Below are 57671 nucleotides of genomic sequence, written 5' to 3' on the forward strand. Positions count from 1 at the left end.
GAGATCCGCACTGGCACCGTCGAGGTCAACGGCAACGGCGGCGGCTTCTACGCCCCCATCGGCGGGTTCAAGAACAGCGGAATCGGACGCGAGGCCGGCCTCGAGGGCTTCGACGCCTATGTCGAGATCAAGTCCTATGGCCTGCCCGCCGAGGTTGTCGACACCTTCGCCTGAACCCGATCACAACCGTGCGCCCCGGGACGAGAAGAGTCCCGGGGCGCACGGACGAATGGAGGACCATGACAGACTCGAATCGCACCGGGAGCACCCCGCTGCGCACAACCTCACTGGGATCGCTCACTGTCAGCGCCGAGGGCCTCGGCTGCATGGGCATGAGCGAGTTCTACGGCGATGCCGACTGGGATTCGGGCATCGACACGATCCGACACGCCCTCGATCAGGGCGTCACCCTCATCGACACCGCCGATATGTACGGCTCCGGCCACAACGAGGTCCTCGTCGGCCGGGCGATCGCCGGACGCCGGGACGAGGTGCAGCTGGCGACGAAATGCGGCATCGACCGGTCTCTGGGCGACGACCATCGTGTGATGCGCGGTGAGCGCGCCTATGTCAAGCGCGCGTGCGAGGCCTCGCTCCAGCGTCTCGGCGTCGACCACATCGACCTCTTCTACCTCCATCGTCCGCCGCAGACGGCCGAGATCGAGGAGGCCGTCGGCGCGATGTCCGAGCTCGTCGCCGAGGGGAAGGTCGGACATCTCGGGCTCTCCGAGGTCGACGCCGACATCCTGCGCCGGGCCGATGCCGTCCACTCGATCGATGCGGTCCAGAGCGAATACTCGCTGTGGACCCGCGATCCCGAGGATCTGGCTCCGGTGCTCTCCGAGATCGGTGCGGGCCTCGTGGCCTACTCCCCGCTCGGACGGGGCTTCTTCACCGGTGCACTCGATCTCGAGGCGCTGGCCGATGACGACTTCCGTGCGAAGCAACCTCGGTTCGCCGGGGAAGCGGGCCGGGCCAATCTCGAACTCGTCAGGGTGGCGGAAGAGATCGCCGAGGCGCACTCGACGACTGCGGCGGCAGTGTCCCTGGCCTGGATCATGGCCCAGGACGACCGCCTCGGCGTGCCCGTCGTCCCGATCCCGGGCACGAAGCGTCGCGAACGGCTCGAGCAGAACGCCGCCGCGGTCGGCCTCGAACTCGGAGCCGAGGAGATCGCGCGGCTGGACGCCCTGGCTCCGCAGGTGGTGGGCGCCCGCTACTGATTTCGCCGACAGAGATCAGAGCACGACAGAAGGGCTCGTGAGGCAGTTGCCCCACGAGCCCTTCTCCGTCCCCGCGGGCGCCGCCACCTCCGGCGGCGCCCACGCTGCGCTCAGTCGAGGTTCATATAGACGGCCTTCGGGTAGAGGTAGCTCTCGACGTGCTCTCTGCCGCCCTTCCAGCCGTAGCCGCTCATCTTCGTCCCCCCGAAGCCGATCGAGGGGTCGAGGACTCCGTAGCAGTTGACCCAGACGGTGCCCGCGTCGATGGCCTTGGACACCTTGTGCGCGGTGCCGAGGTTCTGCGTCCACAGGCCTCCGGCGAGACCGTAGGGCGTGGCATTGGCGAGGCTGATGGCCTCCTCCCGATCGTCGAAGGGGATGATCGTCGCCACCGGCCCGAAGATCTCCTCCTGGGCGATGGTCAGCTCGTTGTGGGCCCCGGCGAACACCGTCGGCTCGACGTAGTAGCCGCCGAATCCCTCTCCCTCGATCCGTTTCCCGCCGGCGACGAGCTCGGCCTCGCTCGACCCCACCTCGATGTAGTGCTGAACCCTCTCGAGCTGCCTGGCCGAGATCAGCGGTCCCAGCTGGGTGTCGGGCTCGAGACCGTTGCCGACCCGCACGGACTTCGTGAACTCAGCGATGCGTTCGACGAATTCGTCGTGGACCTTACGCTCCACGAGGATCCGCGTCCCGGCCACGCACACCTGCCCGCTGTTGGTGTACACGCCCATCGCTGCTCCCGGCACAGCCTTGTCGAGGTCGGCGTCGGCGAAGACGATGTCCGGGGACTTCCCGCCGAGCTCCATCTGCAGGCGCTTGAGGTTGCCCGCCGAGGCGCGCACGATCGTCTGCGCGGTGCCGACGGACCCGGTGAAGGCGATCCGGTCGACGTCGCGGTGCTCGGCCAGCGCGCTTCCCGCCTCGGCGCCGGTGCCCGTGACGACGTTGACGACGCCGTCGGGGACCCCGGCCTGACTCATCAGCTCGACGATGCGCAGCACGGACAGGGAGGCGTCCTCGGCGGGTTTGAGCACGGCCGTGCATCCGGTGGCCAGCGCCGGCCCGAAGATCCACCACAGCCCGATGAGCGGACCGTTCCAGGGGATGATCCCGCCGACGACGCCCACCGGTTCGAGCGAGCGCAGTGTGACGAAGTCACCGGGGAGGTTGTTCGGCGGCGAGGACAGCGTCGCGGCATCGGTCTGCGAGGCGAAGAACTGGAGGACCTGCGAGGTCCATTCCCGCAGTCCCTGCGTCCTCGCCAACGGCGCGCCCATGTCGAGGGTCTCGATGAGCGCGAGCTCGTCGAAGTTCTCGAGCAGGACATCGTGGACCCTGAGCATGAGCTGCCGCCGCTGGTGCGGTGTCCAGGTGCTCCACTCGCCTTCGAAGGCGGACCGTGCCGCGGCGACCGCCGCATCCATGTCCGCGCTGTCGCCGGCAGCGATGGAGCCCATCTCCCCTCCCGTCGCCGGGTTGATCACGGGCAGAGTCCTCCCGGAAGCGGCAGGCGTCCACTGTCCGCCGATGAAGTGCCCGTGCGAGCGGGTGGCGAATGCCGGTGTCTCGTGCGTGATTGTCATAGTCGTTCTCTCCATTCCATGATTCGTCTCAGCGGCCGTCCGCTCAGGCCTCGAACTCGAAGACGCCCTTTCCGGCGTCCTGCTTGTCGAACCACTCGTAGGCCTCGGCGGCCTGATCGATCGTCCAGCTGTGCGAGTACAGTGCGTCGACGGGCAGATTGCGGGTCGCAATGAAGTCCGCTGCCCGGGACTGCTCCATCTGGGACATCGTCCACGAGGTCATGATCGTCCACTGCTTCTTGTAGATCTCCTGGGTGACGAAGTCGACCTTCCCCGGCAGACCGGTGAAGACGACCCGCCCGAAGGTGCCGAGCACGCCGAAGGCGTCCTTGGCCGCGTGCCCGGAGGTCTCCATGACGACATCGGCCATCCGGCCGCCGGTGTGCTCGGCGACGATGTCGTCGAGCGATTCCTCCCGGGAGTTGACGACGACGTCAGCGCCGAAGGTCGCCGAGGACTCGAGACGCGTGGAATCGACGTCGACGGCGATGACCTTGGCTCCCAGTGCAGAGGCGAACATCGTCGCCGAGAGCCCCACCGGCCCCTGGCCGATGACGACCGTGACGGTGTCCTCGACCCCGCCGAGACGCTTGATCGCACCCCAGGCCGTTCCGGTCCCGCAGCCGATCGCGGCGCCCGCCTTGAAGGACAGCGCATCGGGCAGCGGGAGGATCGTGGACACGGGGACCACGGCGAAGGGAGCGTGCCCGCCGTTGGCGTGGATGGCCATCGTGGTTCCGGGAGCGGTCTCGCACATCTGCGGCCAGCCGGCGCGGCAGCGACGACAGGAGCCGCAGCCCCAGTAGTGATGGAGCATCACCCGCTGGCCGACCCGGGCCGCGGCCTCGTTCACTCCCTCCCCGACGGAGTGGATGACCCCGCAGGGCTCGTGACCCTGGATGACGGAGTGGTCGAATTCGAAATTGCCGTGGTAGAAGTGCAGGTCCGATCCGCACATGCCCGAGGCCCGGATGGCGACGACGACCTCCCCCGGGCCCGGGGTGGGCTCCGGAAAGTCCTTGATCTCGACGCTGCCGTCTCCGGGGAATGTGATGCCTTGCATGAAAACTCCTTCGTTCCTGGTGACCGTGAGCCACCACCGATGTTGCCGGCGATCTCGCCCTGTCCCGGCAGTTCCGCCGGAAGAGCTTCGCCTCAGCCGCGATGCTGCTCCCGCAGCGTCCTGCTCGCCTCCTCGTCGATGCGCAGCCCTTCGGGATCCCGGTGCGGATCCCCCAGCACCACGACGCCGTAGTCGGCCGCCGCGGCTTCGCTGCTCACGTACTCATTGCGCACGTCCCGCAGCACCGCCTGCGGATCGCGGGCGAACGGGTCTCCCCATCCGCCCCCTCCGTTGGTCAGGCACCGGAGCACCGTGTCGGGCGTGGTCCGCCACACCCTCCTACTGGCAAAATAGTGGTATTTTCCATATTTTGCATCAAGTGTCTTGGAATCCGGATCGAGGACTCCGGCCACGGGGGTGCTGTCCCGGTACACCTCGGGTTCGATTCCGATCATCCGCCGGGAGCCGGATCCGTCTCCCTCGAACAGCCACATCGCCCCGTTCGGCCCGGGAGATCCTCCATTCGCGCCGACCCCGCTGGGCTCCTTCGTGCGGAACGGTGAGAGATGCTGTTCGGCCGCGGTCAGCCACAGCGTGTCCTTGAGATTGGCGGCCCCGCCTCGGTGCAGCCCGGGGCCTCCCGTGTCGATCGCGTGCTCCTTGCGCAGCAGCACGACCGGCGAGTCGTGTTCGATCGTCTCGGTCGCCGGGTCGAGGTTGTTGAGCGTGAACAGGACCGTGTAGCTGTCGCCGTCGCCCTCCCTCGTCGCACCCCACGGGCCGTGCTCGCCACCGCACTGTGTGGCCGAGGTCCAGAAGGTCCCGTCGTCCGTGAGGCCGGAGGCGTTGTGGGTGTTCGTCGATCCGTAGTCGCCGGCCACCCCACGGGCGCCGAGGACCGGGTTGAGCGCGTCGAAGATCGCCGACACGATCGCCCCCGAGGCCTCCCAGAACATCATGATTCCGCCGTCAGGGGGCAGCGAGGAGACGATCGACCCCGGCGCCGCGGCGAGGTCGATGTTGCGCCAGGTGCCCGAGGTGAAGCGCACGGAGGGATCGAGCAGCATCGTCAGGGCGACCCCGACCGAGGTCTTCGCATCGAGCACCCCGCAGTTGATGCAGGTCCTCGCCTGGTCCGAGGTGCCGGAGAGGTCGATCTCGATATCGGTGCCGCGTTTGCGCAGCAGCAGCTGGATCCGGTACTCGATGCTGTCGTCGAGTCCGTCGGCGTCGATGAGCGCCGTGCCCGGGTAGTCGCCGTCGGGAACGAGTCCGATCGCCTCGCTCATCCGCTCGGCCGAGCCGTCGCACGCGTAGTCGAGCACGCCGAGGTGGGCCTCGATCCCGTAGCGGTCGATGTTGCCGCGCACCAGGCGTTCGCCGAGCTTGAGCTGCTCGAGGATGCTCTTGAAGTCCGGCAGCAGCATCCCGCCCCAGCGGGTGTTGTCGAAGATGAGGCTGAAGGTCGATCGCACGGGCTCACCCTGAGACCACAGCAGCATCGGCGGGAGCACGAGACCGTTCTCGTAGACATTGGCCTTGGTCGCCGAGAACCCGCCGGGGACCGTGCCGCCCATATCGAGCTGGTGCGCGCAGAGGTTGACGAAGGAGACGATCCGCTCCTCGTGGAAGACCGGGTAGATGAAGGCGACGTCGTTGACGTGCCGACCGCCGCGGTATGGGTCGTTGCAGATGAGCACATCCCCGGGCTTGAGATTCTCCGGTCCGTACTCCTCCACCGTGTTGCGCACGGCGTCTCCCATGGTGCCGAGGAAGACCATGAGGCTGTTGCTCACGACGGCCATCGGATAGTCCTTCTCCGGCGGTCCGCTGATCGTGCAGGCGAAGTCGTACCAGTCGCGGATGATCGGGGAGAACGCCTCGCGCATGAAACCCGTCGACATGTGCTCGACGATGTAGTCGAGGCGGTTGAGCAGCACCGAGGCGGTGAAGCGGTCGCTGCCGTAGCGTGAGTGGAATTCGCCGTCATCGAGGTCGCGGATGCGGGTGCCCTCGAGTTCGGCCGGCTGTTCGCTGGTGGTCATTGTGCCCTCCTGATGACGATCTGTCCGTAGGCGCCGATCGTGGCCACCTGTCCGGCTCCGATGTGCGTGGTCGACAGGTCTTCGTTGATGATGGCCGGTCCGTCGATGACGTCCCCGGCCAGCAGTTCCTCGCGGGGGTAGACGGCGGCGGTCTGCTCGGCGAAGCCGTCCTCGGTCTCCTCGCCGAGGAAGCGCAGAACCCTCTCCCCGGTCGCTCTCGGCCCTCCGCTCGAGCGCTGAGGCAGCAGCGGGTATTCGATCTTGTCGGTGGCGACCACGGCCCGCATCCGGAAGGTCACCCCTTCGGCAGGCATCGCCTCGAACCTGTTGCCGGAGCGAGCCTCGTAGGTGTCGTGGAAGTTGGCCAGCATCGTCTCCACCGCCTCGGCGTCGAGGCGGCCGTCGGGAACGGGCACGAAGGGCGTCTCCCAGGACTGGCCGAAGAGGTGGGCGTCCATGCTGCGGAAATACTCGACCTCGGCTCCGGCGGGGGCCTGGTCGCGCAGCTCCTGCTCCATCTCCGTGAAGATCTCGTCGATCCGCTCGGCGTTCGAGGCGTCGAGCATGAGGTAGGCGCTGCGGTCGACGGTGAACACCTGATCGGCGGAGAGCAGGCCGAGCGCGGAGAACAGGCCGGGGCTCGGGGGCACGACGACCTCCTTGCACTGGAGAGCGTCCATGACGGCGGGCAGGAGCATCGGACCGGCCGCGCCGAAGGCCATGAGGGTGTAGTCACGCGGATCGATGCCGTTCTTGATCGTCACATTGAACAGCCCCTCGGCCATCGTGTGCACAGCCATCTCGTAGGCGTAGCGCACTCTCTGCGCGAGTCCGAATCCGCAGTCGAGCGATTCGAACGCCGCCTCGGACAGGGACCGATCGATCTCGAGCTCACCTCCGGCGAATCCCTCCGGGTCGAGGATTCCGACCATGAGGCAGGTGTCGGTCGTCGTCGGGGCGGTCCCGCCCCTGCCGAAGCAGGCGGGACCGGGTTCGGCGCGGGCGCTGTCGGGTCCGACGAGGATCTCGCCGTTCGCCCCGACGTGGACGATGGATCCGCCTCCGGCTCCGATGCTCGAGATCTCGTTCGCCAGCGCGTTGACGACGAGGTCGTGCTCGAGCTCGAACGAGGTGTCGACGGAGGGCTCTCCCCCGGTGACGACGCTGATGTCGCACGAGGTGCCGCCGACGTCGGCGCAGAGCAGGTCGGCGGTGCCGATGAGTCCGCCGAAGTGGGCGCCGGCGACGGTCCCGGCGGCCGGGCCGGAAAAGACGATCCGGAAGGGACGCTTCATCGCCTGCTCGGCCGGTACGAGCGTCGCTGCACAGTCGGCGAAGTTGAGCGAGCCGGAGAAGCCGAGTTCGCGCAGTCCCGACCCCAGACGGTCCGTGTAGTCGGAGTAGATGATCTTCATGAGCGTGTCGACGACGGTCGTCGAGGCGCGCGCGTACTCCTTGGCCAGGGGCGATACCTCGCTCGAGATGGAGACGGGGACATCGCCGAGGATCTCGCGGACGAGTTCGCGCAGCCGCTCCTCGTGTGCGGGGCGGACATAGGCGTTGATGAGGCAGATCGCCACACCTGTCACCCCACAGCGGCCCAGCACCTCGATCTCCTCGCGCGCCTGGTCCTCGTCGAGAGGGAAGAGCGCTTCTCCGTCGGCGAGCATCCTCTCCCGGATCCCGCGTCGCAGGTACCGGTCGACCAACGGGGCGGAGGCATCGCCGAAGCTGCGGCGCCAGCCGGGGTCGAGGATCGCCTCGGAGGGGCGCCAGACGCGGCCCATGTCGAGGATGTCGCGGTGCCCTTCAGTGGCGAGGAAGCCGATCTTGGGCAGCTTCCTCGTGATCACGGCGTTGAGTCCGTGCGTGCTGGCATGGTTGAACACCGTCGACTCCTTCACGCCGAGGCGTTCAGCACCGGTGAGCACGGGAGCGGCGACATCGCCGTATTCCGTGGAGACCTTGGTGGTGAGGATCTTCCCGTCCTTCCACCCGACGACATCCGTGAAGGTGCCGCCGACATCGACTGCAATCATTCTCTGTCCTTTCGGTGACCGGCTATGGGAGCCGGATCAGGGGTGCATTGGGCGACGCGATCGGTCGCCTCCGGGTCCGGTGCACGGCCCGGTCGGGTTGCCGTGGCTCAGATCTGGTCGACGAGCAGACTGATCGGACCGAGCCGATTGCCGCGCCGACGTTCGACTGACTTCAGGCAGCCCTGGCATTTGACGGCCGTGACCCATCCCTCCTCGCCGACGACTTCGTAGCTCTGCAGCAGTCGTTGTCCGCATCGGGGACAGGCTCCGTCCACGTCTTCGCGGACTACCGTCGAACCGGATTGCGACATGTCTCTCCTCCTTCTTCGGATGGACCTGCTCGCCGAACAGCACTGGTGTGCGGCTCTGCAGGTGCGCGCTGTCCCCGCCGATGAGCGGCTGCTTCCAGCGGGTCTCCCAGCGGGCGTCGTCAGCCTAGAAACATGTGACGGGCGGCACAATCCGTTCCGCGAAGAGGTGTCCGGGAGGCGAAGCATCGTCCGAAATCCGAATGTTCTGTCCGAAAAGCGAAGCGGACCCTGCCAATTCGGGTGACTCATGACACACTGGAGAACGGCCCGCGATCTCTCGACGAGGAGGAACCAGGGCATGACGACGACACTGCTCGGCACCACCGGATCGCCGCATTCGGCGCGGCACAGGTCTCTCTCGACGAGGGATCCCGACCGGGCGCATTCCTATGTGGAGGAAGCGTTCGCCGAACATCGCCTCATGGTCGATCGGAGCAGTCGGCTGCGGTTCCGTCTCGACACCGCGGAGGCCCAGTCGGTGACTGTGGGGCGAATGGCCTATGGGACGCGGATCAGAATCGCCGGCCCGGAGATGCGCGACTGCTACCACGTCAATCTTCTCGTCTCGGGCAAGTGCACCGTAGCGCAGAACGGAACCACCTCGACGTTCTCCGCGGACCGCGGAGTCTCCGGGGTCGTCTTCGGCCCGGACACTCCTGTGTTCATCGACTGGAGCGAAGACTGCTCCCAATACCATCTCAAACTTCCGCGTGCGGCCTTCGAGGCCCACGCCGCACGCCTGGCCGGACACAGCAGCGCCGCACCCATCGATTTCAACCTCACCTTCTCGCTCGGCACCTCGGCGGGCAGATCGCTGCTCAGCTCTGTGACCCACTACTACTCGCAGCTCGCCTGCGAGGGTGGGCTCGCGACGATGCCGCAGGTTCAGCGGGAGCTCGAATCCGCGCTGATGACGCAGGTGCTCATGGTCGCGCAGAGCAATCTCACCCCCAGACTCTTCCGTGATGTCCCGCTCCGCTCCGAGACGGGAGTGAGCGCCATCATCGACTACGTCGACCAGAACGCCGCGGAGGAGCTCACGATCGAGGGCCTCGCAGCACGGGCCGGGACGACGGCGCGCAGCCTGCAGACGGCGTTTCGAAAAGCCGTCGACATGTCTCCGACCGAGTACATCCGCCATGTCCGCCTGGGCCGGGCCAGACAGGACCTCCTCGCGGGCGATGCCGGGTCGGTGAGCGAGATCGCTCAGCGCTGGCAGTTCCATCATCTCGGACGCTTCGCCGAGAGCTACCGCCGGCGGTACGGCGAGACACCCTCACGGACCCTGCGGACCGGCGGGCGCGGCCGAGGCGCCTGAAGCGTCACGAGGAGGCTGTCTGCGGGGCGGGCGCTGGGACGCAGACGAGCGGCCCGTGACGATGCACGGGGCGCTGCGTCATCGGCGGGCGACTATTGGGCCGACGCGGTCTCCGGGACGAAGAGCGCGATCTCCGGGAAGAACAGGATGAGGAGCACGACGACGAGCATCGCGACGATGAACGGTATCGACCCGAGGAAGACGGTTTCGAGTTTCACTCCGCTCACCCGTGAGGCGACGAAGGCATTGATGCCCAGCGGCGGAGTGATGAGGCCGATCTCCGCGAGGAGGATGACCATCACACCGAACCAGATCGGATCGTAGCCGAGTTCGGTCACCAACGGCAGCGTGATCGGCACCGTCAGGGCGATGATCGCCATCTGGTCCATGAAGAAGCCCATGACGAGGTAGACGGCCATGATGAGCAGGAGCACGACGATGGGCGCCACCGTCATCGACCCGATCGCGTCGACGAGCGCAGGGGTGACCCGTGCCTCGGCGAGGACATGCCCGAAGGTCTTCGCGGCCACGACGATCGCAAGGATCATCGCGCTGTTCGTAACCGTCCCGGCCACGGCGCGTCTGAGCGCATCGACGCTCATCCTGCCGCGCAGCACCATCAGGACGAGGCCGCCGAGGCAGCCCACCGCGGCCGCCTCGGTGGCAGTGGTGACGCCGAAGAAGATGGCCGCGACGACGATGAGGAAGAGGAAGAGCACCGGCAGCAGGCCGACGATCGACTTCAGCTTCTCCGACCAGGAGAACGGAGTCCCCTTCGGCGCATGACCCCGCACCGCCATCAGCCAGACGGTGAACCCCAGCGCCAGAGCCATGATGACGCCGGGGACGAGACCGGCGAGCATCGTCTTGCCGATGTTCGTCTCGGCGGTGATGCCGTAGAAGATGAGCAGCACGGAGGGTGGGATGACCGCGGCGAGAGTTCCGGCGCTGGCCACGGCACCGGTGGCCAACCTCGGCGAGTATCCCTCGTCGATCATCGCTCCGGTGGAGGTCTTGGCCAGGGTCGCCGCGGAAGCGGTCGACGATCCCGACACCGAGGCGAAGCCCGCCCCGGCCGCCACGGCCGCGATTCCGGTGCCGCCGCGAATGCGGCCGACGAGAATCCGGGCCGAGGAGAACAGTGCGTCGAGTGCCCCGCTCTCAAGCACGAGATAGGCCATGAAGATGAACAGCGGCACCGCAGTCAGCGCGATGGAGGATGAGGCGCTGAGCGGGATGACTTCGAAGACGCTCACCACTGAGCTGACACCGCCGAGCATGAGCAGGCCGAGGATCGCAGAGCCGAAGATCGCGAAGGCGACCGGCACTCGGAGCAGGATGAGGACGATGAGGACGATGGTGACGACGATCGCGACGCTCATTGCGCACCTCCCGTCTCGTCACTGTCCGCCTCGACTGCGGCAGCGCCGTCCAAGCGCAGGAACCGCGGGGCGTCGAGGACGGCCACGAGCAGCAGGCCGAGCGCTCCGATGGGCTGGATGAGCTGCCAGATCCAGTTCGGGATAGGCAGCTCGGCAGTGTTGGGCAATGGCGCGAGACCGAGTTGGAAGGAGTCGATCACCCCGCGCAGACCCGAATAGGACAGGATCCCGGCAGCAGCGATCACGAGGATGACTGTGACCCACCGCGCCGCGAGCTTCAGTCCCGCTGGTAGACGGTCATAGAGCATCTCGGCACTCACATGCCCGCCGGTGGCATACAGCCACGGCAGCGCGAAGAAGAGAGAACCCGGCATCAGGATCCTCTCCGTCGCACTGACGTTCCAGCCCAATGGAGAGGAGAGTACGTAGCGCATGAATGCCTCGACGAGCATGAGCACGAACAGTGCGACGATCATGAGACCCGCGAGCCACAGACTCGCGCGCGCGGTGGCCGCCACGGTCATCTGCGTCGCGGAGGGTCGTTGTGCACGGGGAGCCATCACAGACCTTCTTCCTTCTCCTGGGCTTTCACGGCCTCTGCATACGCCTGTAGAGTTTCGCTTCCGGGCTTGCCGATGGCGTCGAGACCGTCGGCCCACTTCTGCTGAATCTCGGGCATGTTCTTCGAGAACGCCTTACTCTCGGCGTCGGTGAGCTCGGTGAACTCGACGTCGGATTCGGCAAGGGTCTTCTCCGCCGCCTTGTCATCGGCACGGATCCCCTCGCACTGCGCACGGCCGGTCTTGTCGGCCGCGGCGCGGATGTTCTCCTGCTGCTCGGGTTCGAGATCGTTGAAGGCATCGGCGCTCATGGAGAAGATCCACGATCCGGACCCGACCCCGATCCCCTTCGTCGCGTACTTGACCACGTCCTGCAGGCTGTACGTGCCGATGCTCGAGGCCGGGAATGCCGCCCCGTCGATCGTGTGCCGCTGCAGGGACTCGAAGACATCGGAGGAGGGAATCGCGACTGGGGAGCCTCCGAGGGCGGAGACCGTCGAGTCCATCACTCCGCCGCCGGAGCGGATGCTCATACCACGCAGGTCCTCGGGCGAGCGCACCTGTTTGTTGGCGGTCCAGATCTCGTACTTGGTCACGCTGCCCACCCACAGGGGGATGAGCCCGAGGGGCTCGAATTCATCCTCGTAGATGATTCCGCCGGGCTTGAGGAGTCTCATCAGCGCCAGCGATGTCACGCAGGTATCGGGGTCGAATCCCGGCAGGTCGGACACACCCGCAAGCGGTACGATGTCGGACTGGTTCGGCGGCAGCACGCTGACGATGTCGAGCGCACCGGTCCGAGTCAGGGAAGTGAGGTCGCCGACCGTGCCCAGCTGACCGCTCGGCCAGTACTCGGCGTCGATCGGCTTGCCCGGCCCGTTCGCCAGCTCCTCGGTGAACACGTCGACTCCGGCTGTCGAAGCGATGTGGCTGGCCGGAAAGATTCCTGCGATCTTCAGATGCGTTTGGTCCTTCGACGCTACCGCCCCGCATCCGGACAGAGCCAGGACCGTCGCTGTTGCGGCCGCGAGCACCACCGTCCCGAGGCTTCTTCGTCTCCACGGTCTCACTGCATACCTCCATTGGCATTACTTGATAGTGCATTATATATTACATATGAAACGTGCCACTTTAAAGAGGATTGGAACGACGATGTCCCAACACCCGGAATCAACCCCTGAATCGCGAGCATCGACCAAGGATGCCGCCAAAGTCTCCGCCGTAGCCGGCTTCGCCGCGAGCATCGAGTACTATGACTTCTTCATCTACGGACTCGCCTCGGCATTCATCTTCCCGAGGATCTTCTTCCCCGACTCCTCCCCCATCGTCGGCATCATCCTCTCCTTCGCCGCATTCGGGATCGGCTTCATCGCGCGCCCGCTCGGCGGACTGATCTTCGGCCACCTCGGCGACCGGGGCGGACGGAAAAAGGCGCTGGTCGTCGCACTGCTGACGATGGGAGTCGCCACCTTCCTCGTCGGCTGCCTGCCGACCGCACACGCCGTCGGCAATCTGGCTCCGGTGCTCCTCGTCGCCCTGCGCCTCCTGCAGGGGATCGCGATCGGAGGACAGCAGGGCGGGGTCGTCCTGCTCGCCGTGGAATCCGCGCCTGCGAAGAGGAAGGGCTTCTTCGGCAGCATCTCGTCCATGGGAGCGCCCGGCGGAACCCTGCTGGCCAACCTCGTCTTCCTGCTCCTCACCACGCTTCTGTCGCCCGAGGCCATGGAGGCCTGGGGCTGGCGCGTCGGATTCTGGTCGAGCATCGCCCTCGTCTTTCTCGCCATCTTCATCCATTTCCGCCTCGAGGAGACCCAGGCGTTCAAGAACCTCAAGAAGGACCAGGAGGCGACCTCGACCGACGACGCCGAAGCGTCCGCCGGAACGAGAGGCACCGCGAAGGCTCCGATCCTCACCGTGATCGCCAAATATCCGCAAGAGCTCCTGCTCTCCATCGGCGTCTATCTCGGCCTGAATGTAACCTTCTGGCTCTTCGTCACCTTCGTCGTCACATACGGAACCTCGGAGGAGTTCCTCGGCCTGCCCGACAACAGCATCCTCACGGCGATGCTCATCGCCTCCGTCGTCCAGCTGTTCGGACTCGGCTGGGCCGGGTGGCTCTCGGACCGAATCGGACGATCACGCACGATCGTCATCGGTGCCATGCTCCTGGCGATCTACTCCTTCGCCTTCTGGCCGCTCATCAATACGATGAACCTCGTGGTCATCGCCGTCGCCATGGCGATCGGCCTCGGGATCCTGCACAGCATGATCTACGGGGTGCAGCCGACCCTCTTCGCCGAATCCTTCGAAGCCGAGGTCCGGTACTCCGGTGTGTCCATGGGCATCCAGTTCGCGACCGTCATCGGCGGAGCGTTCGCGCCGATGATCGCCACCTGGCTGGCCAACGGCTTCGGCTGGATCAGCCTGTCCCTCTACATGGCCGGCGCCAGCCTCATCACCGCTGTCTGCGCTTTCGTTCTCGGCAGGCGCAACCGTGTGAAACTCACTGTCGAGGCACAGGCCCGAGCATGATCCCACACAACAGCCATTGACAATCCGTGCATAAAATATTTAATCTTTCGTAAGGGCGCCAACACTCGTTCGCGCCGTCGGCCCACTGACAAAGAGGTGAATGATGGGACAGATTCCGCCGGCCGAAAGCGCCGCCGCCGAACTCGTTGTCGGACTCGAATCCGCCGGCATAACCGCCGCCGCGCGGGCAGGTGCCCTCCAACTTCTCCAGGACCAGCTCTCTCTCGAGGTCGGCTGCTCCACGCTTCCGTGGTGCGAGGCGATTGCCGAGTTCGCCCGGACCAGCCATGCTCCGGGTCAGTCGCGGATCGTACGCACCGGCGAGCGCATGAGCGCCCCTGATGCCGCATTCGTCAACGGCACATTCGGCCACAGCTTCGAATACGACGATGCCCACGCCGCCAGCCTCAGCCACCCCGGCAGCGCGGTCGTCTCGGCGGCACTGGCCGTCGGCGAGGAGCTCGACGCGGATCTCGAACAGGTGCTGGTCGGCCTCATCGCCGGCTACGAGGTCTACACCCGGATCGGCACGCTCGGCTCACCCGACCTGCTCCAGCGCGGCTTCCACCCCCACGCGGTGCTCTCCACCTTCGGCGCGGCAGCCACGGTGGCGAAGATGCGCGGCTTCGACTTCGAACAGACACTCAACGCCCTGTCCATCGCCTACAGCCACAGCTCCGGCGCGACCGAGTACACCTCGACGGGAGGCTCGATCAAGCGCGTGCATGCGGGCATCGGCACCCGCAACGGAATGATCTCGGCAGCGATGGCGGCGTCCGGGATCACAGGACCGAGCGCATTCCTCACGGGCGCAAAGGGCTTCTTCCGCACCTTCGCGGGCAAGGAGATCTCGGCGGAGGCGGCGGCTCGGTTCTCACCGGAGCGTGAGTTCGAGATCGCGAATCCGCTGTTCAAGCCGTACTGTGCCTGCGCCTACACCCATTCGTTCGTCGACGGAGCCCGCTCATTCGCCGACCGCCTCGACGACATCGACGCGGTGAAGCTGAGTATTCAGTCCAGCGGTGACGTCGTCGTGGGCAACAGCAACGTCAATGCCTTCGCACCACAGCAGATCGAACACCTGCAGTACAGCCTGCCCTTCCAGTTCGCGCTCTCCGCCACCGGTCAGGGCAATGGCTACGCAATCCACAAGGCCTACCTCGACGGTCAGCTGGACCTCGGCCCGAACAGCCCCCAAGCCGCTCTTGCCGAGCGGATCGAGATCGTCGTCGATCCCACGCTCGACGGGGCCTACGCGGGCAAGATGGTCGGACGCATCGACGTCACCTTCGCAGACGGCTCCTCGGACAGCGTGTTCGTCGAGGACTCCCTCGGCTCGGCGGGCAATCCGATGGACGAGAGCACACGTGACGCGAAGTTCTTCGATCTCACCGAGTCCGTCCTCGGCGAAGAGAGGGCCAAGCAGCTGCTTGCCGCCATCAAAGGCGCCGGGCCCGGATCGACCGCCCGCGAACTCGTGTCGCTCACCCTGAGCTGAACCACCGATCTGCCAGCGAATCCCTGTACCATTCTCATGGACGGATTCGATAAGGAGCATAAGAGTGAGCAGTCCCCCCGAAACCTACCCGAGGGCGGGGCGCACTTCCCGCAGGCAACTCCCCGAGGAAGTCGCCGGATACATCCGCGACCGGATCATGTCCGGCGAGCTGCGTCCCGGCGAGTTCCTTCGGATGGAGCCCATCGCGGAGACCGTGGGCGTGAGCATCACCCCCGTCCGCGAGGGCCTCGTCGCACTGGCGAGCGAGGGATACGTCACTGCCCTGCCGCGTCGCGGCTTCGTCGTCGCGAGCTTCACGCGGGAGGACGTCCAGGATGTGTTCTGGACTCAGGCCCAGCTCGCGGGCGAGCTGGCCGCCCGTGCGGCCAAACGGATGACCGAGCAGGAACTCGCTGAACTCGCGGAGATCCATGAGGCCTGCAATCAGGCGATCAGGAACGGCGACATCGCCGCCAGCGGTCATCTGCGCAGGCAGTTCCACCGAGCGATCAACCTCGGTGCGCACTCGCCCAGGCTGGCCAGACTTCTGGGCGGTGCGGTCAAACAGCTCCCGAGCCACTACTACCTCAGACTCGAGGAGCACGCGGACGAAGAGCTGGCAACCCATGCGGCGATCTTCGAGGCGATCTCGACGCAGGACTCGGCGAGCGCTCGCCGGCTCGTGAAGAAGCATCGCACAGATGCTGCCCGGAACGTGATCGCACTCCTCGAAGCTCGGGGCTTCTGGCAGGACTGAACGGCCTGGTCGCCGGCTGACTCAGGCGCTCCCGCCAGTTCACCACAATCACGACGGCATTCCCCGACACACGGAGAAATCCACCAAATTCTCTCTGTGTCTTTTACATTTTCGTTTTCTATATTATATTTAGAATAGATTACTCAGCCGCACACCTGGCAAAGGAGCACAGATGCCCACCCTGAACGAAGAGGAGACATTCCTCGTCAACACCGTTCGATCATTCATCGACCGTGAGGTGAAGCCGACAGTTCGTGACGTCGAGCATGCGAACGAATATCCCGAAAAGTGGATCGAGCAGATGAAGCAGATGGGGATCTACGGGCTAGCGGTCCCTGAGGAGTACGGCGGTATGCCCGTCTCCATGCCCTGCTATGCACAGGTCACTGAGGAGCTCGCTCGTGGTTGGATGTCGCTGGCCGGAGCGATGGGCGGGCACACGGTGGTCGCCAAGCTCCTCGTCAATTTCGGCACCGAAGAGCAGAAGCAACAGTACCTCCCCCGAATGGCCACCGGAGAGCTGCGAGCCACAATGGCTCTGACAGAACCCGGTGGCGGCTCCGATCTGCAGTCGATGACGACCATCGCCAGCCCCGACGGCGATGACTTCGTCATCAACGGCGCAAAGACATGGATCTCCAATGCCCGCAAGTCCGGCCTCATTGCGCTCCTGTGCAAGACCGACCCAGACGCGACTCCACGCCACAGGGGCATTTCAATCCTGCTGGTCGAACATTCCGACGGCGTCGTCGTCTCCCAAGACCTGCCGAAGCTCGGCTATAAGGGAGTCGAGAGCTGCGAGGTCCTGTTCGACGATGTGCGTGTGCCCGCGTCCCGTGTGCTCGGCACCGAAACCGGACACGGCTTTTCGCAGATGATGCGTGGCCTCGAAACTGGCCGAATCCAGGTCGCCTCCCGAGCCCTCGGTGTGGGATCTGCCGCACTCGAGGACGCGCTCGCCTACGCTCAGGTGAGAGAGAGCTTCGGTAAGCCGATCTGGAAGCACCAGTCCATCGGCCATTACCTCGCGGACATGGCGACGAAGCTCACTGCTGCGCGCCAGCTCACCCGCTTTGCGGCGGAGAAGTTCGACAGCGGCGATCGCAGCGATATGGAGGCCGGAATGGCCAAGCTCTACGCTTCCGAGGCGGCCATGGACATCGCGTTAAATGCTGTGCGCATCCACGGCGGCTACGGCTATTCGACCGAATACGACGTCGAGCGCTACTTCCGCGATGCTCCGCTGATGATCGTCGGCGAGGGGACGAACGAAATCCAGAAGAACGTCATCGCGGGACAGCTCGTGTCCCGCGGCGGAATCTGAGGCAAGCGACGGCGAAAGGATCCAGACATGGACGCAGATGACTTCAAGGACATCCTCGGCGCAGTGCGCGAATTCGTTCGGGAGCAGGTTGTCCCGCTGGAAGAACAGATCGAGGACGAGGACAGGATCCCAGACGGGCTGATCGCAGCCTCGAAGGACATGGGCTTGTTCGGTTGGGCTATTCCCGAAGAGTATGGCGGGATCGGACTCGACGCGGTGCAGGACGTCGAGCTGGCGATGGAGCTCGGCTATACGACCCCGGCGTTCCGCTCCCTGTTCGGGACGAACAACGGCATCGCCGGCCAGGTGCTCGTAAATTACGGCACAGAGCAGCAGAAGAAGGACTGGCTGCCCCGGCTCGCCTCGGGCGAGGTAATTGCATCCTTCGCCCTGACTGAAGCCGACGCCGGATCCGACCCGAGCGGAATGCGCACAACTGCTGTCAAGGAGGGCGACACCTATCGGATCAACGGCTCGAAGCGCTTCATCACCAACGCTCAGTTGGCTCAGGTCCTCGTGGTCTTCGCAAGGACTGACCCGAACGCCAAGGGCACGAAGGGGATCTCGGCGTTCCTCGTCGACACCGATGCCCCGGGAGTGACGATCGGACCGCACGACAAGAAGATGGGTCAGGAGGGCGCCTGGACCTCGGAGCTGTTCTTCGACGATGTGGTCGTCGGCACCGATCGGCTGATCAGCGGCGAGGAAGAGGTCGGATTCAAAGCGGCGATGGCCTCTCTGGCCAAGGGACGACTTCACATCTCTGCGATCTGCGTCGGACAGGCCACTCGCATTCTCGATGAGTCTGTTGCGCATGCCGCCTCGGCGACTCAAGGCGGCAAGCCGATCGGCACCTTCCAGCTCATCCAGGGCATGATCGGCGAGTCATACTCCGAGGTGCGCGCTGCTCGGGCTCTCGCCCGTGACGCCGCCCGGGACTTCCAGGACGGAACAGATCGGAAGCTCGGCCCCTCTGCCACAAAACTCTTCGCCAGTGAGATGCTCGGACGCGTCGCCGACCGCGGAGTGCAGATCCATGGCGGCCTCGGCTATATGCGCACGGTGCCAGTTGAACGCTTCTACCGGGCTGCACGCCTGTTCCGGATCTACGAGGGGACAAGCGAAGTGCAGAAGCTTGTCATGGCACGCAAGCTCCTGAAGGACGAGGGCATGCAGGCCTGAAGGACCCCCGCTCGGCTGAGAAACCGAACTTACCGGGACAAACAGTGTTGAAATGCCCGGGATGCGTGCCGGAGGATTGTGTCAAAGACAGAGACGTGTCGTCACCAACGATCATGCGGCAGAAGGAGAGCGATATGACCAAGACAGCGATTCTCGGAGCAAGTGGACAGATTGCACGCTGGGTCGTCGATGGACTTGCCCAAGACGCCGACGCGGAGCAGACGCTCCTGGTGCGCCACCCAGAAAAGCTGGGCACCGTGCCCGGCAATGCCACCGTGGTGACAGCCGACGTGCTCGACACCGAAGCGCTCACTGAGGCTGTCTCCGGGCTGGACATCGTGTACGCGAACCTCACCGGCGACAACATGGGCGAGCAGGCCGCCAGCGTCATCAAGGCGATGGATGCCGCCGGCGTGAAACGCTTGGTCTTCGTGCTCTCCCTGGGCATCTACGACGAGGTCCCCGGCACATTCGGCGAATGGAACCGGCAGACGATCGGCCCCTACCTCGGTACCTTCCGAGAGGCAGCCGACGTCATCGAAGCCTCGGACCTCGACTACACCCTCCTCCGTCCGGCATGGCTCGATGACCAGGACGAGGTCGACTATGAGCTCACTGAGAAGGGCGAGCCCTACAAAGGTACTGTGGTCTCCCGCAAGAGTGTGGCCGACCTGATCCTCACCATCATCAGGAACCCGGATAAGTACATCGGAGCGAACCTGGGCGTGAACAAGCCGGGCAGCGAAGCAGACAAGCCCTACTTCATGTGAGAAGAAGAGATTCACCCCTCAGCGCGGGGCGGACCTCCGGGGGCAGTCCACAGTTCCGGTCAGCGGTCCCCTCCCCCACTGTGCTCACAGAGTGCTCAGACGGATCAGTCGACCCACGTCACCGTTTCGGCGAGATCCGCTCGCGGAGTTCGATAGCTGTTCGCCGGGTGCCCGTCGTCGGCGTATCCGAACGACAGGCCCGCCACGACATTCTCGTCCTCGGGAATCGAAAGGTGATCTCTGATCTGCTCCGAGTAGTTCGACAGCGCCGCCTGCGGCGTCGTGTCCACCCCGAGTGACCGTGCCGCCAGCATGAGAGTGCCGAGGTAGACCCCGGTATCCAGCACCGCATAAGGACCGAGGATCTTCGGGATCGAGAGGACCGCCACGTGTGGGGCGCCGAAGAGCCTGAAGTTCTCACGAGCCTGCACCGCCGACTGTTCGCGATTGCCCCATTCGACTCCCACCGCCGAATACAGCTGGAATGCGCTGTCGCGGCGTCGCTGCCTGTGCACCCCCTCGTACCGTTCCGGGTGAGCGATGTCATGGTTGACTTCAGCGTGGTCGGACCAGTCGAGCAGAGCAGCGCGGAACCTATCAGTCGCGTCACCGCTGAGCACCCGCACCTGCCACGGCTGAACGTTGCACCAGGATGCGGATCGCCGGCCGAGTTCGAATATTCTCTCGATCGTCGCCCGCGGCACTGGATCGGGCAGATATGCTCGACACGAATACCGATCGCCCAGCAGCCTGTCGAGTGCCTCGACGTCCCTGCCCTCTGTCATCGGACAGCTCCTTCCGCCCGGCGGTTCCGGCATGACCCGCCGTCGAGTGCGCACCGCTCAGACAATCTGTCGGCCCTCCCTGCGGAACTGCTTCCAGTGATCCGGATCGTGGTTGGCCCACACCGTCGTGTTCGGCTGGGAGGCGAGGAGTCGGAGCCTGCGCAGCGAGCGCTCCTTGTTCCTCGTATCGACGTCGAGCGGCATTCCCGTCGTCTCGTCGATATTGGACTGGAGATGGGCGGCATCGCTGGTGAGGATGATCGTTCGGTGATCGGGCGGGGACAGCTTCAGCGACAGCGTCCCGTGCGTGTGGCCGGGCATCGACAGAACGACGACGCTGCCGTCTCCGAAGATGTCATGATCGACGCCCTGGGGTATCTCCAGCCAATCGATCTGTCCGGCCGCCGCGATGTCCTCCTCCCGATACATCGCGGCGTCCAGCCGGCGTGGAGATCGAGAGTAGGCGAGCTCCCCCTCCCCGATGAAGCCCCGTGCGGTGGGAAACAGCTCGAGACCGCCGGTATGGTCGAAATGCATGTGCGAAAGCACTACATCGGTCACGTCCGAGGTGGAGAAGCCCAGCGATTCCAACTGCGTGTCGATCCTCGCCTCAGGAGGGAAGCTCATGTCGAAAGCCTCGGCCAACGGCCCATAAGCCCGCGCGGGATCGCCGGCGGCGTCTGTGGCCAAACCGGTGTCGAATACGAGGAGGCCCCCTTCGTGCTGGATCAGGAAGGTGGGGATCGGGACCGCCAGATCGGAGCCTCCGGTGCCGAGCTGGAAGAGACCGCCGTCGGTGCTGATCGTCGGGGCGTCGAGGGCCCACAGGTGCTGGATGGTCATGTCGATCGTGTCCTTTCGCAGACAGAATGTGATCGGGACGGAACGCGGCTAGGCCAGGACGACGGCGCGAGCACCCTGCTCGCCTGCGCAGTAGTCGACGGCTCGGCCGATGTCATCGAAGTCGAAGGTCTCCGTGACGAGCTCGTCGAGGTGGAGTTCGCCCTTCCGGTACAGCTCGACGAGGTGGGGGATGTCGCGGGCGACGTAAGACGACCCGTACAGGCTTCCCTTGACGATCTTGCCGGACATGACCACGGAGTTGAGAACATCGTCGATGCCGACATCGGGGCCGGCCCCCACGAGCACGGTGGTTCCGCCTCGGCGGCTCATTGCGATCGCCTGGTTGACTGTCTCGGGTCGGCCGACGACCTCGATGACGACATCGGCGCCCTGCCTGTCGGTGAGCCTGCGCACCTCCTTCGTCGCCTCCGGACCGGCGGTGACGACCTTGTCGGCACCGAGCCGAGCCGCCAGATCGAGCCGCTCCTGGTGCACATCGATGGCGATGATCGTCCCGGCTCCTGCCGCCTTCGCACCCTGAATGGCGTTGAGCCCGACACCGCCGCATCCGAGGACCGCCACCGTCTGCCCGACGCGGACTCCGGCTGTGTTCACCGCCGCTCCGAACCCGGTGAGGACACCGCAGCCGAGCAGCGCAGCCGAAGCGAACGGAACTTCGTCGGCGATCCTGATCGCCGCACCCTCGGGCACGACGGTCGACTGGGAGAAGGTGCCGAGCCCACAGAATTGGCGGACTGCGTCGCCGCCGAGGCTCATCCGCGTCGACCCATCGGGCATGGTGTGGGCTCCGAGCATTGTGCGCGGTCTGGCGCACAGATGCTGTTCGCCGCGCTGGCAGTAAGAGCACACCCCGCAGTTCGCCAGCCAGCTGAGCACTGCGTGATCGCCTGGTGAGAGACTGTCGACACCGTCGCCGACGGCTGTGACGACACCGGCTCCCTCATGGCCGAGGACAAGCGGCAGCGGGGCAGGCAGCCGTCCTGACCAGACACTGATGTCGGAGTGGCACACTCCGGTGGCACGGATATCCACCGCGACCTCTCCGGGGCCGGGGTCGGCGAGGTCGATCTCGACCATTCGCATCGTGCTTTCGGGTGATTCGAGCAGAGCTGCCTGTGTCATATCAGTGTGTCTCCATCCGTGCGTATTCGTCTCTGAGCACCATCTTCTGCAGCTTCCCGTTGACGTTGCGCGGCAACGTCTCCCTGATGTGGAAGTGCACGGGTATCTTGTACTTCGCGAGTCTCTCTCGAGCCCAGATGCGGAGTCCATCGACATCGAGCTCGCGTCCCTCCACGGGGACGATGAGAGCAGCACCCACCTCGACGTACTTCTCGTCGGGAACGCCGATGACGGCGATGTCCGCGATGTCGGGGTGGCCCGTGAGCACCATCTCCACCTCGGCGGGGTAGACGTTCTCCCCACCGGACCGGTACATGTCCTTCGCCCGGCCGGCGATGCTGAGATACCCCTCGGCGTCGACCTTCCCGAGGTCCCCGGAATGGCACCAACCGTCCTCGAAGGTCGCGGCAGTGGCTTCGGGACGGTTCCAGTACCCGATGCTCACGCCTCCGCTGCGCACGCAGATCTCGCCGACTTCGTCGACGTCGGCGAGCTCACCGTCGGGGCGGACGACCTTCACCTCGGTCATCGCCTGGGGCCGACCGATGCTGCTCTCGTGCCCGCGGGCGACATCGAACTCGAGGCTCGTGCTCACCGCACCGCCCTCAGTGAGGCTGTAGGACTGCACGAGTTCGACGCCCGGCAGCAACCGCTCCATCTCGTCGTAGACCCACGGCATGACGATGTCTCCGCCGGTGACGATACGGCGGACGTCGTCCGGAAATGCCGCGGCCCGCTTTTCGTCGCGAAGGAGGTCGAAGAGCATGAAGGGGTAAAGGAGAACGTCGGTCGTCCCCCGCGCCGAGGCGACTTCGAGGAACGAGTCGAGACTGAACCCGCCGGAGGGGAAGGTGACGATCGTGCCATGGGCGAGCAGGGTCGGCAGCAGGAGGACCTCGAAGCCGCCGGCGTGGAAGAGCGGTCCGCTCGTCTGCGCCACGGACGTGGCGCCGATGCCCCACCGTTGGGCCTGGATCGACCCGATCCAGGCCGCGTTCGCATGCGAGAAGAGCGCGCCTTTGGGACGGCCCGTGGTTCCGGAGGAGTACATGAGCGTCACCGGGTCATCCGGACTCACGACAGGGAATCCGTCCGTGTCCCGGAGATCGACGTGCGTGGTGTCGAGCGCCGTCAGTGGCTCCGCCCAGTCGACGCCAGTGTCCTCACGGCCGCGCACGAGGTGGGTGCGGACGGGGATCCGGTCTCGGATCGTCTCGATCGTGGCGAGGAACTCGGCATCGAGGATGAGCACGCTCGTCTCCGAATCGCTCAGGGCGAACTCGATCTCCGGCCCGGTCAGCCGCCAGTTGAGGCGCACGCCGATGGCTCCGACGCGTCCGATCGCCAGATACCAGGCGACGTAGTCGGTCGAATTGCGCAGAAGAATCGCCACCCGGTCACCCGGGGCGACCCCGCAGCGCTGCAGGATCCGCGCATATCGCAGCTCCGCCTCGCGCAGCTGCCGCCAGCTCATCGTCTCCTCGGTGCCGAGCACGACCGCTGTGGCCTCGGGGTCGACGACGGGCATCTGCGCGTAGACAGAGTCTGTCACGAAATTCAGGGACATTCCCATCGGGGTCTCTCCTTCTCAGTCCTCGCCGCTGCTCTGCGGCTCAGCTGGTTGCGGGTTGTCGATCACCGCTCCGCTCGCGAGGAGGCGTTCGATCGAGGTCTCGTCGATGCCCCAGTCGGCCAGCGCCGCCCGCGTGTCCGCGCCGGCCGGGATCGCCGGGCCCTGGATGCGTCCGGGCGTCCGGCTGAAGCGGGGGAAGGGGGCGGGTTGGAGCACACCGTCGTTGCGGACGAAGCTGTGTCGTGCTCGCATGTGCGGCTGTTGGAGCGCCTCGTCGATGTCGAGCACCGGAGTCACGCAGGCTTCGCGACCGGAGAAGTCCTCCTCCCACTGCGACCGCGTGCGGCCGCGGAAGATCTCCGCGTACCGCTCCTTCGTCGATGCCCACGTCGCCGTGTCCCACTGGACGTCGAGGAGCTCGGAGCCGAGACCGAGGACATCGAGGAACTCTGCATAGAACTTCCTCTCGATCGGAGCCACGGCCATCCACCCGCCGTCCGCGGTCTCGTAGACCGCGTAGAACGGCGCCCCTCCGTCGAGCATGTTCGACTCCCGTTCGGCACGCATCATGCCGACCTGTCGCTGACCGTAGAAGAGGCTGCCGAGCAGCAGGATCCCGTCGAGCATCCCGGCGTCGACGACCTGGCCCCGGCCGTTCGTGCGGGCTTCGAGGAGCGCGGCGAGGATGCCGATGATGAGCAGCGCGCCACCCCCGCCGAAGTCGCCGAGGAGGTTGAGCGGAACGCTCGGCGGCCCATTGCGGGGACCGATCGCAGAGAGCATGCCGGAGACCGCGAGGTAGTTGAGGTCGTGTCCGACATCGGCCGCCATCGGTCCGTCCTGCCCCCAGCCGGTGGCCCTCGCGTAGACGAGGCGCGGATTCCGGGCCAGACAGTCGTCGGGACCGATGCCCAGCCGCTCGGTGACGCCGGGACGGTTGCCCTCGAAGAGCACATCGGCCTCCTCGACGAGATCGAGAAGAGCATCCCGCCCCTCGGGACTCTTGAGATCGATGGCGATCGATCGCCGTCCCCGATCGTGGACGAAGGCTGGGCCTCTGCCTTCCTGTGCACCGAGGTCGCTGCGCACCGTGCCGACATCTGAGGGACGGCTGACACGCAGCACCTCGGCACCGAGGTCGCTGAGCAGCATTCCGCCCCACTGACCGGGACCGAGTCCGGCGAGTTCGATGACCTTGACTCCGGTCAGCGGTCCGGCGGGAGGGACCCGCCCCGGATACCGGTCCGCGCCGGTCGATGCGCCGTCATTCATGCCGCCCCCACTAAGATCTGTTTGAGTTCGGTGAAGCCGAGAATCGCGTCGGCCCCGGATTCCCGGCCCCACCCGGAGGACTTGACGCCGCCGAACGGCTCGCTCGTCACCGGCCCGAAGGCATTCACGGCCACGGATCCGGCTTCGATCCGCCGGGCGATGTCGATCCCAGCCGCAGTGTCCGTGGTGAAGACCGCGCCGGAGAGCCCGAATTCGGTGGCGTTGGCCTGGCGGACGGCGTCGTCGACGTCGGTGAAGGTCTGCACGACGGTGACGGGACCGAACACCTCTGTGCCCACGATCGAGGCGGACTCGGCGACACCGGCGACGATGGTCGGGCTGAAATACCATCCGGACTCGAATCCCTCCGGTCGGCCACCTCCGCTGACGACGGTGCCGCCGTCTGCGACCGCAGTGTCCACGGCAGCCCGTGTGCGTTCGAACGCCGCCTCGTTGACCAGAGGTCCGATCTGGGTGGACGGGTCGAGCGGGTCTCCGAGGCGAAGTCGCGACCATTCGGCGACCATCCGGTCGAGGATCTCGTCGCGGCGACGCTCAGGCACGAGGACACGGGAGAGCAGGGCGCAGACCTGTCCGGCACCGTTCGTCGCAGCGGGGACGAGGATGCGCATGACCGCGTCGAGCGAAGCATCGTCGAGGATGATCCCGGCCGACTTCCCGCCGAGTTCGAGATGCGTGCGGGCATAGCGCGGAGCCGTCGCCGAGATGACGTCCTGCCCGGCACGATGGCCCCCGGTCAGGGACACGTGGGAGACGCGAGGGTCGCGTGTGATGCGGCGCGTCACCTCGGTCTCGGAGGTGATCACGCTGATCACCCCGGGTGGGAACCCGGCCCGTCGGGCACAGTCGGCGACGACCGCCATCGTCAGATGTGTCTCGCGAGCAGCCTTGATCACGACGGGGCAGCCGGCGAGCAGGGCGGGGATGACCTTGGAGGCGATCGTGACGACCGGTCCGTTGTAGGGCAGGATCGCGAGCACGACTCCAACCGGTTCATGAGTCATGATCACCGGACCCAGAGGGGATTCCCGTTCGTCGTCGGCCAACACTTCGGCGGCTCCGTCCAGCGCTGCCCGCCATGCGGGAACAGCGGCGTAGCGGTGGAGCGCACGTCCGTGACGGATCGGGAATCCGGCTTCGATCGCCCACAGTCGGGACAGTTCGGGTTCCTGCGCGTCCACCTCGGCGAGCCATCGTTCGCAAGCGGCCACACGGTCGACTGCGGGCGCGGATGCCCACTGGGCCTGCGCCTCGTGGGCTGCGGCGACGGCATCGGACGCGTCTTCGGCGGAGGCGAGGCGGACGGTGCGGACCTCGGCCCCGGTGACGGGAGAGACGACGGTGCGGTCGTCTCCGCGAGCCGACTGCCACCGCCCTCCCACGAACACATCGTCGGTGTGTGGGACTTCTTCGGCCATAACACTCATCTCTGTCTTCTTCGGCATCGAGTACCGCAGCTCAGCGGACCATTCTTCTATATATAATATATGTTCATGCGTATATGAGGTCAACAGCCGATGCCCGCGCAGACTCCGCTCAACGACGCTTCGCCGGGCCCGACCGTCTGAGGTCGGGCCCGGCGATGGTGCAACCACTCCCTGCGCGCGTCTGCGCGAAAATCAACGCGCATCTACGTGAAACTCAGGCGCCGATATAGGCACCGTTGTCGACGACGAGGACCCGTCCCGTGATCGCCTTGCCGAGGTCGCTGGCGAGGTAGACGATCGCATTTGCCTGATCCTCGGGCTCAGTGAACGGCAGATCCTGGTTGGCGTAGATGCCGGTGTACTTGACCATGGTCGATCCGCCCGGCAATTCACCGGCCGCCCAGGCTGAGGCCATCGGGGTGTCCGTGTTGCCCGGGGCCACGGCGTTGCAGCGGATGCCGGTACCGGCGAAACGCATACCGATGTTCGTCGACATCGCGTTGACCGCAGCCTTCGTCGACGTGTAGGCGAGTCCGCCGAGCGGCAGCGAACCGTTGATAGACGTAACGTTGACGATCACACCTTCGTCACGGGGCATGAAGTGGCGCACGGCCTCACGGCAGAAGCGGAAGATCCCCGCGTAGTTGACCTGGACGACCTCGTCGAAATGCTCGTCGGAGCATTCCTCGATCGAGACCATGTCGCCGAACCCGGCATTGTTGACGAGGATGTCGACCTGTCCGAACTCGGCGATGGCGCGCTGGAATACAGCCTGCGGGGCGTCCGGATCTGCCGAGTCGGCGGTGACGCCGATGGCACGTCCGCCCGATTCGACGATGCCGGCGACGGCCGAATCGAGCTCGTCCTTGGAACGAGCAGTGAGTACGACATTCGCCCCTTCCTTAGCGAAGAGCCGAGCCGCGGCCAGGCCGATTCCTTTGCTCGCTCCCGTGATGACGGCAGTGCGTCCTAAGAGTTTCGTGTCCATGATGGTGCTCCTTCGGTGGTCGAGAGTCGAATCAGTGTTCGCCGAGTGTCGTCGAGGTCAGATCCTCCCGCGACTGCCACTCGTCGAGGCGGTTGCGGTAGTGGCGTCGCACGTCATCGAGTCCGTGTCCGACGTAGAGACGCAGCGGAGCGTCCGATTCGCCGGCGACAGAGGCGATGGCCCGGGCGGCACCTGCGAGGTCGCCGGGCGTCCAGTCGTAGAGGTCCGCCGCCTGAGCAGCCGAAGGATCGTAGTCCGCAACCGGATTCTTGGGAGTCACAACGGAGTTGCCGAGTTCGGTCGAGAAGACTCCCGGCTCGACGATCGTCACCTTCACGCCGAGGTGGTCGACCGACCTCTGCAGTGATTCGCTCATCCCCTCGACGGCGAACTTCGAAGCCGCGTAGGCCTCGATGCGCGGCATCCCGACCAGTCCGGCACCCGAGGAGAAGGTGAGGATGTGTCCGTGTCGGCGTTCGCGCATTCCGGGCAGCACCGCTTGGACGAGTGCGGCGGTGCCGATGACATTGGTCTCGAACTGGGACCGCAGATCATCGAGCGCCAGCTCTTCAAGGGTGCCCTGCACAACGAATCCGGCCGCATTGACGACGGCATCGAGGGGTCCGAAGCGCTCCTGGGTCGCAGCCACCGCCTCGGCGATGGAGTCAGTATCGGTGACGTCGAGTCGGAGAACCGCGATGTCGTCACGGTCGGAGAGGTCGGCGGGTGCGCGATTCGGTTCGCGCATGGTCGCGGCGACATTCCATCCAGCGTCGGCGAAGGCGAGCGCAAGTGCTGTGCCGAATCCGGACCGGCATCCGGTGATGAGTACTGTCTGTGCCATGTCCAGTCATTTCTCCTATGGTCGCTGCTAGATTGTTACAGCCATCCTCATCCCGGGAACTCGATTGCGACAGGTTCCACGAGAACCCCTCGATCGCGCAGCGGTCAAAGGATCAGAATCTTCATTGTTTGTTGCGTTCCACCGGGCTGTGCCGGTCTGGTGGATCAGCTGGCGACGCGGTCGCCGTGAGAGAGCGGAAACCAGCCCGGTCTGCCTTCGATCGCCGCGCAGAGTCCCGGTGGCAGCCCGAGCTCGTCAGCGGATCTGCCCATGTCGATGGTCGTGTGGATCCGGTCGTCCCGGCCGGCGACCGCGAGTTCGGCCCACTCCGCGTTCATCACCAGACCTCGCCCGACGACCGCGGCGCTCAGCCCGGTGTCGAGCACTCGGCGTGCCTGCTCGGGGGTGAGGACACCGCCGGCGCAGATCACCGGAATGCGACCGGCGACTCGATCTCTGACACGCTCCGCCAGCGTTTCGTGCCCAACGCGCACCGACGTCTGCGTGAGCACATCTTTGAGGGAGACATGGATGTAGTCGATGCCGGACTCGATGAGCGTGTCGATGAAATCGAGGGAGTCCTCCAGCCTCAGGCCTCCTTCTGCTGACTCCTCGACCGTGATGCGGTACCCGAGCACGAAGGGCCGATCGGCATGGGCATCGATGAGCCTCCGCACTTCTCGCACGGCCTCTGCTCCGAATCGGCTGCGGCGCTCGGCCGTTCCTCCCCAGCGATCGGTCCGACGGTTGGTCAGCGGGGACAGGAAGTCCTGGAGCAGGAAGCCATGAGCTCCGTGAAGCTCGACACCGTCGAACCCCGCGTCGATCGCGCGCCGAGCGGTCTGGCCGAAATCACGGACGATGTCGTCGACTTCGTCCGATTCCAACGCCCGGCTCACTGGGCACATCTGTCCGCCGCGCGGCGCCGGATTCTCTCCGGAACTGACGACGATCCCGTCCGGGATCCGCTCAGGCACCCCTTTGCTGCCGGCATGGAAGATCTGCAGGACGGCGGCACCCCCTCCGCTGCGCATCGCCGCGGCGAGATTCCGGAGGCTCGGAAGGAATCGGTCGTCGTAGGCGGCGAACTCCTCGACGAAGCCCACTCCGTTCGGCGTCACGTGCGTGCAGCCGCTCAGGAGCATGCCCGCGCCGCGCGCCCGGTCCCGATAGAACGTCAGCTCCTCCTCCGAGATCGTGCCGTCACGGTCTGCGGAGTAGGTGGTCATCGGTGCCATGATGATCCGGTTGCGCAGAGTGATGCCTCCGGCGAACTCGAACGCTCGACTCAGAGAGGCGTCGTCCCGAGGATGAGGGTCCAACTGTGATGTCCTTTCTTTGCGGTCGCCAACCGGAATTCGGCGTGCGACGACGCTGCCGTTGCCGCGGGCGGCTCCCGGACGCCCGCGGCAGGTGGGGTCGTGTCAGCCCTGGTCGGTGGGCATGATCCAGAGTTCACCGACAGCGGTGTGCGGCGGTCGGGTGACCATGTATTCGACACCCTCGGCGATGTCCGCAGCCTGGAGCGCACGGATCCGTGACGTCGGCTGCGAGGACCAGTGCAGTCCCTCCCTCGGCCCTGATCTCCCCCGCGAGGCTCTCCAGCCGTTCCGCGCGACGAGCGACGATGGCGACCGTCGCTCCCTGGGCGGCCAGGATGCGTGCGGTGGCTTCGCCGATGCCGCTGCTGGCTCCGGTCACGAGCGCGACGGTCTGGTCAAGTGTCTTGGTCATGAGCTGTGTTCTCTCCTTGCTGATGTTGCTGATATTCGCCCTTCTCGGGCATGTGGTGTTGGACGCATCACCCACCACGACCGTGGTCCCGCGACGCGGAATCACGGTGGATCGTCGGGGACCAGCGCGCGTATCGGGTCCACACGACATCGCCGGGCAGGGCACGGAGCGATGTGAGTGCGAACGCCGCGGGACCGCGCTCGGGCAGATCCGAGGTGCGTTCGAAGAGGTTCAGGGTTCCGATCGTGTCAGACCCAACCCTGTTCGGTGCTGATGAGAGTGATGTCGTGAAGCTGAACCCCGGCCGGTTGGCTGAGCACGAACATGACCGTGTCACTGAGATCCTCGGGGGTCATCATGTTCTCTTCCAACCGATCGAAGTCCGCCGTATAGAGTTCGTGCCAATCGACCGCTTCGGATTTCACATAGCCGAAGTCGATGCTCGTCGCGCGCAGCCCGCGGGAGGCGAACTCGGTGCGGAGGTGAGAGGTGAAGGTCCGTTGCGCGCTCGAGCCGGCGCCGTAGACACTCGCTCCACGGAAGAAGGCCTCACTGCCGACAGATCCGAGGATGACGACATCGGAGCCGGCGCCCGCCGCTGCGGAATCGACGAGAGTGGGCACGAGGCGTCTGATGAGAGCGACGTTCGCAGTCACGTTGACGTCAAGGACCCGCGCCCACTCCTCGGCGCTGTAGTCGAGGAACTGGGCGATGCGAGTGATGCCGGCGCAGGCGATGACCCCGTTGATCTGCGGACGACTGGCAAGGATGTCGTCGACTGCTGCTTCGCACGCCGCGTCGTCGGTGATGTCGATCTGATGGAATTCAGCGACACGGTCTGCCAAAGAGGACGGCAGAGGTTCCCGGTCGATGACGACGACCTCGTGGTCGAGGTCGATGAGACGGCGCGTGATCACAGACCCGATGAGGCCCGATCCACCCGTCACTACGAACGAGCTGTTCAACTTGCCTTCCGATGCCTCAAACATCATCACTGTGCCTTTCGGTCGAGGTGGATTCGGTTGACGCAGGCCCTGAGGCCCCCGTCCCAGCAGCGGCAGCCTCGGCGGAGTCCGTCTCGGCCGTTCGCGTCTCCTCGATCTCGGCGATGATGGCTTCCGGCTCCAGTTCGCCTGTGTAAACCAGTCCGTTGACGAAGAATCCGGGGCCGCTTGTGATGCCCATCGACTCCGCGTCGACGAAGTCCTCGTTGACCCGTGCACGGCGCTCGCTGCGACGCAGATCCTCTTCGACACGGGAGAGGTTGGCCCCGACGTTGACCGTCGCGCGCAGCAGACTGCGATTGTCGATGGCCTCCTGCTCGCTCATCTCATTGAGCTGGCTGCGCATCGACCAGAACAGCTCCGGGGACTGCGCAGCGACCGCTTCGAGCGCCTCGGGCGTCTGGTCCGGAGCTTCCTCGGTGGGCGGAAGGTGCCTGAAGACGTATATGAGATCCTCATCGAAATGATCGCGCACCCGCTGCACGAGATCCTCGGTGGCAAGGTCGTCGAGTCCGCCGAACGACCCGTATTCGACGAGCGAATACGGCGCGTGCGCATCGCCGAGGCAGTGGTCGCGCGCCGGATCGATATCGCGTTCGAGACGTTGCCTCTCCGGTGCTCGAGCTTCGTCGTAGCGCGCGGTGAGGGTCAGTGAGATGAAACCGAGACCCGCGGCGATGACGGAGGCGAGCAGGATGCCGATCCGGGCGTCGGACTGGGCGACGGGGTCATCGATCGCGAGGTCGACGATGAACAGCGAGATCGTGAACCCGATGCCCGTCAGCAGTGAGCCCGAGGCGATGTGACGACCTCTGAGAGCCGGCGGCATCTCGCCTATCTTGAGGAGCTTGCCGAGGTAGGCGGCACCGAAGACGCCAATGAACTTACCGACGACGAGGCTGACGACGACGCCCCACATGAGGGTCGAAGCGAACGCGTGGCCGAGCGATTCCCCTGTAATTTCGACGCCCGCATTGGACAGGGCGAAGAGGGGAACGACGATGAACGTCACCGCCCGGGCAAGGTTGAGCTGGAAGCGGTCGTTGATCGACACCGAGCTGAGGATGCCCTCGACGGCGGCCTTGCCGCGCGCGGCGTCTGGGGACCGCCGGAAGCGGCTTGTGAGATCGTTTGCGGCGTTGACACGCTCTCTCTGCGGCGGGAACACCGGCAGCAGAAGTGCCGTGACGACACCGGCGATCGTCGCATGGATCCCCGACTGGTAGACGGCGACCCAGAGCGCGCTGCCAAGGACGACGTAGACGATCGCCCGCCAAGTCTGCAGGCGCTGAGCAGCGAAGATGAGCACAGCGATGACGACGGCGATGCCGACCCAGACGAAGTTGAGCGCCTCCGTGTAGACCACCGCGATGACGGCCAGTGCCCCGATGTCGTCGACGACGGCCAGGGCGAGGAGGAAGATGCGCAGCTGGACAGGAATGCGGGAGCCGAACGCAGCGAGGATGCCGACGACGAACGCTGTGTCGGTGGAGATGACGGTGCCCCAGGCACCCACTTCTGCGGTTCCCCAATTGATGACGACGAAGAGGACCGCCGGGATGGCGAGGCCTCCGACGGCGGCGAAGATCGGCAGGCTCGCACGTCTGAGATCGTGGAGCTCGCCGAGCACGAAGTCCTTCTTCACTTCGAGGCTGACGAGGAAGAAGAAGATCGCCATGAGACCATCGTTGATCCAGTGCTGGAGGCTGAGGTGGAATCCTCCATCTCCGACAGCGATTCCCACCTCGGTGTGCCAGAAACCGTCGTAGGAGTCGGAACCGAGGTTCGCCCACAGCAGAGCGATGAGCGTTGCCCCGAGGAGCATGATCGCCCCTGAGCTCTCCGCGGCGAGAAAGGACTGGAAGCGTTGCCTGAGTCCGGACATCACGCGTCCACCACTCTCAGGGTCACCTCGGCGAGGTTGGCGCGAAGCGGCAGTCTGGTGGCGAAGTCGACGACTTCGGCTACGCTCGCGGGTCCTGTGGAGGCCTCGTCCCACCGGTGATCGGCTCGATCATCCTCACCGGTCTCGCCGATGGCATCCTCGCCGAGGTCGGGGTCAGCGTATTCAGCCGCGAGATGATGTATCCGGACCCCTTGGGGACCGAGTTCCGCGCGCAGGTGCTTGGCGAGCTGAGCCTGCGCCGCGGTGATAGCGGAGAAGACACCGTATCGTTGGCTGCGTTTGCGGGCTTGGGGTGAGCCGAGGATGACGATGTCGGCGGCTCGACCGTCCGCCGCAGCGGCGAGGACGCCGTCCATGAAGGTCTGAACAGTATGGAGCATGCCTTCGAAGTTCGTGTTGATCATCGAGGACCATTCGGCCGGGACAGCGGTGGGGAACTCGGCGGTGCGGAGAATTGTCGCTCCGACGACAATGAGATCGGGATCGGCGTCGAAGCCCTCACGGATGGCTTCTCTCGCTTCGACGACATCGAACGGCTCGCGGACGTCGGCACTGATGGTCATAGTCGAATCCTGGTGCTGAAGCTGCGACTTCAATCGCTGGAGTTTGCGGGCGTTGCGGGCCAGCAGGACGACGTTCTCACCGCGGGCATCGAGTTTTCGTGCAATCGCCGAACCGATCAGGCCTGTCGCTCCAGTGACAAGGGCCAATCGTGGATCGCTTGGACGTGCATTGCTCGCGATCATGTTTGTCCATTCATCGTCGTAGGAGGTCCACAGGTGGATTTCTTCGCTGCCAGCCGCCTGGAAGCTGCTCTTCACAAGAGGGCGGTGGATCGACCACCAGTCTCTTGGCGCCGTGCGCTGGGTACATACTATATCGGCCGACATCGTGCCCTGACGCAAGGTCGCCTGCAGGGAATGGTCCCGGGAACCGTCGTACGACGGTTCCCGGGACCATTCGCGTCGTCCGGGTCAGTCCGCAGGGACGACTTCGAGGGTGTTCCGGCGCACCGGTTCGGTCGACATCGTCACCGAGTACTGACTCTCGGCGTACTTGTCGAGGAACGAGGCGTCGACGGCCTGGTTCGTCTCCTCGTCCGCGGAGTCGACAGGCACGAAGCGCACATCCTTCTCCACGCCGCCCGCAGAGATCCGTCCGCGACCGGTCTCCAGGGCGGGGCCGTACCACTTGCCCTGTGTGCCGTTGAAGGAGCGGATGAAGATCCGCTCTCCCACCGGCACGGACCAGATGTCAACGCTCTTCGGCGTCGTTCCGTCCGGGAGGGTCGCCCCGACGGTGAAGTAGGTCTCGGCGTTGATGCGGTTCAGTTCGTCTTCGGTCCATGCAGCCATTGTCTCGGCCATCCTTTCGATTGGACGGATCGTCGCCCCGCACCGTTGGCGCGGGGCGACGGTTGCCCTTTTCTTCGCTTCAGAGCTTGTCGGTGAAGAAGGGTCCGAGCTTGCTCACTGCCTCGGCGACCTCCTTCTCACCGTCGTAGAGCTCCATGTGGTTCGCGCCCTCAATGACGTGGGAGGCCTTGTCGGCACTCGCCGCGCGCTCATAGAGGTCATCGCTCATCCACTTCGAGCCGGCCTCGCTGCCCGCGATCACCAGCAGCGGCTGAGTGAGGAAGGCCTCGGCCTTGTGGAAGGCGTCGTAGGTGATGATCTGCGAGAGGCTCCGTGCGGTCATGAAGCCAGGAGCGTTCGGGTGCTCGCAGCGGGGAGTGTGGTAGTACTCCCACGCCTGACGCAGCTCCTCGTTCGGAGCCTCCTCCTCCTTCATCGGGGCCAGGGGGAACGGGTTGTCCTGACCGGCGGCGTCGGTGGTGCGCGCATCCGAACCCATCTTCAGCACCGGGAAGGCGTCGGCATCGGCGACATCGTTGGTCCACCCGTTGCGGAACATCTGACCGATGTTGACCAGGCTCACCGTACCCACCGCCTTGATGCGCGGATCGTTGATCGCGGCGTTCGCGGTGTAGCCGGCCCCGGCGCAGATGCCCATTCCGCCGATCCGCTCGTTGTCGACGTAGTCGAGCCCTGTCAGGTAGTCGACCACGGCGGACACGTCTTCGGTGCGGATGTGCGGGTTCTCCAGCTGGCGCGGCTCACCGGTGCTCGCACCCTGGAAGGACGCATCATAGGCGACGGTGACGAAGCCGAACTCCGCGAGCTTGCCCGCGTAGAGCCCGGCGGTCTGCTCCTTGACGCCGCCGCCCGGATGGGAGACGACGATCGCCGGGTACTGCTTGGTGGAGTCGAAGTCCTGTGGGAAGTTGATCACGGCCGCCAGGGTGGTGCCGTAGCCGTTGAGGGTCTTGATGTCGATGTTCTCGCTCATGATTCTCTCCTTGGTTGGTTATTTGTGTCGCTCGGTTGCTGGTACTGCTCGGCTCGTCGATCGGTGAGCACTGATTTGTGATCGTGCGCTCACAGATGCGAGCCGAAGAATCCGGTTGCTGCCTTGATCGCCTCAGCGGTGGGTTCCGGCTGGTCGTAGAGGTCGTAGTGGGACGTGTCCGGTACGACGAGGAGCTGCTTGTCCTTCGAGGCGGCACGACCGTAGATCTCCTGCCCGTCACGGTAGGCACCGAACCCGCCGGGCTTGTCGCCGATGACGACGAGCAGCGGCTGAGTGAGCAGCTGCTCGGCATCGAAGAACGCATCCCAGCCGACTGCTGCCGAACGCCGCGAGAACGCTGCGCTCGTGGCGCCGCCGGGCGCCTGACCGCGGTCGGTCTTGTAGTAGTCGGTGGCCTCGAGCATGTCGATGTCGTCGACGCCCGCTTTCTTTCCCGCCTCGACGGATTCGGGCAGGTAGTCATCGACACGGGCCTTCTCGCCGCGGGCCTCGGCAGTGCGCTGCGCAGCCATCTGCTCCAGAGCAGCGATCGGGTCGTACTGGCTGAATGCCTCACGACTGAGCCGGCCGAAGTTCACCCCGGTGATGGAGGTGACGGCCTTGAGGCGGCGATCGGTCATGGTCGCGCTGATGACATACCCGCCACCGCCGCACACTCCGATTCCGCCGATCCGGTCGGCATCGACGTAGGGAAGTGTGACGAGGTGGTCGATCGCCACCTTGATGTCTTCGACGCGCTGCGCGGGATCCTCGACGAGGCGCGGCTGCCCACCGCTCTCTCCCTGATAGCTGGCGTCGAATGCCAGCACCACATACCCAGCATCGGCCAGGGCTTTTGCATACACATTCCCTGCCGTCTGCTCCTTGCAGCTGCCGATGGGATGCACGCTGACGATCGCCGGATACGACCCGTCCGGGTCGAATCCCTCTGGGCGGTGAATGATGCCTGCCAGGTCCCAGGCCATTCCCGGAGAACGAAAGCTCACGCGCTCCGTACCTTCAGTCATCGGTTCCTCCAAGCTCGGTCGTGGTCGTGGTCGTCGAAGAGATCGGATCGGTCCCGATCTCTTCGACACCACCCATACTTCTCGGGTCTGCCTGTTCGCGGTAGGTTCTGTCAGAACCCCCTTCGCCGATCGTGCGCAGCTCTTCTTCGATCGGGCGCCTCCCGTTCGAACGCGAGCCTCCCGTTCGGAGGGGCGCCTCCCGTTCGAACGCGAGCCTCCCGTTCGAACGGGCGCCGCCTCGTTCGGAGGTTCTCAGAGAACCTGGCTCCCGACGATGACGGTCCTTAGCATGGTGATATGAGCGCGAAAGACGAGAGAGTACGGGACTTCCTCACCACTCGCCGGGCGAAAATCACTCCGGACATGGTCGGACTGCCCACCGGCAGCGGTGTGCGACGCGTCCCCGGTCTGCGCCGAGAAGAGGTCGCGATGCTGTCCGGAGTGTCCGTGGACTATTACACGCGGATCGAGAAGGGCGACTTGAGCGGCGTCTCCGACGAGATCCTCGACGCCCTCGCCCGGACGCTGCAGCTGGGTGACGACGAGACCGCCTACCTCTACGACCTGGCCCGCACGTCCCGTCGGCCCTCGCGGGCACGTCGGCACCCGAGGTCTGCGGCGTCCGTACCGCGGCAGGTTCAGCTGCTCATCGATTCGATGAGTGAGTCACCGGTGGTCGCGCTGAACCAACAGCTCGATATCGTCGCGGCGAATACTCTCGGCCGGGCCCTCTTCGACGTCGTCTTTGCCAGCCCCACGAAGAGGTCCGACTCCGCCCCGCCGAACATGGCTGCATTCGTCTTCCTCGATCCCGCAGCCGACACCTTCTTCGGCAACATCGACGAGGCGGCCGGCACCTGCGTGCGCATGCTGCGAGCCCAGGCCGGCAAGACTCCGCACAACAGGCAGCTGACCCAGCTCATCGGCGAGCTGTCCACGAGAAGCACGGACTTCAGCGCACGCTGGGCCGCCCACGATGTCGGCATCCACCGCACCGGCGCCAAGACACTTCACCATCACGAGGTCGGCGAACTCGATCTCGGATTCGAAGAGCTCGCTCTTGCCTCCTTACCGTCCATCGCACTGTCGACCTATGTCGCCGAGCCTGATTCGCCGACCTCGGAGAAGCTGCGGCTGCTGGCGACCTGGGCGGCGACGGAGAAAGTGACAGCGCAGCAGTAGCCGGAAGCGGTCGGCCGTACCTCCGGCCCCCGCACCTCACACGGCTTCGAGCGCCTCGACGGGACTGATCGATGTGGCTGCGCGGGCGGGTTCGCGGCTGGCGACGAACACGGCGATGAGGGTGCCGGCGATGACCGCGATGACGACCGTCCAGGGCACGCTCGGGGCGAAGAGGCCGAGCAGAGGTGAGAGCAGGGTCAGCGCGCCGACCCAGCCGAACCCGATGCCCAACGGCACGGCGACCAGGCAGGCGGTCAAGCTCAGCTGCAGGCCTTCGGCGGTGATCATCCGCCGCACGCGCTTCGGGGTCTGGCCGAGCGCCATGAGCAGGCCGATCTCCTGCGTGCGCTGACGCACCGAGAGCATGAGCGTGTTCGCGACGCCGATGACGGCGATGATCACGGAGAAGAGAATGAGGGCCAGCGCGAACAGCATCGACTTGTCGATGACGGTGGCCAGCGCGTCCTCGAGGCCGCCCCACCCTTCCTCGCCGAGTGACCGCGCGTACCGCAGCAGCTGGTCGCGGAAGGTGGTCATGGCGGTGGCGAACATGACGATGAGCGTGATGCCGATGACGAGTCCGATGACCGTGCGGGCATTCCGGGTGGGATGGCGGGCGATCGTCGAGGCGGCCAACCGGGACACCGCGGTGCGCCCGCACAGCCAGCCGATCGCCGCCTGCAGGGGCGGCAGGATCCACGGATGGCCGATGATGACGCCGAGGAAGGTCAGGCTCGACCCCAATGCGGTGAGCACCACGCTGATCAGGCTGATCCGATGGTCGGCGGCCCCGATCACGGCGTTGACGAGGAACGTCAGACCCATCGACAGCAGAATCAGCGAGGCCGTGAGTCCGCCCAATGAGGCGCGGGCATCCTCCGGCCGGACCTCCACCGCCTGCGAGGTCGCCTCGATCGGCGAGATCCCCGTGATGCGGCGCGCCCCCAGGTACGCCGAAGCCCAAGTCACGATGATGGTGGCGAGGGCGGGAACGGCCATGGTCGGGGTGAGGAGGGCGACCTCCTCGGTGATGGCGTTGCCCAGAAAATTCTGGGCAGCTTTCGCCAGCCCGGTCGACGCTGCGAAGGCGAGCACCGCCGCGGGGACGGAGATGATCAGTCCCTCCGCCGAGGCGGCCCTGCGCAGCCGTTTCGACGACGCCCCGATGAGGCGCAGCAGGGCCAGCTGGCGGCTGCGACCGGCGATGATGATCGAGAACGTGTTCGCGATGACGATCGCGGAGACGAAGAGAGCGATGAGGAAGAAGGTGAACCCGACCATCGTCAGCAGGTTCTGCGCGGTCTCGGATTCGGCGATGATCTTCTCGGACGACAGCCACGCCGTGAGGATCGCGATGCCCTGCATGATCGCGGTGCCGAAGAGGGCGGCGATGAAGACGACGAGGACGCTGGGGAGGAACTGCCGCGGGTTGGTCCGGATTTCGCGCAGTGGGTTCATCGGCTCACCGCAGTGTCGGCGCGTTCGTCGATGTCGAGCATGGTCGAGGCGATCGCCTCGGCGGTGATGGCGTCATTCAGTTCGGCCACCGGGGTGCCGTCGGCGATGAAGATGACGCGGTCGGCATGGGCGGCGACGATCGGGTCGTGGGTGACGAGCACGATCGACTGGCCGAAGTCCCGGACGGCCTCGACCATGATCGCCATGACCTCGCGGCCGGACTTCGCATCGAGGTTGCCGGTCGGTTCGTCGGCGAAGAGGATATCGGGGCGGGTTGCGAGTGCCCGGGCGATGGCGGTGCGCTGCTGTTGGCCGCCGGAGAGCTCGTTGGGTCGGTGCTTGAGCCGGTCCTCCAACCCCAGGCGGTGGACAACAGTGGAGATCCAGGCGCGTTCGTCGGCGTTCGGTCGCCGGTCGTCGAGTTCGAAGGGCAGCCGGATGTTCTCTTTGACGGTGAGGGTGGGCACGAGGTTGAAGGCCTGGAAGACGAACCCGATCCGGCGCCGGCGCAGAGCCGTGAGATCGTCGTCGCCAAGCGTGGTGATCTCCTGCTCGCCGAGGCGGACCTCTCCGGAAGTCGGCCGGTCGAGTCCGGCGAGGACGTGCATGAGGGTTGACTTCCCGGACCCCGAGGGGCCCATCACCGCGGTCAGCTCGGCCGGTGCGATGTCGAGGCTGACCCCGCTGAGGGCCGTGACGGCCGCCCCTTTCGGATCGAAGACCTTCGAAACGTCGCGGAGTCGGGCGATGGGCATCGTTGGGCCGGTGGTCATAGAGTCCCTCATGCGTCGGTGCAAGCTGTCATTTCCAGACTAACGAGGATCAGGCTTCAGAAACATGAAAAGCGACTGGCCAGTAGGTGTGAGGCGGCTGTGCGAGGGCACGATCCGCTTGGGCCCGCCCACGGAGCGTACCTTCTGGCTCTCCCACCTTCGAGAGCGAAGCTGAGACCCTACCTGCGAGCGGCACGCAGCCGGCGATATGTGCGACGGGCGAACTCCGTGGTTCGGCGACCTGCGGTTTCGACGCGCCGGGCTGCTCGGACAGCAGGTTCGGACTCGCGCCGCTCATCACGTCGGCGGGCCTCGTCGCGTTCGGTGCGTAAGCGCTGCAGCTGCGACTTCACCGCCTGCACCTCTTCGTTCGCCCGTGCCGCCTTCCGGTCCTTGAGCGCCATCACCAGCCCGTAGTTCTGGACGGCGTTGAGACGTTCACGGACTACGCCGATGTTGCCGACGTATGGGTTGTCGATCGCTTCGGCGTGGAAGAAGCCGGGTGCTTCGGTCTCCGTCGCTCCGGGGGTGTCGCCCAGCGTCTTCGCGACGACGAAGTCCCACCACTGCTGATGCTCAGCGCGGCGCTTCTGCGACTGTGCACTCAGTCGGCCCGTGAGCTCGTCTCGGTTTCCCACCGCGCCGACGGCAGTCGACACGATGTCGTCGACCGAATCGAGCGGCAGCACGTAATCCTCCATGCCGACGTTCTCCGCAGCTCCCCTCATCCGGATGGACGAATAGAGGTTGGGTGCCAATGAGACGAAGGGAATGCCCGCGGCTCCGGCGAAGATCGCCGCGTGGTAACGGGTGCCGACGACCATGTGGGCCTGCTCTGTCAGAGCGATGAGCTCTCGTGCGGTGAGCATCCGCGTGGGAACGACCTCGGCGTGCCCGCTGGCCTGAGCGATCTTCGGGTCGGTGAGCTGGTCTCTCGTCTCCGGTGCCGGGGGCAGAGCCCCTCCGTGCGGCACAAGCAGCACCCGCAGGCCGGTATCCTCGGCGAGTCGACGAGTGAGTTCTGCCAGTCGCGCATGGTATTCGTCATCACTGAGCATCGGGGTCGAGGCCTTCTCGGCGAAGCTGGCCAGGATGAATGGCCGCTCGGTCAGATCAGATACGGCAGACCGGTCCTCGTCGCGGGCTGTCAATGAGAACGCGTCGTCGACCTGACGGCGCACCGTCGCGGAACCTCGTCCGAGATCGTCGACGAGCTGGGTCGTGTAGCTTTCGCGGGTTCCGACGAACTCCGCCTCGGCGAGGAGGTCGTGGACGATGTCCCGATCCTCGTCGTAGATGAGCGGCCCGAGCGTCTGGCTGGTCAGCGCATACGGTTTGCCGAGGGCACGGGCGACCTTCGCCAGGGTCGCACGCTCGTAGATGTGATGGGCGAACATCGAGTTGAGGTTGCCACCGCCCGCGATGAGGACGGCCTCGGACTTCCGGACTGCATCGACGACGTCGATCGCCGGGTCATCTGCCTTCAGCGCAGTCCGATCTCCGGCGACGTAGTCGAGGATCTTCTTCATCCGAGAGGTATTGGGACGGCGGTCGCGCCTGAATCCGATGCGTCTGACAGCGTCGACGCCGTACATTTCGCTCGCGTGCTGGGGTTCACCGGCGATAAGCGTGATGGCGATATCCGCTCGGGCACTAAGCTCATCGATGGCCAGTTCCGTCATCGCCTCATCGCCGAGGTGGTAGAACTGACTCCACCCGACATCGCCGATCATCGTAATTCTCTTCATGGGTCCCTTGTTCACTTCACGGAGTGCAGAAGTTCAATCGAATGTTCCGATCACTGTAACCACAGCGATGCGTTCGATCGTGAACTGCACCTGTCCCCGAGGTGAATACGTTCGCATCGAAGTCGACAACGGAGACAGCCGCGGAGGCGACCGCCCTGAACGCATTGAAAGTGTGGCGGGCCGCCTCGGCGAGGGTGCATACGCCGATGAGTGCGAGAGTGAATGCGACAGTGGCCCGGAACGTGATGTTCCGGGCCACTGTCGTGGTCAGAGTTGACTGACGTCCGAGCGGGTCGCTCAGTCCTCGTCTTCCTCGTCCTTCTTCTCGACGACCAGGGTCTCGGTGGTGAGAACCAGGGCGGCGATCGAAGCGGCGTTGCGCAGTGCCGAACGGGTGACCTTGACGGGGTCGATGATTCCGGCGCCGATGAGGTCGCCGTATTCGTCGATGGCGGCGTTGTAGCCCTGGCCGGACTCGAGGTCCTGGACCTTGGCGACGACGACGTAGCCGTCCTGGCCGGCGTTGGCGGCGATCCAGCGCAGCGGCTGGACGACTCCGCGCTTGACGATCTCGGCACCGGTGAGTGCGTCACCGGTCAGACCGAGGTCGTTGCCGTCGAGAACCTTCGCAGCGTGGATCAGAGCTGATCCACCACCGGCGACGACGCCCTCTTCGATGGCGGCACGAGTAGCGGACACAGCGTCTTCGACGCGGTGCTTGCGCTCCTTGAGCTCCACCTCGGTGGCGGCGCCGACCTTGATGACGGCGACTCCGCCGGAGAGCTTGGCCAAGCGCTCCTGCAGCTTCTCACGGTCCCAGTCGGAATCGGTGTTCTCGACCTCGGCGCGGATCTGTGCGACACGACCGGCAACAGCATCGTCGGAACCAGCACCATCGATGATGGTGGTGTTGTCCTTGGTGACGGTGATGGTGCGGGCGTTGCCGAGCTCTTCCAGGGTGACCTGGTCGAGCTTCATGCCCATGTCCGGGGTGACGACCTGGCCACCGGTGAGGACGGCGAGGTCCTCGAGGATGGCCTTGCGGCGGTCACCGAAGCCGGGAGCCTTGACGGCGGCGACGTTGATGATTCCGCGCAGCTTGTTGACGACCAGGGTCGACAGTGCCTCACCCTCGATGTCCTCGGCGACGATGAACAGCGGCTTGCCGGCCTGCTGCACCTTCTCGAGGACGGGCAGGAGCTCCTGGATGTTGGAGATCTTGCCCTGGTTGATGAGAATGAGCGCGTCGGAGAGCACAGCCTCCTGACGATCAGCATCGGTCACGAAGTGCGGCGACAGGAAGCCCTTGTCGAACTGCATTCCTTCGGTGATCTCGAGCTCGACGGACGCGGCCTGCGACTCGTCGATCGTGATGACGCCGTCCTTGCCGACCTTGTCGAAGGCATCGGCGATGAGCTTGCCGATCTCGGGCGACTGAGCCGACAGACCGGCGACGTGTGCGATCTCCGAGGAGTCGGCGACGTCGCGGGCGATCGTGCCCAGCTGCTGCGAGACGGCCTCGACGGCGGTCTCGATGCCGCGCTTGAGCTGTCCGGGTGCGGCACCTGCGGCAACGTTGCGCAGTCCTTCGTTGACGAAGGCCTGAGCGAGAACGGTCGCGGTGGTGGTTCCGTCGCCGGCGATGTCGTTGGTCTTGGTGGCGACTTCCTTGGCCAGCTGTGCGCCGAGGTTCTCGTACGCATCGTCGACCTCGACCTCACGGGCGATGGTCACACCATCGTTCGTGATCGTGGGAGCGCCCCACTTCTTGTCGAGCACGACGTTGCGGCCCTTGGGTCCCAGTGTCACCTTGACGGTGTCGGCCAGGGTGTTGACACCCTTTTCGAGTGCACGACGGGCTTCGTCGTTGAATTCCAATGATTTAGGCATTCGTCCTCCTGTCAGTGAAGTGGTTGTTCAGGGGATTCAGCCGATGACGGCGAGCACGTCGCGAGCCGAGAGCACGAGGAACTCTTCGCCTGCGTACTTGACTTCGGTGCCTCCGAACTTGGAGTAGATGACCTTGTCGCCGACGGCGACGTCGACCGGCACGCGGTTGCCGTTGTCAGCAACGCGGCCCGGGCCCACTGCGACAACTTCGCCTTCCTGAGGCTTCTCCTTGGCGGTTTCGGGAATGACCAGACCACTGGCGGTAGTCTGTTCTGCTTCGACCTGACGGATGACAATCCGATCTTCGAGTGGCTTGATGGAGACCGACATATCGGGCCCTCTCCCTTCGCTGGGTTCTATTTCATCGAGTCAGACGGCGGCTGCTGCCATGAACCTCTCGTCGTCGCGGGTGCCGAGCGATTCGACCGTCTCATGAAACTGGCACTCAATGAGTGCTAGTGCTAATTCTGACTCTAGAACGCTCTTAGCACTCGGTCAACTTGAGTGCCAGCAATTCGTCATGCTCTGGGCGAAAGTTCAGTTCGGGGGCTGCGTGTGGGGGCTGCGCGGGGGTGGCACCGGTGTCGACTTCCGTTGGCACCGGTGTCGAGTTCCGGTCGATCCGTGCGGGAATGCGCGGGTCTTTCCAGCACGGATCGTCCGCAACTCGCACCTCCACCCTGCCCCGACGGGCACGAAAGAGCGTGGGCCCCGAGGATTCTTCCTCGGGGCCCACGCTCCTTGCTGACCGCCTCAGCTCAGTTGTCGATATCTGTTGTCAATGGCGGCCAGAGTTCAATGCCGTCAGGCGCCCAGTCGGCACCCCGGCTCCGATCTCAGATCAGGCGCAGGCCCACTGTCCCCAGCCGGCTGCGGCCTGGAGCTTCTTGGCACGCTCGAACTGCTCCCGCGGGCTGGCATCGATCGGGTTGCCGCTGCCGCCCATGGACTGCCAGGTGGCGAGCTTGAACTGGAACAGACCGAAGTGCGCGCGGTTCGACTGGTTCACCGCACGAGGGTTGAAGTTCGACTCGCACTTGGCGACCTGGTACCACTTGGATCCGGGTCCGCCGAGCATCGCCTTGATCTCAGCGGTGGACATGGAACCGCCGCTCGATCCGGAGCCGCCGCCGGTGCTCGAGTCACCGGAGTCGCCCGAACCGGAATCGCCGGAGTCACCCGAGTCGGAGCCTCCGGTGTCGGCCGGTTCTTCCTTCTTCTTGGTGCCCTGGATGACGACCTTGGTCTTGGGTTCGGAGAGGACCTTCTCGTCCTTCTTCTCCTTCTTGACCTCTTCGCCGTTGATCATCTTGACCTTGTAGGTGACCTGCTTCACGCCATCCTTGCCCTCGGTCTCGACCTTGGTCTCGCCCTCGTAGAGGGAGTCGGACTTCTTGGTCTCGACCTTGGCCTTGATGGCCTGCTTGTCCTTGACGGTGTCGTTCTCCACGCGGTTGACCGTGAGCACCTGGCCGTCGGAGACCTCGGCGGACATCGGTACGGACAAGAAGTCGTCCTCATCGAGCTTGACGCCCGTGTCCTTAAGCGCCTCCTTCGCGGTGCCCACAGCGGCCGAGACCTTGTGGTCCTTGCCGTCGGCGACGACGGTGAGGTCCTTCGACGTGGTCACCTCGATGTCGTTGCCCTCGTCCTTCAGCCGCTGGCTGGCCTTCGCGTTGAGGTCGGCGCCCTTCGCGTCGACGCCGAGGTCGGCCAGAGCCTGACCCACGGTGTTCGCGTTGGTCCATTCGTCGGATTCCTTGCCATCGACGGACAGCGCCACCTTCTTCGCCGTGTTGACGGTGATCGTCATGTCACGGTCGACCTTGGTGCCCACACCGGGCTTGACCTGGTCGCGCTTATCGACATCGATTTCGTGGCTGTCGAGGATGTCCCCGACCGTTCCGCCGAAGGTCCGGATCTCTTCGGCCTGCCCGTTGACCTCCAAGGTCACAGGCTTGTTCATGGTCACAACCGCGCCCGTGCCACCGACGAGTCCGGTGATCACGACCGCCTGTGCAGCGATCTGAACCTTGCGGTTCTTCAGAAAATCAATCACAAAAATATCCCTGAGCAGAGTTTATCGACCCGTTCACTGTAACCGATTCGTTACACGGTTCGCAAAATATCACGGAAATGTAACGGTGTGAGTTTCCTGAGGGCGTGTCTGACCTGGAGTTCCCCATGTTTCAGGGGCAGTCCCGACCGTGACATCTCCTCGCCGAGGCGGCGCACCGATTCGTTACCTCGCTCACTGAGCCTGAGGTTCGGCCCAGCCCGACGGTCGCAGTGCGACACGCGCCAACGGTCGGTCGCTCATCGATCGGCTGGAGTTCTCAGTCCCAGCTGCCGAGGGCCCGCTCCGCGTTGGTCCACACGGCCGCACACAGATCCTCTTCGCTCATTCCACGCACCTCGGCGAGTTTCCGCGCCGTGATCGCCGTGAGGTAGGGACCTCCCGGCTTCCCGCGGTGCGGGTGCGGGGTGAGGAAGGGTGCGTCGGTCTCCGTCAGCAGCAGCTCCAGTGGAGCGGCCGCCGCGGCCCGCCGCAGCTCGTCGGCGTTCTTGAACGTGAGGTTGCCGGCGAAGGACATGTAGTAGCCTTCCGCGGCGCATTCGCGGGCCATCGCCTCGTCACCGGAGTAGCAGTGGAAGATCGTGACCTCGGGGGCGCCTTCCTCTCTGAGGATGCGCAGCACATCGGCGTGTGCCTCCCGGTCGTGGATCTGCAGGGCGCGTCCCGTGCGCTTGGCGATCTCGATGTGGGCACGGAAGGAGCGCTGCTGTTCGGCGACGCCATCCTCCGCTGTGCGGAAGTAGTCGAGACCGGTCTCCCCCACCACACGCATGCGCTCATGCGAACTCACGAGCGATTCGATCTCGGTCAGCGCGTCGTCGAGCAGGCCGCGTTCGGCCAGCCGCGGTGCCTCGTTCGGGTGCAGGGCGGCTCCGCCGATCATCCACGTCCGCCCCTCGGCAGGAGGAGCGGGCACAGTGCGGGGGTCGGCCGCCTCGGCGGGGGATCCCACCTGCGTGGCCGCCTCGGCGGGGGTGGCTGAGAATTGGGACGCCACGAGCGCTGTCGTCCACCGGGCTGCCGGCAGGTCGCAGCCGATCTGGACGATGCGACGGACTCCCGCCTCGGCGGCGGTGTCATGGAAGAAATCCAGCGTCGGGAACTCTTCGTCCGTCTCCGGGGTCACCTCGGGTTCGGGTTCGCCGGCGCCCAACGGCAGCCGCACACCCGTGCAGATGTCGAGGTGGGTGTGGGTGTCGACGATGGGGTGAGCGAGTGGTTCGGGCACCGGTGGATAGGTTCCGGCGGCGCGCGAGGCCATTATTCGGTCTCCTCCACGAACTTCGGGAACACGGGTTCGGGCTTCGGCAGGGGTGTGCCCGGCTCGAGCGGGAACTCGACGGCCGCGAACGACCGGGGATCCGCCTCGGCGGCGGCGATGCCATCGGCAGCGGCCTCGGCGACATTCGGCGCCAGGGCGGCCGACGCGTAGGCGGCACCGGCGGCGACACCGATGCCCGCACCCGCGGACACGGTGCCCATCGCCTCGGCGCCGGATCCGGAATCGACGGCGGTCGGCAGGACCTTCGCACCGGCCTCACCGTTGCCTTCGGGCACACCGAGGAGGTCGAGGATCTTGCCCGCGGAATCGGGCATGACCGGCTGGATGAGGATGGAGATGATGCGCACGACCTCGATCGTCACCCACAGCACGGTGGCCATGCGGTCGGGGTCGGACTTCTTCAGCTTCCACGGCTCCTGTGCGGAGAAGTAGCGGTTGGCCTCGGACAGCACCTTCCAACAGGCCTCGACGTAGAGGTGGAGAGCCTGGGTGTCGACGTGACGTCGGGCGGTGTCCGGTACGGCCCGGGCGAGGGCGAGGAGCTTTTCATCCGCCTCGCTGAGTTCGCCTGGCTGCGGCACCTGGGCGTCGCAGTTCTTCTGGATCATCGACAGCGAACGCTGGGCGAGGTTGCCGTATTCGTTGGCGAGGTCGGAGTTCTTCCGGGTGATGATCGAGTCCTTCGTGTACGAACCGTCGTGGCCGTAGGAGAACTCACGGAAGAGGAAGAAGCGCAGGGTGTCCAGGCCGAAGGCGTCGACGAGGTCGAGGGGGTCGACGACGTTGCCGACGGACTTCGACATCTTCTCACCGGAGTTGAAGAGGAAGCCGTGGGCGTGGACGCGCCCCGGCAGCTCGATGCCGGCGCTCATGAGGAACGCGGGCCAGTAGACCGAGTGGAAGCGGATGATGTCCTTGCCGATGATGTGGACGTCTGCGGGCCACCACTTCGCGAACTTCTCGTCGTCGTCCGGGAAACCGGCGGCGGTGATGTAGTTCGTCAGGGCGTCGATCCACACGTACATCACGTGCTTGTCGTTGCCGGGCACCGGCACGCCCCAGTCGAAGGTGGTGCGGGAGACGGAGAGGTCCTTGAGCCCGGAGGAGACGAACGAGGCGATCTCGTTGCGGCGGGAGTCCGGGCCGATGAACTCGGGGTGGTTCTTATACAGCTCGAGCAGCTTGTCCTGGTACTTCGAGAGGCGGAAGAAGTAGGACTCCTCTTCGGTCCAGGTCACCTCGGTGCGGGTTTCCTTGGACAGGCGGACGCCGTCGACGACTTCGGTTTCGTCGTCGGTGTAGAAGGCCTCGTCGCGCACGGAGTACCAGCCGGAGTACGTGTCGAGGTAGATGTCGCCGGCCTCTTCGAGCTTGCGCCAGATGGCCTGCGACGCGGTGTAGTGGTCGTCGTCGGTGGTGCGGATGAACCGGTCGAAGGTCGAGCCGAGGGCGAGTTGGGTGTCGCGGAAGTTCTTCGCGTTGTCGTCAGCGAGTTCCTTGGGGGTGATACCGAGCTTGTTCGCCGCCTGCAGCATCTTCAGTCCGTGCTCGTCCGTGCCGGTGCAGAAGAAGACATCATGATTGTCCAGTCGCTTGAACCGGGCGATCGTGTCGGCCGCAATGTACTCATAGGCATGCCCGATGTGAATGGCCCCGTTGGGGTAGGCAATCGCTGTCGTCAAGTAGTAACCCATAGGGAACTCAGTCTAAGGGACGCGGTGCGGCGGGCGTGCATGGGCGGGTGCGGGACCTTCGACCGCGAAAGCACCGTTTGAGTCGAATAGCCCCTGTTTGAACACGTGCTGTGCGCCTCAAACCGTGTAGCCGCCGCTCTCGACTCCGCTGACAGCACTGCGCGGCTCCGTACGACGGGAGGAGGAGACACCGAGAGACGGAGTCAGAGAACAAGCCTCTTGCGGCACCGCCCACGGAGCTCAGGAGCCTGGTGGAACAGTTTCTCACCGAACTGCTTCGGCGACTGGACCTCATTGAACTTGAAGCGCACTACTTTGTAACCCATCGCCAGCAGACGATTGTGCTGCCGGCTCTCCTTGTTCATGAGGTCGAAGCCTCCATCGACATATTTCTGAGATCCGTCCACATAGAGAGCCACCTGGTCCTCACGGAGAAGGAAATCGAGTCTCGTCAGCAGACGACCTCCGTCGAGGATTTCGATCTGTTGGGCAAAGTCACTTAGTCCGAGCAGATGCAGATTGAACGCCGCTCGGCTTTCCGCGTAGCTTTCGGAAAGGGGCGACGCAAGCCTTGCCAGCTTGGACGCAACCTTCTTTCCTTTGGCCAGACGTATGATCGGCTCCAGAAAGAGGTCGATCTGCATTTGGGGAACATCGCCGAGCAGAGTGGGCGGATACCCGAGTCTGAAAATGAGGTCCTCGTCGTCGCCGAGCATACGGCGACGGAGCACGTGTTCCATCGCTGCGAATCCGGCGGCGTTTCCGAGTTCGCTTCGAAGGTCCAGCGCAGTGCGAACCGGGGTCGTCACCCGCAGCCCGGCAACAGTGCAGATGTCTTCCGCCGCGATCGTCCTGCGCCGACGCACCAGTTCACTGGTCCGCGTGCTCGCCGCCGGATGGAACACCGACACTGGCTGATCCGGCTCGTTGAACATCCCGATCCGGTGTAATCGCGCAGCTGAGACTCCGCATACGATGTCATCCGGGCGAAAGTGCGGATAGTGGATGATCTGCAGGCGTTTCAGATGTTCTTCATACCTGCGCGCCTGATCAGGTTCTCTGGTCAGGCGCGCTTCGTGTTGCTCAAGCCAGGCGATGTCCGTCGCGAAAACGGAGAACCGCTGGTGTGAGCTGACATTGCACCGTCGGATCACCGAATCCACGCCTCGAGACAGCTTCTTCAGGCAGCAGTCCAACGCTCCTCTGATATCCGTCGTTGAGATTCCGACGTTCCGCAGGTCCTGAAAGTAAACGACATTGCTCTTCATGTCGCCACCATGTCGACATGCTGTCAGCGGCGACAAGACCCGATTCGAAGACTGTGGATACGACCCGAACGTCCACATGCGCAGGGTGGCTCAGTGAAGGTCGGATCAACAGCACGCTGAGCACGAGTCGCAACGCTGTTCCACCGCCCCTCACCGTCGGAATCGGTGGCTATTGACGCTGACGGCCCGGTTTGAGTCGAAAAGCACCTGTTTGAAACCGTGCTTTCTGACTCTAGGTGTGCCGCAGCAATCCACAACGGAAAACGTTCAAGTCACGGCCACGCTCGCCCACGTCACTCGCGGTGGAGCCAGGCCTCGTAGACGTCGCGCTTCGACAGTCCGAACTTCTTCGCCACCTGCCCGGCCGCGTCTTTGGCGCGCACACCGGAGTCGACCAGAGCGCTGACCTCGCCGAGGTGGTCCTCCGGAGCCGTTTCGACCTCGGTGGCGCCGGCGAGCACAAGGGTCAGTTCCCCACGCAGCCCCCCGGCGGCCTGATCACGCAGGGAACCGACGGTTCCGCGCAGAGTCTCCTCGTAGGTCTTCGTCAGCTCGCGGCTGATGGCCATGGGCCGGTCGATGCCGATGATCTCGGCGAAGTCGTTCATCGCATCGGCGATCCGGTGCGGGCTTTCGAAGAAGACCATCGTGCGCTTCTCCGCCTTGAGTTCGGTCAGCAGGGTCTTGCGCTGCCCGGACTTGCGCGGCAGGAATCCTTCGAAGCTGAAGCGATCGCTCGGCAGTCCCGAGACCGCCAGGGCCATGAGCACCGCGGACGGACCCGGTGTCGACGTGATCGGAAGTCCCGCCTCGGCGCAGGCCCTGACCACGCGGTAGCCGGGGTCGGAGACGGCGGGCATTCCCGCGTCGGAGAGCAGAACAACGGTCTCACCGGCGGCGATGAGCTCGACGAGCTCGGGAGCACGGTGCCCCTCGTTGTGGTCGAAGACGCTGATGACCCGTTTCGTATGCCTGAGATCGAGCCGCTGCGCCAGCGCCAGGAACCGACGCGTGTCCTCGGCGGCGATGACATCGGCCGTTTCGATGGCCTCCCGCATCCGCGGGCTCGCATCGCCGAGGTTGCCGATCGGAGTGCCGACCAGGATGAGTCGACCGCCGGTGAGGTTCGAACCGGTTCCCAGCCCGGCAGGGTCGGTCTGATCGATGTCATCGGGCGGGGCCGCCTCGGCGAGGTCTGTATGGTCGATGTCATCGGGCGGGGCCGCCTCGGCGAGGTCGTCGTCGACACCGATTGCACGGTCAGTATCGGCGTCCTGCCCGGACGGCGCGAAGGAATCTGAACTCAATTGGTCGAGATTCAACTGGTTGAGCCTGCGCCGACCATTGCCACGCCGAAGATCAGGACGAAGACTCCGACATAGAGGACCCAGAAGAGGACCCACAGCGCGGTGCCGATGTAGCCGACCCACAGAGCCGCGATCGCCATGCCGTCGCCGCGTTCTCCGCGTTCGCGGATCTGCTTGCGGGCGATGTGGCCCATGATGATGCCGGCGATGCCTGCGATGAAGAACGACGAGATGAAGCCGAAGATCGAGGCGCACATGCCGATGATGGCCAGCACGTTCGTCGGCGGAAGCGGCTGGTACACGTATCCGGGTCCGCCGGCGTACTGAGCGTTGGCCGCGTAGGCGTTGTTCTGACTGTAGGACTGGGCACCGTATGAGCCGCCGGCGCTCGACTGGGGCTGCTGGTAGTACATGTCCGGGTTGTTCCAGTTGTTCTGGCTGCTCATGGCGAGGTCTCCTTGTGATTCCCTTTAACGGTACAGAGTCGTCGGTGGCGGCAAAAGGTGGGGCGGTTACAGGTCAGTCACAGTTGGCCGGGCGGTCAGCTGACGGTTCCTCCTCCGGCGGCGATCGCTGCGCCGATCACGAGCGCGATGACACCGAAGTAGACCAGCCAGAATCCGACCCAGAAGAGCACGCTCAGGTAGCTCAGCCACAGCCCGGCCACGGCCATCCCGTTTCCGCGTTCCCCTCGGGCTTTGATCTGCGAGCGGGCGATGTGGCCGAAGATGATGGCGACGATGCCGAGAAAGAAGAACGAGGAGATGAACGAAATGAGGCCGAGCACCAGCGCGACGATCGACGAGGAGTTCGTCGGCGCCACCTGCTGGTAGACGACGACCGGTGCCCGGTCGCCGTAGGTCACCGGCGCCTGGACCAGGGCCGGAGTGTGGCTCGGTGCAGGCGTGCGAGCCGGCGCTGGCGAGTGGACCGCGACGGGTGCGTGGGCCGCTGCGGGTGCGTGGGCCGAACCGTTCGACCCGGTGTAGGTGGCCCCGAGGGGCAGTACGCGAGTGTTCATGTCCGTTCCGTTCCGCTGGCTGTCGTTGATCGTCAGGGCTGTTTCGGGCCGTGATCGACGGTCGTCCCGATGTCTGAGATCAACGCTACCCACCTGCGGCGAGCGCGGTGGCCGAATCGTGTTGCAGTCCTGCACCACAGGTTGCAGATTCCCCTCGCCGAGGCGGCCTCACCGCCGGGTACCCGCATGTGCCCAGGCCGCGGACAGGCCCCGGGGCGGCTCAGTAGCCACCCATCATGCCCAGGAACCCGAGTCCGAAGATCCCGACTACGATGAAGAGGAGGCCGACCAGCCCGAGTGCGATGCTGGCGTAGCCCATGATGAGGCCCGCAATACCCTGACCGCGACCGTCCTCTCCGGTGCGTTTGATCTGGCTGAGCCCGATGTGGCCGAAGATCACTGCGAGGACCGGGGCGACCCACAGGAACATTGCGATGAAGCCGACGAAGTATCCGATGATCGGGATCCACGACAGCAGACCGCAGACGAATCCGCCGCCGATTCCGGTGATGCCCATCCACATCGACCACACGGCCATCTTGTTGGGTGCGGGCCGGACGAAGACCGGCTGCGCGCCGTAGGTCATCGGCTGGCTGTAGGCGCCCTGTTGGCTGTAGGCACCGGGCTGGCCGTAGGTGCCCTGTTGGCTGTATGCGTCGTAGACGTTCGGCTGGCTGTACGCGCCCGGCTGGCTGTAGCCGCCGGACTGTCCATACGTGTTCTGCTGACCGTAGGTTCCGGACTGTCCATAGGAGTTCTGCTGCCCATAGGGCTGCCCCTGCGAATACTGTCCCGCACCCGATCCGTACTGCCCTGCGCCGGAACCGTACTGGCCCGACTGCCCCTGCTCGTACTGCGGCTGGGACCCGTAGTTGTTGTTGAACTGCTGCGAGCCGACCTGGGGAGGATCGCTCGGGCGGTAGTTGGGGTTGTTCGACACGTTGTGCACCATTCGCTCTGACTCGGGCTGTCTCCCACTACTCTAGTGATGCGCGTCGGCGAATGCCCAAGAATCCCGCCCAAGGTGCCGAACCTCATGCTGGGGCGGCTCACCCCCGCAACAACCGCTGCCGTTCCTGCGGGTCGCATGAGAACCCCGCCCGCCGAGATCTCTAAACTGGACTCCGATGACACACACCGCAGACTCCCCGGCCCCCACCCGGCGCATCGCCCGCGAGCGCCTGGCGAGGAAACGCGAAAAGGTGCGTGCCGGAGCCGCTGCGATGCGCCGCGAAACCTTCCACGCCGGCATGTGGGCCACCCGCGCACCGCTGTGGATGTGGCCCGCCCTGCTCGTCATCACCGGAATCGGTGCGGCCCTGCGCTTCTTCCGCCTCGACTTCCCGCACCGCCTGATCTTCGACGAGACCTACTACGTCAAGGACGGCTACTCGGTCTTCAACTTCGGCTACGAACGCTCCTGGCCCGAGAACGCCGACGACTCCTTCAACGCCGGCGACCCCAGCGTCATCGAGCCCACCCCCGAATACGTCGTCCACCCACCCCTGGGCAAATGGCTCATCGGGTGGGGCATCGACGTCTTCGGCGCCGACGATTCATTCGGCTGGCGCTTCACCGTGGCGATCATCGGCACCCTGACGATCTTCCTCCTCGGCGTCATCGCGTGGAAGCTCTTCCGTTCGGCATTCTTCGCCTGCGTCGCCGCCGGCCTGCTCGCCATCGACGGCGAGCACTTCGTCCACTCCCGCACGAGCCTGCTCGACATCGTGCTCATGGCCTTCGTCCTCCTCGCCTTCTTCTTCATCCTCCTCGACCGCGAGCAGGTGACGAAGCGCCTGGCCAGCTGGACCCAGCGCACCGCGGAGATCGACAGCTTCGCACCGGCCCTCCCACAGCAGAATCCAGATCCCCTCGCCGAGGCGGCCGCCACTCCCCCATCGACCACCGCCGAGGCGGCCGCTTCCTCCCCACCCTCCCCCTCCGAGGTTCCCCGAACCTTCCCGACCGAACTCAGTGAGTCGATCTCCGCCGCCCCCGTCACCGAGGCGGCCCCGCCCACCGCAGCCGCTCGACGTCGGCCTCGGGCCAGGTCAAGGGACGTGATCAACTTCGGGCCCCGCCTCGGCGCGCGTCCCTGGATCTTCGCGGCAGGGATCAGCCTCGGCCTGGCTACGGGAGTGAAGTGGTCGGGTCTGTATGCGCTGGCGGTGTTCGGGATTCTGCTCGTGCTGTGGGATGTGCATTCGCGGTCTCGGGCCGGGGTCGTGCATCCGTGGCTGGGGATGCTCATCCGCGACAGCATCCCGTCGTTCTGCAAGCTCGTGCCGATCGCGCTCGTGACCTATGTGGCGTGCTGGACGGGGTGGATCCGGTCGGATGACGCGTGGGACAGGCAGTGGGCTGCGGAGAATTTCGGCTGGTGGAGTGCGCTGCCGAAGTGGTTGGACTGGCTGCCGTCGTTGGCGCACTACCACTACACCGCGTACTCGTTCCACGTCGGGCTGGACTCGGAACATCCGTACATGTCGAACCCGTGGGGTTGGATCGTGCAGTGGCGGCCGACGTCGTTCTACTACGAGTCCTACGACAAGGGCGATATGGGGTGCACGGTCGCGAAGTGCTCGTCGGCGATCACCTCGGTGGGCAACCCTGTGATCTGGGGCTTGGCCGCGTTGGCTGTGCTCGTCTGCCTCGTCGTGTGGATCATCCGCCGAGACGTCCGCCCGGCCGTCATCCTCGCCGGTCTCGCCGCGACCTGGCTGCCGTGGTTCGCCTACCAGGAGCGGACGATCTTCACCTTCTACACCATCGTCATGGTGCCCTTCGTCGTGTTGGCTGTGACCTACTGTCTGACCCTGGTGTGGGGCCGGGTGCCTGTGAATGGTCGAGCGCCCGGGGGCGGGCAGGTGAGCGTGACCGGGCACGCGGCCGAGCACCGAGGCGATCCGCCGACTGCTGGCCGTGGGCCGTCAGCGTCGGCGTCGGCCGCCGACCGAACGCCGTCGGCGTCGGTAGCCGACCGAATGCCTGCGGGGTCCGCGGCGTCAGCGTCGGCGACCGACCGAACGCCGCCGGCGCCCGCGGCGAAGCAGCGATTCGCACGGATCTCCGCGGCTCTGTTTGCCAGGCGGCTGGGCGTCGGCCTGTTCCTCGTCGCGGCGATCCTCGCATTCGCCTACTTCTGGCCCATCTACACCGGCGAAGTCATCCCGTTCTCGGCCTGGAACAACCGCATGTGGAACATCACCTGGCGCTGAGTCGCCGGCGTCGGCGTGCACCTGCGCCCCGCACGGGCACAGCCACACCACGCCGCTGACAGCTGCGCGCCGAGCGTCAGCGGCTTTTGTCCCGAGCGTCATCGACTTTTGTTCCACTCGTCATCGACTTTTGATCAGATACTCATGTTCGAACCGGATTATCAGTCCAAAAGTCGATGAGACCTTTTCGCGCACCTGCACAAAAGTCGATGAGGCGCCCACCGGCTCTGCCCGCTCAGCACCCACCGCCCGCGGCCCACCGGTGCATCCGTCACGGGTTCGCCATCGGAGGGTCGCCTCGGCGACATGGCGTGTTCACCTTGAGGTAACACCCCGTCGTTAGCGTCGAATCATTGTGAATGACCATTCGACGACCTACGAGCCCAACGCAACCGAGTTTCAGTCAGAAATGAAGCCGGCTGCGCGCACCACCGTGGCCGCGGACCAGACGGCAGAAAGCACCTCCCCGGCAGGCACCACCTCCCCCACTCCCCACCGCACCGTCGCGATCATCCCCGCGCGCGGAGGATCCAAGGGCATTCCGCTGAAGAACCTGCAGAAGGTCGCCGGAATCTCCCTGCTCGCCCGCGCCATCAACGCGGCCCAGGCCAGCCCCAGCATCGATCGCGTGATCGTCTCGACCGACCACGACGGAATCGCAACCGAAGCCCTGCGCGCCGGCGCCGAGGTGGCCCACCGTCCCGCCGAGATCGCCGGCGACACCGCCACCAGCGAATCCGCGCTCATCCACACCCTGTCGACCCTCGACGAGGACTTCGACATCACCGTGTTCATGCAGTGCACCTCGCCGTTCATCGACTCCGCCTCGATCGAGAACGCAGTGCGCACCGTCCGTGATGACCACGCCGATGTCGTCTTCTCCGCCGTCGAAGACCACTCCTTCCTGTGGCGCCTCGACGACGACACTCGGGCCGTGGCCGTCGGACACGAGGCCAGCTTCCGTCCGCGCCGCCAGGACCGTGCCAAGCACTTCAACGAAACCGGCGCCTTCTACGTCATGCGCACCTCCGGCCTCATCGAGCACGAGCACCGCTTCTTCGGCCGCATCGGCATCGAGGAGGTCCCGCCCGAGCACGCCCGCGAGATCGATGACATGTCCGACCTCACCCTCGTCCGCGCCATCGCCTCGACGCAGGAGACCGCCCAGGTCATCGACGTCGACGCCCTGGTCACCGACTTCGACGGCGTCCACACCGACGACGGCGCCTATGTCGACGAGGACGGAAACGAACAGGTTCGCGTCCACCGCGGCGACGGTATGGGCATCTCCCGCCTCGTGAAGTCCGGGGTGCCCGTGATGATCCTGTCGAAGGAACGCAACCCGGTCGTCACCCGCCGGGCGGAGAAGCTGCGCGTCGACGTCGCCCAAGGCATCGACAACAAGGCCGGCATCCTCGACGCATGGATCACCGCCAACGACCTCGACCCGGCTCGTGTGGCCTACGTCGGCAATGACATCAACGATCTCGAGGCCTTCGACGTCGTCGGCTGGCCCGTCGCCGTCGCCGACGCTCATCCACGGGTCCTCGCCGCCGCCCGCGTCATCCTCGACCGGCCGGGCGGACGGGGTGCGGTGCGTGAGGCCTGCGACCTCATTCCCATCCCCGCCGAGGCGGCCGACCCCCTTCCGAATCCGACCCTGACCTCGCTGCGGCAGCAGCCGCAGTTCACCCACCGCGCGGAGAATTCGCGTGCCAACCGAAAGCAGGTTTCATGACTGATCAACTCGCCCCCGTGGCCATCGGAGAGCACCTCGTCGGCCCGAACCAGCCCGTGTACATGATCGGTGAGATCGGCATCAACCACAACGGCGACGTCGACATCGCCAAGCAGCTCATGGATGTCGCCGTCACCGCCGGTGCGCAGGCAGTGAAGTTCCAGAAGCGCAACCCCGAGGTGGCCGTCCCCGAACATCAGAAGTCGAAGATGCGCTCGACCCCGTGGGGCGAGATGACCTACATCGACTACAAGCATCGCGTCGAGTTCGGCATCGACGAGTACACCGAGATCGACCGCTATGCCAAGGAAGTCGGACTCCAGTGGTTCGCCTCCCCGTGGGACACCGACTCCGTCGACTTCCTCGAGACCGAATTCGATGCCCTGACCTATAAGGTCGCCTCGGCCTCGCTGACGGACTTCGAACTGCTGCGCGCGATCGCCGCCACCGGCAAGCCCGTCCTGTGCTCCTCGGGCATGTCCGACTGGGAGACTCTGGACAAGGCCGT

General features: G+C 65.3%; 50 protein-coding genes (2 of these 50 cut by a window edge). 13 read left to right on the plus strand and 37 right to left on the minus strand.

Translation table 11 applies throughout. From position 1 onward, the window contains the following. Both AD89_RS0108835 and AD89_RS0108840 read left to right on the plus strand, forming a co-directional pair. Positions 1 to 174, plus strand: the end of a protein-coding gene (locus tag AD89_RS0108835) for an aldehyde dehydrogenase (RefSeq protein WP_025778238.1). It extends 1302 nt beyond the left edge of the window; 174 of the gene's 1476 nt are visible here — the last part of the coding sequence; its start codon lies beyond the left edge, outside the window; its stop codon occupies positions 172 to 174. A gap of 65 nt (positions 175 to 239) precedes the next feature. Next, positions 240 to 1223, plus strand: a complete 984-nt coding sequence (locus AD89_RS0108840) for an aldo/keto reductase (RefSeq protein ID WP_051505175.1) — start codon at positions 240 to 242, stop codon at positions 1221 to 1223. 110 nt (positions 1224 to 1333) lie between these two features. Here the strand turns inward: AD89_RS0108840 and AD89_RS0108845 are convergent, their stop codons facing one another. The 5 genes from AD89_RS0108845 to AD89_RS0108865 form a co-directional block, all read right to left on the minus strand. Then, positions 1334 to 2809, minus strand: coding sequence for an aldehyde dehydrogenase family protein (locus tag AD89_RS0108845; RefSeq protein ID WP_025778240.1), 1476 nt, complete (start codon positions 2807 to 2809; stop codon positions 1334 to 1336). Positions 2810 to 2852: 43 nt separating this feature from the next. After that, positions 2853 to 3872 (minus strand): zinc-binding dehydrogenase, encoded by a 1020-nt coding sequence (locus AD89_RS0108850; protein WP_025778241.1) that lies wholly within the window; start codon positions 3870 to 3872, stop codon positions 2853 to 2855. Positions 3873 to 3964: 92 nt separating this feature from the next. Next, positions 3965 to 5917 carry a hydantoinase B/oxoprolinase family protein gene (locus tag AD89_RS0108855; RefSeq protein WP_025778242.1) on the minus strand — a complete coding sequence of 651 codons (1953 nt, stop codon included), beginning with the start codon at positions 5915 to 5917 and terminating at the stop codon, positions 3965 to 3967. Then, the gene (locus AD89_RS0108860) at positions 5914 to 7956 is read right to left on the minus strand and encodes a hydantoinase/oxoprolinase family protein (protein ID WP_025778243.1); all 2043 of its coding nucleotides are present in this window, start codon (positions 7954 to 7956) and stop codon (positions 5914 to 5916) included. Before AD89_RS0108860 ends, AD89_RS0108855 begins: the two co-directional genes overlap by 4 nt. A gap of 107 nt (positions 7957 to 8063) precedes the next feature. Further along, positions 8064 to 8267, minus strand: coding sequence for a hypothetical protein (locus AD89_RS0108865; protein WP_025778244.1), 204 nt, complete (start codon positions 8265 to 8267; stop codon positions 8064 to 8066). A 298-nt stretch (positions 8268 to 8565) separates the two neighbouring features. Between AD89_RS0108865 and AD89_RS0108870 the strand changes: the two genes are divergently transcribed. Continuing rightward, positions 8566 to 9585, plus strand: coding sequence for an AraC family transcriptional regulator (locus tag AD89_RS0108870; protein ID WP_025778245.1), 1020 nt, complete (start codon positions 8566 to 8568; stop codon positions 9583 to 9585). Positions 9586 to 9677: 92 nt separating this feature from the next. On the opposite strand, the gene AD89_RS0108875 is transcribed toward AD89_RS0108870, so the two are convergent. The 3 genes from AD89_RS0108875 to dctP are packed head-to-tail and all read right to left on the minus strand — an operon-like array spanning position 9678 to position 12597. After that, positions 9678 to 10967: a TRAP transporter large permease gene (locus AD89_RS0108875; RefSeq protein WP_025778246.1), complete on the minus strand. Its 1290-nt coding sequence runs from the start codon at positions 10965 to 10967 to the stop codon at positions 9678 to 9680. Then, positions 10964 to 11527 (minus strand): TRAP transporter small permease, encoded by a 564-nt coding sequence (locus AD89_RS0108880; RefSeq protein ID WP_025778247.1) that lies wholly within the window; start codon positions 11525 to 11527, stop codon positions 10964 to 10966. The genes AD89_RS0108875 and AD89_RS0108880 overlap by 4 nt, the downstream gene beginning before the upstream one ends. Next, positions 11527 to 12597 (minus strand): TRAP transporter substrate-binding protein DctP, encoded by a 1071-nt coding sequence (gene dctP / locus AD89_RS0108885; RefSeq protein WP_081770398.1) that lies wholly within the window; start codon positions 12595 to 12597, stop codon positions 11527 to 11529. Before dctP ends, AD89_RS0108880 begins: the two co-directional genes overlap by 1 nt. A gap of 82 nt (positions 12598 to 12679) precedes the next feature. Between dctP and AD89_RS0108890 the strand changes: the two genes are divergently transcribed. The 6 genes from AD89_RS0108890 (at position 12680) to AD89_RS0108915 (ending at position 19590) form a co-directional block, all read left to right on the plus strand. Beyond that, positions 12680 to 14059: an MFS transporter gene (locus tag AD89_RS0108890; RefSeq protein WP_025778249.1), complete on the plus strand. Its 1380-nt coding sequence runs from the start codon at positions 12680 to 12682 to the stop codon at positions 14057 to 14059. Between the two features lie 100 nt (positions 14060 to 14159). Beyond that, a complete protein-coding gene (locus AD89_RS0108895) occupies positions 14160 to 15557 on the plus strand; it encodes an MmgE/PrpD family protein (protein WP_197021731.1) in 1398 nt (465 codons plus the stop codon). A gap of 64 nt (positions 15558 to 15621) precedes the next feature. Next, positions 15622 to 16314: a GntR family transcriptional regulator gene (locus tag AD89_RS0108900; RefSeq protein ID WP_025778251.1), complete on the plus strand. Its 693-nt coding sequence runs from the start codon at positions 15622 to 15624 to the stop codon at positions 16312 to 16314. Positions 16315 to 16486: 172 nt separating this feature from the next. Beyond that, entirely contained in the window at positions 16487 to 17638 is a 1152-nt protein-coding gene (locus AD89_RS0108905; protein WP_025778252.1) for an acyl-CoA dehydrogenase family protein, read from the plus strand. Between the two features lie 27 nt (positions 17639 to 17665). Then, positions 17666 to 18820: an acyl-CoA dehydrogenase family protein gene (locus tag AD89_RS0108910; RefSeq protein ID WP_025778253.1), complete on the plus strand. Its 1155-nt coding sequence runs from the start codon at positions 17666 to 17668 to the stop codon at positions 18818 to 18820. Positions 18821 to 18954: 134 nt separating this feature from the next. Continuing rightward, positions 18955 to 19590 carry an SDR family oxidoreductase gene (locus tag AD89_RS0108915; RefSeq protein WP_025778254.1) on the plus strand — a complete coding sequence of 212 codons (636 nt, stop codon included), beginning with the start codon at positions 18955 to 18957 and terminating at the stop codon, positions 19588 to 19590. A gap of 104 nt (positions 19591 to 19694) precedes the next feature. Here AD89_RS0108915 and AD89_RS0108920 read toward each other — a convergent pair whose 3' ends face one another. The 16 genes from AD89_RS0108920 to AD89_RS0108995 all read right to left on the minus strand — a co-directional run bounded on the left by AD89_RS0108920 (position 19695) and on the right by AD89_RS0108995 (position 36507). Next, positions 19695 to 20375 (minus strand): nitroreductase, encoded by a 681-nt coding sequence (locus AD89_RS0108920; RefSeq protein ID WP_025778255.1) that lies wholly within the window; start codon positions 20373 to 20375, stop codon positions 19695 to 19697. 57 nt (positions 20376 to 20432) lie between these two features. Then, positions 20433 to 21218 carry an N-acyl homoserine lactonase family protein gene (locus AD89_RS0108925; protein WP_025778256.1) on the minus strand — a complete coding sequence of 262 codons (786 nt, stop codon included), beginning with the start codon at positions 21216 to 21218 and terminating at the stop codon, positions 20433 to 20435. Between the two features lie 48 nt (positions 21219 to 21266). Further along, positions 21267 to 22361 (minus strand): Zn-dependent alcohol dehydrogenase, encoded by a 1095-nt coding sequence (locus tag AD89_RS0108930; protein ID WP_025778257.1) that lies wholly within the window; start codon positions 22359 to 22361, stop codon positions 21267 to 21269. A gap of 1 nt (position 22362) precedes the next feature. Further along, positions 22363 to 23934, minus strand: coding sequence for a class I adenylate-forming enzyme family protein (locus AD89_RS0108935; RefSeq protein WP_051505178.1), 1572 nt, complete (start codon positions 23932 to 23934; stop codon positions 22363 to 22365). A 15-nt stretch (positions 23935 to 23949) separates the two neighbouring features. After that, entirely contained in the window at positions 23950 to 25206 is a 1257-nt protein-coding gene (locus AD89_RS0108940; RefSeq protein ID WP_025778259.1) for a CaiB/BaiF CoA transferase family protein, read from the minus strand. Then, positions 25203 to 26654: an aldehyde dehydrogenase family protein gene (locus AD89_RS0108945; RefSeq protein ID WP_051505180.1), complete on the minus strand. Its 1452-nt coding sequence runs from the start codon at positions 26652 to 26654 to the stop codon at positions 25203 to 25205. Before AD89_RS0108945 ends, AD89_RS0108940 begins: the two co-directional genes overlap by 4 nt. Before the next feature lie 214 nt (positions 26655 to 26868). Continuing rightward, a complete protein-coding gene (locus AD89_RS0108950) occupies positions 26869 to 27642 on the minus strand; it encodes an SDR family NAD(P)-dependent oxidoreductase (RefSeq protein WP_025778261.1) in 774 nt (257 codons plus the stop codon). 31 nt (positions 27643 to 27673) lie between these two features. Further along, a complete protein-coding gene (locus AD89_RS0108955) occupies positions 27674 to 28486 on the minus strand; it encodes an SDR family NAD(P)-dependent oxidoreductase (protein WP_025778262.1) in 813 nt (270 codons plus the stop codon). Between the two features lie 164 nt (positions 28487 to 28650). Beyond that, positions 28651 to 29808 carry an NADH-dependent flavin oxidoreductase gene (locus AD89_RS0108960; RefSeq protein ID WP_025778263.1) on the minus strand — a complete coding sequence of 386 codons (1158 nt, stop codon included), beginning with the start codon at positions 29806 to 29808 and terminating at the stop codon, positions 28651 to 28653. 133 nt (positions 29809 to 29941) lie between these two features. Beyond that, positions 29942 to 30220: an SDR family NAD(P)-dependent oxidoreductase gene (locus AD89_RS20470; RefSeq protein ID WP_025778264.1), complete on the minus strand. Its 279-nt coding sequence runs from the start codon at positions 30218 to 30220 to the stop codon at positions 29942 to 29944. A gap of 248 nt (positions 30221 to 30468) precedes the next feature. Next, complete coding sequence (locus AD89_RS0108970; RefSeq protein ID WP_081770403.1) at positions 30469 to 31212, minus strand: SDR family oxidoreductase; 744 nt, start codon at positions 31210 to 31212, stop codon at positions 30469 to 30471. After that, a complete protein-coding gene (gene nhaA / locus AD89_RS0108975; RefSeq protein WP_155807396.1) occupies positions 31202 to 33109 on the minus strand; it encodes a Na+/H+ antiporter NhaA in 1908 nt (635 codons plus the stop codon). The genes AD89_RS0108970 and nhaA overlap by 11 nt, the downstream gene beginning before the upstream one ends. Further along, on the minus strand, positions 33109 to 33876 hold the full coding sequence (locus AD89_RS0108980) for an SDR family oxidoreductase (protein WP_035320318.1): 768 nt from the start codon (positions 33874 to 33876) through the stop codon (positions 33109 to 33111). The genes nhaA and AD89_RS0108980 overlap by 1 nt, the downstream gene beginning before the upstream one ends. Before the next feature lie 228 nt (positions 33877 to 34104). Next, positions 34105 to 34485, minus strand: a complete 381-nt coding sequence (locus tag AD89_RS0108985; RefSeq protein ID WP_025778268.1) for a DUF2255 family protein — start codon at positions 34483 to 34485, stop codon at positions 34105 to 34107. Between the two features lie 79 nt (positions 34486 to 34564). Next, positions 34565 to 35479 (minus strand): alpha/beta hydrolase, encoded by a 915-nt coding sequence (locus tag AD89_RS0108990; protein ID WP_025778269.1) that lies wholly within the window; start codon positions 35477 to 35479, stop codon positions 34565 to 34567. Positions 35480 to 35568: 89 nt separating this feature from the next. Next, positions 35569 to 36507, minus strand: coding sequence for an alpha/beta hydrolase (locus AD89_RS0108995; RefSeq protein WP_025778270.1), 939 nt, complete (start codon positions 36505 to 36507; stop codon positions 35569 to 35571). 297 nt (positions 36508 to 36804) lie between these two features. Here AD89_RS0108995 and AD89_RS0109005 point away from each other — a divergent pair, with 297 nt between their 5' ends. Further along, positions 36805 to 37689 carry a helix-turn-helix transcriptional regulator gene (locus AD89_RS0109005; protein WP_025778271.1) on the plus strand — a complete coding sequence of 295 codons (885 nt, stop codon included), beginning with the start codon at positions 36805 to 36807 and terminating at the stop codon, positions 37687 to 37689. A gap of 36 nt (positions 37690 to 37725) precedes the next feature. Here the strand turns inward: AD89_RS0109005 and AD89_RS0109010 are convergent, their stop codons facing one another. The 13 genes from AD89_RS0109010 to AD89_RS0109075 form a co-directional block, all read right to left on the minus strand. Further along, entirely contained in the window at positions 37726 to 39147 is a 1422-nt protein-coding gene (locus tag AD89_RS0109010; protein WP_025778272.1) for an FtsX-like permease family protein, read from the minus strand. Then, entirely contained in the window at positions 39144 to 39920 is a 777-nt protein-coding gene (locus AD89_RS0109015; protein WP_025778273.1) for an ABC transporter ATP-binding protein, read from the minus strand. Before AD89_RS0109015 ends, AD89_RS0109010 begins: the two co-directional genes overlap by 4 nt. Before the next feature lie 179 nt (positions 39921 to 40099). After that, entirely contained in the window at positions 40100 to 41668 is a 1569-nt protein-coding gene (locus tag AD89_RS0109020) for a polysaccharide pyruvyl transferase family protein (RefSeq protein WP_155807398.1), read from the minus strand. Between the two features lie 297 nt (positions 41669 to 41965). Next, positions 41966 to 43558 (minus strand): chaperonin GroEL, encoded by a 1593-nt coding sequence (groL, locus tag AD89_RS0109030; RefSeq protein WP_025778276.1) that lies wholly within the window; start codon positions 43556 to 43558, stop codon positions 41966 to 41968. Between the two features lie 36 nt (positions 43559 to 43594). Next, positions 43595 to 43888 carry a co-chaperone GroES gene (groES, locus tag AD89_RS0109035; RefSeq protein WP_025778277.1) on the minus strand — a complete coding sequence of 98 codons (294 nt, stop codon included), beginning with the start codon at positions 43886 to 43888 and terminating at the stop codon, positions 43595 to 43597. A gap of 511 nt (positions 43889 to 44399) precedes the next feature. Then, positions 44400 to 45617, minus strand: coding sequence for a resuscitation-promoting factor (locus AD89_RS0109040; RefSeq protein ID WP_025778278.1), 1218 nt, complete (start codon positions 45615 to 45617; stop codon positions 44400 to 44402). A 277-nt stretch (positions 45618 to 45894) separates the two neighbouring features. After that, complete coding sequence (locus tag AD89_RS0109045; protein WP_025778279.1) at positions 45895 to 46896, minus strand: TatD family hydrolase; 1002 nt, start codon at positions 46894 to 46896, stop codon at positions 45895 to 45897. After that, complete coding sequence (metG, locus tag AD89_RS0109050) at positions 46896 to 48611, minus strand: methionine--tRNA ligase (protein ID WP_025778280.1); 1716 nt, start codon at positions 48609 to 48611, stop codon at positions 46896 to 46898. Before metG ends, AD89_RS0109045 begins: the two co-directional genes overlap by 1 nt. 203 nt (positions 48612 to 48814) lie before the next feature. After that, positions 48815 to 49879, minus strand: coding sequence for a hypothetical protein (locus AD89_RS0109055; protein ID WP_025778281.1), 1065 nt, complete (start codon positions 49877 to 49879; stop codon positions 48815 to 48817). A gap of 293 nt (positions 49880 to 50172) precedes the next feature. Next, positions 50173 to 51045 (minus strand): 16S rRNA (cytidine(1402)-2'-O)-methyltransferase, encoded by an 873-nt coding sequence (rsmI, locus tag AD89_RS0109060; protein ID WP_180959326.1) that lies wholly within the window; start codon positions 51043 to 51045, stop codon positions 50173 to 50175. Between the two features lie 152 nt (positions 51046 to 51197). Further along, on the minus strand, positions 51198 to 51632 hold the full coding sequence (locus AD89_RS0109065) for a DUF4190 domain-containing protein (protein WP_025778283.1): 435 nt from the start codon (positions 51630 to 51632) through the stop codon (positions 51198 to 51200). 95 nt (positions 51633 to 51727) lie between these two features. Continuing rightward, a complete protein-coding gene (locus AD89_RS19300) occupies positions 51728 to 52207 on the minus strand; it encodes a DUF4190 domain-containing protein (RefSeq protein WP_025778284.1) in 480 nt (159 codons plus the stop codon). A gap of 220 nt (positions 52208 to 52427) precedes the next feature. Continuing rightward, the gene (locus AD89_RS0109075) at positions 52428 to 53147 is read right to left on the minus strand and encodes a DUF4190 domain-containing protein (RefSeq protein WP_231488542.1); all 720 of its coding nucleotides are present in this window, start codon (positions 53145 to 53147) and stop codon (positions 52428 to 52430) included. Between the two features lie 187 nt (positions 53148 to 53334). On the opposite strand from AD89_RS0109075, the gene AD89_RS0109080 reads away from it, so the two are divergent. The 3 genes from AD89_RS0109080 to AD89_RS0109090 all read left to right on the plus strand — a co-directional run. Further along, positions 53335 to 55425, plus strand: coding sequence for a dolichyl-phosphate-mannose--protein mannosyltransferase (locus AD89_RS0109080; protein WP_025778286.1), 2091 nt, complete (start codon positions 53335 to 53337; stop codon positions 55423 to 55425). 409 nt (positions 55426 to 55834) lie between these two features. Continuing rightward, positions 55835 to 57163, plus strand: a complete 1329-nt coding sequence (locus AD89_RS0109085) for an acylneuraminate cytidylyltransferase (protein WP_035320326.1) — start codon at positions 55835 to 55837, stop codon at positions 57161 to 57163. Next, on the plus strand, positions 57160 to 57671 hold the 5' portion of the coding sequence (locus tag AD89_RS0109090) for an N-acetylneuraminate synthase family protein (protein WP_025778288.1). The gene runs 376 nt beyond the window's last position; the window shows 512 of its 888 coding nt (coding positions 1-512); it begins with the start codon at positions 57160 to 57162; its stop codon lies off the right edge, out of view. The genes AD89_RS0109085 and AD89_RS0109090 overlap by 4 nt, the downstream gene beginning before the upstream one ends.

Source organism: Brevibacterium sp. VCM10 (genome assembly GCF_000583215.1).
GTDB classification, from domain to species: Bacteria; Actinomycetota; Actinomycetes; order Actinomycetales; family Brevibacteriaceae; genus Brevibacterium; species Brevibacterium linens.

Coding starts and splice junctions, on each gene's coding strand:
- AD89_RS0108840 (WP_051505175.1), top strand. CDS start 240: ATGACAGACTCGAATCGCACCGGGAGCACCCCGCTGCGCACAACCTCA.
- AD89_RS0108845 (WP_025778240.1), bottom strand. CDS start 2,809: ATGACAATCACGCACGAGACACCGGCATTCGCCACCCGCTCGCACGGG.
- AD89_RS0108850 (WP_025778241.1), bottom strand. CDS start 3,872: ATGCAAGGCATCACATTCCCCGGAGACGGCAGCGTCGAGATCAAGGAC.
- AD89_RS0108855 (WP_025778242.1), bottom strand. CDS start 5,917: ATGACCACCAGCGAACAGCCGGCCGAACTCGAGGGCACCCGCATCCGC.
- AD89_RS0108860 (WP_025778243.1), bottom strand. CDS start 7,956: ATGATTGCAGTCGATGTCGGCGGCACCTTCACGGATGTCGTCGGGTGG.
- AD89_RS0108865 (WP_025778244.1), bottom strand. CDS start 8,267: ATGTCGCAATCCGGTTCGACGGTAGTCCGCGAAGACGTGGACGGAGCC.
- AD89_RS0108870 (WP_025778245.1), top strand. CDS start 8,566: ATGACGACGACACTGCTCGGCACCACCGGATCGCCGCATTCGGCGCGG.
- AD89_RS0108875 (WP_025778246.1), bottom strand. CDS start 10,967: ATGAGCGTCGCGATCGTCGTCACCATCGTCCTCATCGTCCTCATCCTG.
- AD89_RS0108880 (WP_025778247.1), bottom strand. CDS start 11,527: ATGGCTCCCCGTGCACAACGACCCTCCGCGACGCAGATGACCGTGGCG.
- AD89_RS0108890 (WP_025778249.1), top strand. CDS start 12,680: ATGTCCCAACACCCGGAATCAACCCCTGAATCGCGAGCATCGACCAAG.
- AD89_RS0108895 (WP_197021731.1), top strand. CDS start 14,160: ATGATGGGACAGATTCCGCCGGCCGAAAGCGCCGCCGCCGAACTCGTT.
- AD89_RS0108905 (WP_025778252.1), top strand. CDS start 16,487: ATGCCCACCCTGAACGAAGAGGAGACATTCCTCGTCAACACCGTTCGA.
- AD89_RS0108910 (WP_025778253.1), top strand. CDS start 17,666: ATGGACGCAGATGACTTCAAGGACATCCTCGGCGCAGTGCGCGAATTC.
- AD89_RS0108915 (WP_025778254.1), top strand. CDS start 18,955: ATGACCAAGACAGCGATTCTCGGAGCAAGTGGACAGATTGCACGCTGG.
- AD89_RS0108920 (WP_025778255.1), bottom strand. CDS start 20,375: ATGACAGAGGGCAGGGACGTCGAGGCACTCGACAGGCTGCTGGGCGAT.
- AD89_RS0108925 (WP_025778256.1), bottom strand. CDS start 21,218: ATGACCATCCAGCACCTGTGGGCCCTCGACGCCCCGACGATCAGCACC.
- AD89_RS0108930 (WP_025778257.1), bottom strand. CDS start 22,361: ATGACACAGGCAGCTCTGCTCGAATCACCCGAAAGCACGATGCGAATG.
- AD89_RS0108935 (WP_051505178.1), bottom strand. CDS start 23,934: ATGGGAATGTCCCTGAATTTCGTGACAGACTCTGTCTACGCGCAGATG.
- AD89_RS0108940 (WP_025778259.1), bottom strand. CDS start 25,206: ATGAATGACGGCGCATCGACCGGCGCGGACCGGTATCCGGGGCGGGTC.
- AD89_RS0108945 (WP_051505180.1), bottom strand. CDS start 26,654: ATGAGTGTTATGGCCGAAGAAGTCCCACACACCGACGATGTGTTCGTG.
- AD89_RS0108950 (WP_025778261.1), bottom strand. CDS start 27,642: ATGGACACGAAACTCTTAGGACGCACTGCCGTCATCACGGGAGCGAGC.
- AD89_RS0108955 (WP_025778262.1), bottom strand. CDS start 28,486: ATGGCACAGACAGTACTCATCACCGGATGCCGGTCCGGATTCGGCACA.
- AD89_RS20470 (WP_025778264.1), bottom strand. CDS start 30,220: ATGACCAAGACACTTGACCAGACCGTCGCGCTCGTGACCGGAGCCAGC.
- AD89_RS0108970 (WP_081770403.1), bottom strand. CDS start 31,212: ATGATGTTTGAGGCATCGGAAGGCAAGTTGAACAGCTCGTTCGTAGTG.
- nhaA (WP_155807396.1), bottom strand. CDS start 33,109: ATGTCCGGACTCAGGCAACGCTTCCAGTCCTTTCTCGCCGCGGAGAGC.
- AD89_RS0108980 (WP_035320318.1), bottom strand. CDS start 33,876: ATGATCGCGAGCAATGCACGTCCAAGCGATCCACGATTGGCCCTTGTC.
- AD89_RS0108985 (WP_025778268.1), bottom strand. CDS start 34,485: ATGGCTGCATGGACCGAAGACGAACTGAACCGCATCAACGCCGAGACC.
- AD89_RS0108990 (WP_025778269.1), bottom strand. CDS start 35,479: ATGAGCGAGAACATCGACATCAAGACCCTCAACGGCTACGGCACCACC.
- AD89_RS0108995 (WP_025778270.1), bottom strand. CDS start 36,507: ATGACTGAAGGTACGGAGCGCGTGAGCTTTCGTTCTCCGGGAATGGCC.
- AD89_RS0109005 (WP_025778271.1), top strand. CDS start 36,805: ATGAGCGCGAAAGACGAGAGAGTACGGGACTTCCTCACCACTCGCCGG.
- AD89_RS0109010 (WP_025778272.1), bottom strand. CDS start 39,147: ATGAACCCACTGCGCGAAATCCGGACCAACCCGCGGCAGTTCCTCCCC.
- AD89_RS0109015 (WP_025778273.1), bottom strand. CDS start 39,920: ATGACCACCGGCCCAACGATGCCCATCGCCCGACTCCGCGACGTTTCG.
- AD89_RS0109020 (WP_155807398.1), bottom strand. CDS start 41,668: ATGAAGAGAATTACGATGATCGGCGATGTCGGGTGGAGTCAGTTCTAC.
- groL (WP_025778276.1), bottom strand. CDS start 43,558: ATGCCTAAATCATTGGAATTCAACGACGAAGCCCGTCGTGCACTCGAA.
- groES (WP_025778277.1), bottom strand. CDS start 43,888: ATGTCGGTCTCCATCAAGCCACTCGAAGATCGGATTGTCATCCGTCAG.
- AD89_RS0109045 (WP_025778279.1), bottom strand. CDS start 46,896: ATGGCCTCGCGCGCCGCCGGAACCTATCCACCGGTGCCCGAACCACTC.
- metG (WP_025778280.1), bottom strand. CDS start 48,611: ATGGGTTACTACTTGACGACAGCGATTGCCTACCCCAACGGGGCCATT.
- AD89_RS0109055 (WP_025778281.1), bottom strand. CDS start 49,879: ATGAAGAGCAATGTCGTTTACTTTCAGGACCTGCGGAACGTCGGAATC.
- AD89_RS0109065 (WP_025778283.1), bottom strand. CDS start 51,632: ATGAGCAGCCAGAACAACTGGAACAACCCGGACATGTACTACCAGCAG.
- AD89_RS19300 (WP_025778284.1), bottom strand. CDS start 52,207: ATGAACACTCGCGTACTGCCCCTCGGGGCCACCTACACCGGGTCGAAC.
- AD89_RS0109080 (WP_025778286.1), top strand. CDS start 53,335: ATGACACACACCGCAGACTCCCCGGCCCCCACCCGGCGCATCGCCCGC.
- AD89_RS0109085 (WP_035320326.1), top strand. CDS start 55,835: ATGAAGCCGGCTGCGCGCACCACCGTGGCCGCGGACCAGACGGCAGAA.